General features: G+C 65.0%; 50 protein-coding genes and 1 pseudogene (1 of these 51 cut by a window edge). 20 read left to right on the top strand and 31 right to left on the bottom strand.

Annotated elements, in window-relative coordinates; genetic code table 11:
• Positions 1–196: 196 nt before the first annotated feature.
• Complete coding sequence (locus tag GGD65_RS12945) at positions 197–1,249, top strand: amidohydrolase (protein WP_183235518.1); 1,053 nt, start codon at positions 197–199, stop codon at positions 1,247–1,249.
• Positions 1,250–1,380: 131 nt separating this feature from the next.
• Here GGD65_RS12945 and GGD65_RS12950 read toward each other — a convergent pair whose 3' ends face one another.
• The gene (locus GGD65_RS12950; protein ID WP_018321336.1) at positions 1,381–1,836 is read right to left on the bottom strand and encodes a cupin domain-containing protein; all 456 of its coding nucleotides are present in this window, start codon (positions 1,834–1,836) and stop codon (positions 1,381–1,383) included.
• Between the two features lie 237 nt (positions 1,837–2,073).
• Here GGD65_RS12950 and GGD65_RS12955 point away from each other — a divergent pair, with 237 nt between their 5' ends.
• On the top strand, positions 2,074–2,628 hold the full coding sequence (locus GGD65_RS12955) for a hypothetical protein (protein ID WP_092254176.1): 555 nt from the start codon (positions 2,074–2,076) through the stop codon (positions 2,626–2,628).
• A 175-nt stretch (positions 2,629–2,803) separates the two neighbouring features.
• Here the strand turns inward: GGD65_RS12955 and GGD65_RS12960 are convergent, their stop codons facing one another.
• The gene (locus GGD65_RS12960; RefSeq protein ID WP_092254174.1) at positions 2,804–4,060 is read right to left on the bottom strand and encodes an aminopeptidase; all 1,257 of its coding nucleotides are present in this window, start codon (positions 4,058–4,060) and stop codon (positions 2,804–2,806) included.
• A gap of 112 nt (positions 4,061–4,172) precedes the next feature.
• Positions 4,173–5,534: a 3-carboxy-cis,cis-muconate cycloisomerase gene (gene pcaB / locus GGD65_RS12965; RefSeq protein ID WP_183235519.1), complete on the bottom strand. Its 1,362-nt coding sequence runs from the start codon at positions 5,532–5,534 to the stop codon at positions 4,173–4,175.
• Between the two features lie 365 nt (positions 5,535–5,899).
• Here pcaB and GGD65_RS12970 point away from each other — a divergent pair, with 365 nt between their 5' ends.
• Entirely contained in the window at positions 5,900–7,471 is a 1,572-nt protein-coding gene (locus GGD65_RS12970) for a winged helix-turn-helix domain-containing protein (RefSeq protein WP_183235520.1), read from the top strand.
• 50 nt (positions 7,472–7,521) lie between these two features.
• Here GGD65_RS12970 and GGD65_RS12975 read toward each other — a convergent pair whose 3' ends face one another.
• From GGD65_RS12975 to GGD65_RS12990, 4 genes are all read right to left on the bottom strand, one after another.
• Positions 7,522–8,232: a hypothetical protein gene (locus GGD65_RS12975; RefSeq protein WP_183235521.1), complete on the bottom strand. Its 711-nt coding sequence runs from the start codon at positions 8,230–8,232 to the stop codon at positions 7,522–7,524.
• 86 nt (positions 8,233–8,318) lie between these two features.
• Positions 8,319–9,038, bottom strand: coding sequence for a hypothetical protein (locus GGD65_RS12980; RefSeq protein ID WP_183235522.1), 720 nt, complete (start codon positions 9,036–9,038; stop codon positions 8,319–8,321).
• Between the two features lie 132 nt (positions 9,039–9,170).
• Entirely contained in the window at positions 9,171–9,419 is a 249-nt protein-coding gene (locus tag GGD65_RS12985; protein WP_028140683.1) for a hypothetical protein, read from the bottom strand.
• Positions 9,420–9,561: 142 nt separating this feature from the next.
• The gene (locus tag GGD65_RS12990) at positions 9,562–10,527 is read right to left on the bottom strand and encodes a nitronate monooxygenase family protein (protein WP_183235523.1); all 966 of its coding nucleotides are present in this window, start codon (positions 10,525–10,527) and stop codon (positions 9,562–9,564) included.
• 123 nt (positions 10,528–10,650) lie between these two features.
• Between GGD65_RS12990 and GGD65_RS12995 the strand changes: the two genes are divergently transcribed.
• Positions 10,651–12,213, top strand: coding sequence for an AMP-binding protein (locus GGD65_RS12995; RefSeq protein ID WP_183235524.1), 1,563 nt, complete (start codon positions 10,651–10,653; stop codon positions 12,211–12,213).
• Between the two features lie 331 nt (positions 12,214–12,544).
• On the opposite strand, the gene GGD65_RS13000 is transcribed toward GGD65_RS12995, so the two are convergent.
• From GGD65_RS13000 to GGD65_RS13030, 7 genes are all read right to left on the bottom strand, one after another.
• A complete protein-coding gene (locus GGD65_RS13000) occupies positions 12,545–13,324 on the bottom strand; it encodes a thioesterase family protein (protein WP_183235525.1) in 780 nt (259 codons plus the stop codon).
• Between the two features lie 210 nt (positions 13,325–13,534).
• Entirely contained in the window at positions 13,535–14,503 is a 969-nt protein-coding gene (locus GGD65_RS13005) for a nitronate monooxygenase family protein (protein ID WP_018321325.1), read from the bottom strand.
• A 260-nt stretch (positions 14,504–14,763) separates the two neighbouring features.
• Entirely contained in the window at positions 14,764–16,164 is a 1,401-nt protein-coding gene (locus GGD65_RS13010; protein WP_018321324.1) for an aspartate ammonia-lyase, read from the bottom strand.
• Between the two features lie 30 nt (positions 16,165–16,194).
• Entirely contained in the window at positions 16,195–16,734 is a 540-nt protein-coding gene (locus GGD65_RS13015) for a hypothetical protein (RefSeq protein ID WP_183235526.1), read from the bottom strand.
• Positions 16,735–16,834: 100 nt separating this feature from the next.
• Positions 16,835–17,437 carry a YqaA family protein gene (locus GGD65_RS13020; RefSeq protein WP_018321322.1) on the bottom strand — a complete coding sequence of 201 codons (603 nt, stop codon included), beginning with the start codon at positions 17,435–17,437 and terminating at the stop codon, positions 16,835–16,837.
• Positions 17,438–17,582: 145 nt separating this feature from the next.
• Positions 17,583–17,987, bottom strand: a complete 405-nt coding sequence (gene hisE / locus GGD65_RS13025) for a phosphoribosyl-ATP diphosphatase (protein WP_018321321.1) — start codon at positions 17,985–17,987, stop codon at positions 17,583–17,585.
• 117 nt (positions 17,988–18,104) lie between these two features.
• A complete protein-coding gene (locus tag GGD65_RS13030; protein ID WP_018321320.1) occupies positions 18,105–18,473 on the bottom strand; it encodes a hypothetical protein in 369 nt (122 codons plus the stop codon).
• A gap of 229 nt (positions 18,474–18,702) precedes the next feature.
• Here GGD65_RS13030 and GGD65_RS13035 point away from each other — a divergent pair, with 229 nt between their 5' ends.
• From GGD65_RS13035 to GGD65_RS13060, 6 genes are all read left to right on the top strand, one after another.
• Positions 18,703–19,752 (top strand): ABC transporter substrate-binding protein, encoded by a 1,050-nt coding sequence (locus GGD65_RS13035; protein WP_183235527.1) that lies wholly within the window; start codon positions 18,703–18,705, stop codon positions 19,750–19,752.
• An 85-nt stretch (positions 19,753–19,837) separates the two neighbouring features.
• Positions 19,838–21,634 carry a glucan ABC transporter ATP-binding protein/ permease gene (locus GGD65_RS13040; protein WP_018321318.1) on the top strand — a complete coding sequence of 599 codons (1,797 nt, stop codon included), beginning with the start codon at positions 19,838–19,840 and terminating at the stop codon, positions 21,632–21,634.
• Between the two features lie 189 nt (positions 21,635–21,823).
• The gene (locus GGD65_RS13045; RefSeq protein WP_179738423.1) at positions 21,824–23,323 is read left to right on the top strand and encodes a D-alanyl-D-alanine carboxypeptidase family protein; all 1,500 of its coding nucleotides are present in this window, start codon (positions 21,824–21,826) and stop codon (positions 23,321–23,323) included.
• A gap of 187 nt (positions 23,324–23,510) precedes the next feature.
• Positions 23,511–25,196: a long-chain fatty acid--CoA ligase gene (locus GGD65_RS13050; protein ID WP_018321316.1), complete on the top strand. Its 1,686-nt coding sequence runs from the start codon at positions 23,511–23,513 to the stop codon at positions 25,194–25,196.
• 15 nt (positions 25,197–25,211) lie between these two features.
• The gene (locus GGD65_RS13055; RefSeq protein WP_183235528.1) at positions 25,212–25,766 is read left to right on the top strand and encodes a DUF924 family protein; all 555 of its coding nucleotides are present in this window, start codon (positions 25,212–25,214) and stop codon (positions 25,764–25,766) included.
• Between the two features lie 108 nt (positions 25,767–25,874).
• A complete protein-coding gene (locus tag GGD65_RS13060) occupies positions 25,875–26,360 on the top strand; it encodes a peroxiredoxin (protein WP_018321314.1) in 486 nt (161 codons plus the stop codon).
• A 146-nt stretch (positions 26,361–26,506) separates the two neighbouring features.
• Here GGD65_RS13060 and rnhA read toward each other — a convergent pair whose 3' ends face one another.
• The 3 genes from rnhA to ispH are packed head-to-tail and all read right to left on the bottom strand — an operon-like array spanning position 26,507 to position 28,926.
• Positions 26,507–26,971 carry a ribonuclease HI gene (gene rnhA, locus GGD65_RS13065; protein ID WP_018321313.1) on the bottom strand — a complete coding sequence of 155 codons (465 nt, stop codon included), beginning with the start codon at positions 26,969–26,971 and terminating at the stop codon, positions 26,507–26,509.
• Positions 26,968–27,951 (bottom strand): homoserine kinase, encoded by a 984-nt coding sequence (locus tag GGD65_RS13070; RefSeq protein WP_183235529.1) that lies wholly within the window; start codon positions 27,949–27,951, stop codon positions 26,968–26,970. The genes rnhA and GGD65_RS13070 overlap by 4 nt, the downstream gene beginning before the upstream one ends.
• A gap of 6 nt (positions 27,952–27,957) precedes the next feature.
• Positions 27,958–28,926: a 4-hydroxy-3-methylbut-2-enyl diphosphate reductase gene (gene ispH, locus GGD65_RS13075; protein ID WP_092254145.1), complete on the bottom strand. Its 969-nt coding sequence runs from the start codon at positions 28,924–28,926 to the stop codon at positions 27,958–27,960.
• Between the two features lie 243 nt (positions 28,927–29,169).
• Here ispH and GGD65_RS13080 point away from each other — a divergent pair, with 243 nt between their 5' ends.
• Positions 29,170–29,865, top strand: a complete 696-nt coding sequence (locus GGD65_RS13080; protein WP_026202531.1) for a DUF1013 domain-containing protein — start codon at positions 29,170–29,172, stop codon at positions 29,863–29,865.
• A gap of 305 nt (positions 29,866–30,170) precedes the next feature.
• Here the strand turns inward: GGD65_RS13080 and GGD65_RS13085 are convergent, their stop codons facing one another.
• From GGD65_RS13085 to GGD65_RS13105, 5 genes are all read right to left on the bottom strand, one after another.
• Positions 30,171–30,917 carry an OmpW family protein gene (locus GGD65_RS13085; RefSeq protein ID WP_018321309.1) on the bottom strand — a complete coding sequence of 249 codons (747 nt, stop codon included), beginning with the start codon at positions 30,915–30,917 and terminating at the stop codon, positions 30,171–30,173.
• Between the two features lie 190 nt (positions 30,918–31,107).
• Positions 31,108–31,377 carry a hypothetical protein gene (locus GGD65_RS13090; protein ID WP_179738413.1) on the bottom strand — a complete coding sequence of 90 codons (270 nt, stop codon included), beginning with the start codon at positions 31,375–31,377 and terminating at the stop codon, positions 31,108–31,110.
• A 256-nt stretch (positions 31,378–31,633) separates the two neighbouring features.
• Positions 31,634–33,544, bottom strand: a complete 1,911-nt coding sequence (locus tag GGD65_RS13095; protein ID WP_183235530.1) for a propionyl-CoA synthetase — start codon at positions 33,542–33,544, stop codon at positions 31,634–31,636.
• Between the two features lie 374 nt (positions 33,545–33,918).
• Entirely contained in the window at positions 33,919–35,304 is a 1,386-nt protein-coding gene (locus tag GGD65_RS13100) for a tetratricopeptide repeat protein (RefSeq protein ID WP_183235531.1), read from the bottom strand.
• A 184-nt stretch (positions 35,305–35,488) separates the two neighbouring features.
• Positions 35,489–36,253: a tetratricopeptide repeat protein gene (locus GGD65_RS13105; protein ID WP_183235532.1), complete on the bottom strand. Its 765-nt coding sequence runs from the start codon at positions 36,251–36,253 to the stop codon at positions 35,489–35,491.
• A gap of 161 nt (positions 36,254–36,414) precedes the next feature.
• Between GGD65_RS13105 and GGD65_RS13110 the strand changes: the two genes are divergently transcribed.
• Both GGD65_RS13110 and GGD65_RS13115 read left to right on the top strand, forming a co-directional pair.
• Positions 36,415–37,959 (top strand): sodium:proton antiporter, encoded by a 1,545-nt coding sequence (locus tag GGD65_RS13110; protein WP_312017702.1) that lies wholly within the window; start codon positions 36,415–36,417, stop codon positions 37,957–37,959.
• A gap of 102 nt (positions 37,960–38,061) precedes the next feature.
• On the top strand, positions 38,062–38,832 hold the full coding sequence (locus tag GGD65_RS13115; RefSeq protein WP_183235534.1) for a hypothetical protein: 771 nt from the start codon (positions 38,062–38,064) through the stop codon (positions 38,830–38,832).
• 177 nt (positions 38,833–39,009) lie between these two features.
• Here the strand turns inward: GGD65_RS13115 and GGD65_RS13120 are convergent, their stop codons facing one another.
• From GGD65_RS13120 to GGD65_RS13140, 5 genes are all read right to left on the bottom strand, one after another.
• Positions 39,010–39,816, bottom strand: a complete 807-nt coding sequence (locus GGD65_RS13120; protein WP_183235535.1) for an SDR family NAD(P)-dependent oxidoreductase — start codon at positions 39,814–39,816, stop codon at positions 39,010–39,012.
• Between the two features lie 96 nt (positions 39,817–39,912).
• The gene (locus GGD65_RS13125; protein ID WP_179738401.1) at positions 39,913–40,326 is read right to left on the bottom strand and encodes a DUF1850 domain-containing protein; all 414 of its coding nucleotides are present in this window, start codon (positions 40,324–40,326) and stop codon (positions 39,913–39,915) included.
• Entirely contained in the window at positions 40,287–42,407 is a 2,121-nt protein-coding gene (locus GGD65_RS13130; protein ID WP_183235536.1) for a TRAP transporter permease, read from the bottom strand. The genes GGD65_RS13125 and GGD65_RS13130 overlap by 40 nt, the downstream gene beginning before the upstream one ends.
• Positions 42,408–42,602: 195 nt before the next feature.
• On the bottom strand, positions 42,603–43,550 hold the full coding sequence (locus GGD65_RS13135) for a TAXI family TRAP transporter solute-binding subunit (RefSeq protein WP_179738398.1): 948 nt from the start codon (positions 43,548–43,550) through the stop codon (positions 42,603–42,605).
• A 178-nt stretch (positions 43,551–43,728) separates the two neighbouring features.
• Positions 43,729–44,208, bottom strand: a complete 480-nt coding sequence (locus tag GGD65_RS13140) for a hypothetical protein (RefSeq protein WP_177237020.1) — start codon at positions 44,206–44,208, stop codon at positions 43,729–43,731.
• A 194-nt stretch (positions 44,209–44,402) separates the two neighbouring features.
• Here GGD65_RS13140 and GGD65_RS13145 point away from each other — a divergent pair, with 194 nt between their 5' ends.
• Complete coding sequence (locus GGD65_RS13145) at positions 44,403–44,720, top strand: hypothetical protein (RefSeq protein ID WP_026202526.1); 318 nt, start codon at positions 44,403–44,405, stop codon at positions 44,718–44,720.
• Positions 44,721–44,891: 171 nt separating this feature from the next.
• Here GGD65_RS13145 and GGD65_RS13150 read toward each other — a convergent pair whose 3' ends face one another.
• The gene (locus GGD65_RS13150; protein ID WP_179738396.1) at positions 44,892–46,121 is read right to left on the bottom strand and encodes a hypothetical protein; all 1,230 of its coding nucleotides are present in this window, start codon (positions 46,119–46,121) and stop codon (positions 44,892–44,894) included.
• Between the two features lie 56 nt (positions 46,122–46,177).
• Positions 46,178–46,804: an NUDIX hydrolase gene (locus GGD65_RS13155; protein WP_409333965.1), complete on the bottom strand. Its 627-nt coding sequence runs from the start codon at positions 46,802–46,804 to the stop codon at positions 46,178–46,180.
• Between the two features lie 68 nt (positions 46,805–46,872).
• Here GGD65_RS13155 and GGD65_RS13160 point away from each other — a divergent pair, with 68 nt between their 5' ends.
• The 5 genes from GGD65_RS13160 (at position 46,873) to GGD65_RS13180 (ending at position 52,739) form a co-directional block, all read left to right on the top strand.
• Positions 46,873–47,298 (top strand): PaaI family thioesterase, encoded by a 426-nt coding sequence (locus GGD65_RS13160; RefSeq protein WP_063986737.1) that lies wholly within the window; start codon positions 46,873–46,875, stop codon positions 47,296–47,298.
• A 313-nt stretch (positions 47,299–47,611) separates the two neighbouring features.
• Positions 47,612–48,622, top strand: coding sequence for an aldo/keto reductase (locus tag GGD65_RS13165; RefSeq protein WP_183235537.1), 1,011 nt, complete (start codon positions 47,612–47,614; stop codon positions 48,620–48,622).
• Positions 48,623–48,637: 15 nt separating this feature from the next.
• On the top strand, positions 48,638–49,951 hold the full coding sequence (locus GGD65_RS13170; RefSeq protein ID WP_183235538.1) for a tetratricopeptide repeat protein: 1,314 nt from the start codon (positions 48,638–48,640) through the stop codon (positions 49,949–49,951).
• Positions 49,952–50,143: 192 nt separating this feature from the next.
• Positions 50,144–50,740 (top strand): hypothetical protein, encoded by a 597-nt coding sequence (locus tag GGD65_RS13175; protein ID WP_183235539.1) that lies wholly within the window; start codon positions 50,144–50,146, stop codon positions 50,738–50,740.
• Between the two features lie 142 nt (positions 50,741–50,882).
• The gene (locus tag GGD65_RS13180; RefSeq protein ID WP_183235540.1) at positions 50,883–52,739 is read left to right on the top strand and encodes an ATP-binding protein; all 1,857 of its coding nucleotides are present in this window, start codon (positions 50,883–50,885) and stop codon (positions 52,737–52,739) included.
• Between the two features lie 35 nt (positions 52,740–52,774).
• Here the strand turns inward: GGD65_RS13180 and GGD65_RS13185 are convergent.
• Both GGD65_RS13185 and GGD65_RS13190 read right to left on the bottom strand, forming a co-directional pair.
• Positions 52,775–54,364, bottom strand: a pseudogene (locus tag GGD65_RS13185) (oleate hydratase); the annotation flags it as partial.
• A 64-nt stretch (positions 54,365–54,428) separates the two neighbouring features.
• On the bottom strand, positions 54,429–56,255 hold the full coding sequence (locus GGD65_RS13190; RefSeq protein WP_183235542.1) for a long-chain fatty acid--CoA ligase: 1,827 nt from the start codon (positions 56,253–56,255) through the stop codon (positions 54,429–54,431).
• A gap of 248 nt (positions 56,256–56,503) precedes the next feature.
• Here GGD65_RS13190 and GGD65_RS13195 point away from each other — a divergent pair, with 248 nt between their 5' ends.
• Positions 56,504–57,031, top strand: partial view of a cysteine hydrolase family protein gene (locus GGD65_RS13195; protein ID WP_183235543.1) — the 5' portion only. The gene runs 42 nt beyond the window's last position; only the first 528 of its 570 coding nucleotides appear in the window; its start codon is at positions 56,504–56,506; the stop codon falls past the right edge of the window.

Raw genomic sequence — 57,031 nt, forward strand, 5'->3', positions numbered from 1 at the left:
TAAAATCAAGCGCGCTGGCTGGGACAACGCATTCCTCTTGGCCACCCTCAGCCATATGCGATAGCCCTGCCCGCAAGCGGGAGAGGGAGCGCACCTGCTCCACCGCAGCTGTGGTGCTCTGAGCAATACGCGCTGCTGTGCGTGCGCGTGAGATGCTAGGCTCCCGACACAAAAATTTAGAGGGAGCGAACACGCGATGGCTGCAAGCAGTGTGCCCGCGAATACGAGCGGGCTGTTCGTCGAGCCGCGCGAGGACTGGCTCGCGCTGCATCAAGAGGAGATCATTGATCCCTTGCGGCCGATCGTCGATCCCCATCACCATCTCTGGAATCGCGGGCACCGCTATCTGATCGAGGAGATGGCGGCCGACATCGCCTCCGGCCACAACGTCATTGCCACGGTCTATGTCGATTGCCGCTCGATGTATCGCGCGCACGGGCCGGAGGCATTCCGGCCCGTCGGCGAAGTCGAATTCGCCAACGGCGTCGCCGCGATGAGCGCTAGCGGCGCTTACGGCAAGGCGGCGATCTGTGCCGGCATCGTCAGCCACGCCAATCTGCTGCTCGGCGACGCCGCAAGGCCGGTGCTGGAAGCCGAGATCGCCGCCGGCAATGGCCGCTTCCGCGGCATCCGGCATTCCTCGGCCTGGGACGAGGATCCTGTCGTCGCCGGCATGTATGCGAACCGGCCGAAGGGCCTGTTGCAGGATCCAGCTTTCCGCAAAGGCTTTGCCTGCCTGGCACCACTCAACCTCAGCTTCGATGCCTGGCTGTTCCATCCACAGATCGGCGAGCTGACCGAATTGGCGCGCGCCTTCCCCGACACCAGGATCGTGCTCGACCATTGCGGCGGCCCGGCCGGCGTCGGCCGCTTTGCGGGGCGGCGCGCAGAGGTGTTTGCGCAATGGCGCGCCTCGATCCGCGAGATCGCGACATGTGAGAACGTGGTGGTGAAGCTCGGCGGCCTCGCTATGTGCCTGCTCGGCTACGACTTCCACTTGCGCGACAGGCCGCCGTCATCCGAGGAGCTTGCCGCGGCCTGGCGCCCTTACGTCGAAACCTGCATCGAGGCGTTCGGACCCAAGCGCGCGATGTTCGAGAGCAACTTCCCGCCGGACAAGGGCCAGTGCAGCTACCAGGTGATCTTCAACGCCTTTAAACGCATCGCCGTACCCCTGAGCGAGGCCGAGAAGACCGCGCTGTTCTCGCAGACCGCCATCGACGTTTATCGGCTCGAGCTGCCGTCATGACGAGAAAAGGGGCCGGGATGTTGATCCCGACCCCTCTTCCGTCGTGGCCGCTGGGAAGCGTTCTTGAATTGAGACTATTGATTGAGCATGATCTTTTCGGAAAACCGCTGCACACTTTTCCGGATCATGCTCTAGCCGGCGCCCATCAGCGAGGCCGGACGGCGCTCGCCGGTGGAGGTAAAGATCTTCTTCAGCTTGTTGACGACGCGGATCAGGAAACCGATCATCACGGGATTGGTCTTGCGGCAGAAGGCGATCTTCTTGACGTGGCCTTCGACATGCCATTTGGCATGCGCGCCGTCGCGGAAGAAGATCACGTCGCCGGGGCCGTAGCGCTTGGGCGGCATGCCGTCGCTTTCGAGCACGATCGATCCTTCCATGATCATGATCGTCTCGTCGATATCGTAGTACCAGTTGAAGCGGCCTTCGGTGCACTGCCAGATAATGGTCGAGGCGGTGCCGTCGGCGCTGGTGGACAGGATATGTGAGCGCGACACGGGATTGCCCTCGATGATCCAGGATGGCTCGATCGGCCGGAGCTCGAGATCCACGTTACAACTACCGATTTCAATCAATGAGCGCGACATCTTCTTCCCCAGGGGATATAATTAAGTATGGCCGGGTCTCGGCCCGCATTGTTTCGAAAGATGTCGGGAACGCTAGTCATCCGTTTTTAATTCTTTCTTACGCAGGCCTCGAAAATCAGCCGCAAGTTGCAGGCGCGAAACGGTTAACGTCGCGATTTCCCTGCAAATTCGCGCACATGAACCGATCCTTTTTGGGGTGCGACAAAGTGCGCGGAAGCATAAAACGGAGCCACGCCGATGCCCCTCACGCCCGAGGTTCTGACAGCCAATCGTGAGGCCGTCGCCTGGCTGTTCAGCCTCGATGTCTCCTTCGCGCCCGACGAGGAGCCCTGGTTCACCATCGACGGCATCGAAAGCCCCCGGCAGATCGGCAGTGACGGCTCCGGCGGCGCCTTCGTGCTGCTGCCGTCGCAGAATGTGCTCTACGTCTCATCGGAGGGCCGCGCCGGAATTATCGCCGATACGTTCGAGGCGTTCGTCCAGCTCGTCGTCGCCCGCCCCTATTGGCTCGACATCCTCAAGTTTTCCGGCGGCGGCGACCTCGCGGAGATGCGGCGTGCGGCGGAGGCGCTGGAGGCGACACTCGACGACGAGGACGAGATCAACGAGGCCCGCGAGGAGATCCGCATGAACCTCGCCCTGGGCGAGGCGGACGATCCCGTCGGCGCGCTCTACGAGGCGATCGCCGCTTCCGACGCCATCGTGCGGGCCACCGACGGCAGCCCGTTCACGACATTGTTCAACCGCTTCAGCATCGACAACAATCCGATGCTGCGCAACGCGGCGGCGTGAAGCGGTTCGGCAGAGGCCTGAGCGCGCGCCTCATCCTTCGAGACGACCGCTTCGCGGTCTCCTCAGGATGAGGCTGATCGACTTCGGTGCCCGCTGGAGCGACGGCCGCGCACTCCGTCCTCATCCTGAGGAGCCCGCCAGCGGCGGGCGTCTCGAAGGATGGCCGCAAGACGCGCTACTTCGCCCACTCGCCCTTGCGGAATACCGGTACCTTGCTGCCATCGGGCAAGATGCCGTCGATATCGGTCTCGGCCGAGCCGATCATCCAGTCGATATGGATCAGGCTCTGGTTGCCGCCTTGCGCGGCGATCTGCTGCGGGGTGAGCTGCGCGCCGTTGACGAAGCATTTCGAATAGCACTGGCCGAGCGCGATGTGGGACGCTGCGTTCTCGTCGAACAGCGTGTTGTAGAACAACAGCCCGCTCTGCGAGATCGGCGAGGAATGCGGCACCAACGCCACTTCGCCGAGGCGGCGGGCGCCCTCGTCGGTGTCGAGCACCTTGTTCAGCACCTCCGCGCCGCGCGAAGCCTTTGCATCGACGATCTTGCCGTCCTCGAAGCGCACCGCGATGTTGTCGATCAGCGTGCCCTGATAGGACAGCGGCTTCGAGCTCACGACATGGCCGTAGACGCGTCGGCAATGCGGCGTGGTGAAGACCTCTTCGGTCGGGATGTTGGCGTTGCAGCTGATGCCGTTCTTGGAGAGCGAGGCGCCGCCCTCCCATTCATGGCCGTCGGCAAGGCCAATGGTGAGGTCGACCCCCGGTCCGTTGTACTGGAGCGCACGGAAGCGCTGGCCGTTGAGCCAGTTGGTACGCTCGCGCAGCACCGCATTGTGGCTCGCCCAATTGCCCATCGCATCCTCGCGATCGACGCGCGAGGCCGCGAAGATCGCATCCGCGAGCTTGCCGATCGCAACGTCCTCGGGATCATCAGGGAATACCTGCCTGGCCCAGGACGGGCTTGGGTAGGCGATGATATTCCAGTTGGTGTCGAAATTGACGATCTTTTCCAGGGCGGGCTGATAGGCCATCGAGTTCGCCTTGCTGGCGCGCGCCACCTTGGAAGGATCCTCGCCCGACAGCAGCATCGGATTGTCGCCGACGATGGCGAGCCGCGCGGTGTTGTCGGAGAACGCCTTGGCCATGCCCTCGTAGAGCCAGCCGGCGGCACGATCGAAACTGCTGTCGTGACCGTGGCGGTAGCGCGCCAGCGTCATCTCCTCGTCCGACAGGATCGGTGTCACGATGCCGGCACCGGCCTTGTAGGCATGCACGGCGATCCGCCGCACCAGCGGCAGCGCGATCGCGGGCGCCGTCAGAAGCAGATCCTGTCCCGGCCGCAAGCCCAGGCCCACCTTCACCGCCACCTCGGCCAGCCGGTCGAGCTTCACGGGATCGATGGAAGTGGCGGAATTGCGGTGATCAGTCATGCGGGGCCCTCTGCCGAAGTCTGTCGTTCAATCTAAGTCTAGCATCGCGGGACGCAAGTGCGCGAGCACCTTGCGACATGGAGAAGATACGCAGTTTCACGCATTTTGGTTTTCAACGCGTTGCCGATTTCAGCACCCGGTCAACCATGGCGGGCGCGAGCCCGAGGTAATTTTTCGGTGAGGTGAGCGCCTCGATTGTGGCGCGATCGATGCGGCTCGATATCCGGGAGTCCACGGACAGCGCGTCGGCCAGGCTCATGCCCTTCTCGTTGGCCTGACGGCAGGCGTCATAGACCACGTCATGGGCCTCCTGCCGGCCGAGCTGCGGCGCGAGCCCCATCATGACCGCTTCGGCCACGATCAGGCCGCGGCTGATCGCGAGATTGTCGTTCATCTTCGCCTCGTCGACGATGAGACCTGCGAGTGCAAACTTCGCCTGGTGCAGCGCGCCGGCGGTCAGCACGAAGCTTTCGGGAATTGCCATCCATTCGGCGTGCCAGGGGCCCGTGGCGCGCTCGAAATCCTGTACCATGGCGTCGAGCATCAGGCCGGCGTGCTGGCGCACCGCCTTGGACGCCGCCAGCATCAGCTCCGACGAGATCGGGTTGCGCTTCTGCGGCATGGTCGAGGAGGCGCCGCGTCCCTTGACGAAAGGCTCAAAGACCTCGGCGAACTCGGTCGAGGCCATGATCATGATGTCGAGCGCGATCTTGCCGAGCGAGCCGGTGACGAGCGCGAGGAAGTTCACGGCCTCCGCAAAGCCGTCGCGCGCGACGTGCCAGGTCGAGGCGGGAACGCCGAGCTTCAGCTCAGCACACAGCGCCTCCTGGACCTCAAAGCCCTTGTCGCCGAGCGAGGCCAGCGTGCCGGCGGCGCCGGCGAACTGGCCGACCAGCACCCGCGGCTTCAATTGCGCCAGCCGCTCGGCGTGGCGGTCGAACATGGCGAGCCAGATCGCGGTCTTGTAGCCGAAGGTCACCGGCAGCGCTTGCTGGAGATGGGTGCGGCCCGCCATCGGCGTGTCGCGGTAACGCTTCGAGAGGTCGGCGAGGATACGGCGAAGTTCGGCGATGTCGCGCTCGACGATTCCGAGCGCGGCGCGCAGCTGCAGCGCCACGGCCGTGTCCATGATGTCCTGCGTGGTCGCGCCCCAATGCACGTAGCGGCCGGCCTCGCCGCACTGCTTCACCATCTGGTGCACCAGTGGGAGGATCGGATAGCCGACGATGTCGGTCTCCTGCCTGAGCAGATCGAAATCGAGCGCGGCGACGTCCGTCCGCGCCGCGATCTGCTCGGCCGCCTCCCGCGGGATCACGCCGCAATTCGCCTCGGCCTTTGCCAGCGCCACCTCGACCTCGGCATAGCGCGCCACCAGCGCGACGTCGGAGAACACCTCCCGCATCTCGGGCGTACCGAAGGCGTCGCGGAACAGCATGGAATCGAGCACGGTGGTGGAGGCAGGAAAAGCAGGCATCGGCGTTTCTTCGTGGTTGGTGTTTGTGTGGGCGACAGCTTACGCAGGGCACACGGTCCGGCAAAGGACATTCGCGGCTCGTCGCACATTCGTCCCGCACGACGACATACGGCGCACTCGCACGATCGCCCCTCATCCTCAGGTGCCGGAGCGAAGCGGAGGCCTCGAAGGATGACGGGTCGATTGCGGAGGGAGATATCCGGTCAACACGTCACCCCCAGCGATCCGACCCCAATCGCACGGCATGGCCGCCATCACGCGATCGCGATGAACCAAACGTCCCCTTCGGCAGACTCACAGTTTTCGACCCAAATTTTCATTTTGTCGTTTGCTGTCCCAATTCGTAATGAGGCCTGAGTTTCGACGTGCAGTTTCTGTTCCGGGATCACCTTCTCGATACCGACCGGCGCGAGCTGAGCCGCGAGCAGGTTCCCATTGCCGTGGAGCCACAGGTTTTCGATCTCGTCGTCCACCTCATGCAGAACCGCGACCGGGTGGTCAGCAAGGACGAGCTGATCGACAAGATCTGGCACGGGCGCAGCGTCTCCGAATCCACCTTGACCAGTCGGATCAACGCGGCGCGCAAGGCCGTCGGCGACAGTGGCGCGAACCAGGCCCTGATCCGCACCATCGCCCGCAAGGGCTTTCGCTTCGTCGGCGATGTCGAGGCCAAAGGTAGCACGATGGGTGGCGCGATCGCGCCGGAGCCTGGCTACGCCGCACGGGTGCAGCGCGCCGCACTCGCGCTTCCCGAGCGGCCCGCGATCGCCGTGCTGCCCTTCACCAATATGAGCGGCGCGGCCGAGCAGGATTATTTCTCCGACGGCATCAGCGAGGACATCATCACCGCGCTGTCGAAGCTGCGCTGGTTCTTCGTCATCGCGCGCAACTCCTCCTTCGTCTACAAGGGCCGCGCCGTACACATCCGCGAGGTCGCGCAGGAGCTCGGGGTTCGCTACGTGGTCGAAGGCAGCGTGCGGCGGAGCGGCGACCGGGTGCGCATCTCGGCTCAACTCAACGACGTCTCGACCGGCAGCCATCTCTGGGCCGAACGCTACGACCGCGAGCTCGCCGACATCTTCGCCGTGCAGGACGAGATCACCGAGGCGATCGTCGCCGCGATCGAGCCGCAGCTCTACGCCGCCGAAAGTTTTCGCGCCGAGCAGAAGCCGCCGGGCAGCCTGGATGCCTGGGACCTCGTGATGCGCGCGCTGTCGCATCACTGGCGCAGCACGCGCGAGGACAATGCCGCTGCGCAAGGGCTGCTCGAAAAGGCCGTCGCGATCGATCCCGCCTATGGCAAGGCGCTGGGCCTGCTCGCGACCAGCCATATCTTCGGCGCGCATATGGGCTGGGCCGACATGGCCGCGACAGTGCCGATCGCCGAACGCGCGGCGCTTGCGGCGGTGGAGGCCGATCGCGAGGATGCCTGGGCCCATCACGGCCTTGCCTACGCCTACCTGTTCCGCCGCCGCTTCGATGACGCGCTGGCGGAGTTCGAGCTGGCGCTGACGCTCAACCCGAACTTCGCGATGGCGCATGCCTTTTACGGTGTGACGCTGTGCTACGCCGGACGATGGCAAGAGGGCGATGCCGCCGCACGTCGCGCACTGCGGCTGAGCCCGCGCGATCCGCTCGCAGCGATCTATTGCGGGGTTGCGGCCTATGCCCGGTTCGTCGGCCGCGACTATGACGGAGCCATGCAGATGGCGCGGGAATCGATGCGACAGCGCGGCGATTTCGTCGGCGCGCACCGTGTCTTGACGGCGGCGGCCGGAATGTCAGGAAATCCGGCGCTCGCAGCGTCCGCCCTGGAAGGCCTGCGCCGCGCCCAGCCCGAGGTCTCGCTCGGCTGGATCACGCGCGAGCTGCCGATGCTGCGGGATGAGGATCGTGCGCATTATCTCGAAGGATTGCGGCGCGCCGGAATGACGTGACGATGCGCGCGGACATTCTCCCATCGCAAGCCGCGATCGCGGACTCGGCGCTAGTCGTCGTCGGGCCCGAACAACCTGATCTGCGGGAAGCCGCCGCGCGGCCGGCTGGCGTAATCACGCACATCGGAATCTTCGCGGATGTTGCGCGCGACGTCGTCCCAATCAGTGCGGTCGCGCAAGCCGCGCTGCTCGCGGGAATCGTAGTGGCGGCGCTCGGTCCAGCGCTCGCGGCGCTCCATCCGGCGCCGCTCGGACGCAGCGCGCTTCGCGTCGGAGTCCCTCGCCTTGGCATAGGCGTTCTCGGGTGAAGAGGCCGGCTCGGTCGAGGCCTGCTGCTCAGCCGGCTTTGCGGCTTGCGGAGGCGATGCGATTGCTGACTTCGACTGTTCCTTGGACTGTTCCTTGGGCGGCTCGACCGCGGCCGCTTGCGAAGGCGGCGGCGCCGGCGGTCCGGCATTCGCCTGGGTGGTCTGCGTGTCGGGCTTTACAGCTTCCGGCTTCGCTTCGGCTTGCGCCGGCGCGGCAATCATTGCGCCGAAGGCTTGCGAGCCGGTGAGATAATTGACGCGTTCCGACGGCGCGCTCGTCTGTGCCGGCGCGCCCGCGGACTCCGCGCGCTGCGCCATCTTGCTGGTGTCCGGGCCCTGTTTGGACGCGACCGGATTCATGATGTTGCCGGCAACGATGCCGCCGCCCAGACCAATGGCAATGGCCGCGACAATGGTTCCGGCACCGACGAAATAAGCTGTCGTGGCGCGCATTAACCCACTCCCTGTTTGGAGCGAGCAACGCCTTGGGATTACCGGATGTTCCTGATGGCGAGCGGTTCCTGGGAAGGAACGCCGCGTCAGATCTGCTGCGCGACTTTTTCGAGCCCGATGAGGCGGGCGAGCTTGCGCACTTCTTCCTTCTGATCGTCACGCAGCTGGAACAGCAGCGGCATGGCAGCCGACTTCAATTGCTGGACCTCGTCGCAGTTCGGATCGATCTGCGCGCTGGGTGGCGCGTTCGGATTGGAGAGCTTGTTGGCCGAGATCTTGCGGACAACGTTGCGCAACGCAGTCTCGACCGAGGGCCAGTAATATTCCTGCGACGAGGACAGCTTCAGGCGATCCCTGATGCCGGAAATCTGTGCGTCGGACAGCAGGGTATAGTGCTTCTGCGGCTGCGGCTTGGCGACAACCTTCGGCTTGGCCGGAACTTCGACGGCAGGAACCTCAGCCGCCGCGGGCGCTTCGGACGCACTCAGCGACGCCTTGGGCATCGGAAAATCGGATGGCGTGGCAGCAGCAAAAGCCTGGCGCAGTGGCTCGGCCAGCAGGGGCGCCTGCGAAAGCCTGTCGGCCGGCACCTGGACCGGCTCGATCGCGGCCGAAGCCAGGGCCAGGGTCGGAACCAGACGGTCGGCCTTGGCAGCGCGGTTGGTGGCGAGCGGCTTGGCCGGGGGCGTCTGCGCAATCATCTCTTCGCTGACGCTGGGCACGCTGTCCCGGCCAAGAATGGCGGTGGTGGCGGCGCCCAGGACGAGGAAACAGGTCAGCACAACGATGGTGATGGCTTTGGACAAACGTCTCTCCGCGCCCAACTTCAAGTCCACGTGATCACTGCCCGACAACTGGGCGATAATTAAGGCTTAACCGTGCCATCGCGGCGGCAATCGCGCGGACTGCGGCGACATCGCCCGGAAAATTCAAGGAAATCAGGCCGCTGCCGAAAGGTCGTAGGCGTCCTGGATATCGGCGACGATCTCCGAGGCCTCCCATACCGCGCGCGGCTCGACCGATTGCAGCGTCACCGTCCAGTTGCCGCCCCGACGGGTGCGGGGGACGCTGACGATGTCGAAACGGACGTTGCGGCACAGCGGGTGTCGCGCCAGGGCATGAGCGACGCGGACGCGGATTTCGTCCAGCGAAGCCGCTGTCTTGCTGTTGAGAAAATCGAAGTCCATCGCCTGTCCCTCTCGGCCCTGATTGGCGGCCGTGAGGGGATTCTTGGCCGGCGATGGTTAATCTGCCGTTAAATAAGGGGGGCGGAGGAGCCCGGGATTAACCGTGACCCACACCGTCATGGCCGGGCTCGACGGGCTGCGCCTACGGCCCGCCCGCCGCACGATATTCGGCGAGCGTCCGCGCAACCAGCTCGTCGACCGCCGGCACGTCCGTCACCCCCGAGGTCGAGTGCCCGCCGCTCCAGATGTCGCGCCAGCGCTTTGGCCGGCTCTCGCGCGCGGCAACGTCGATATCCTCAGCGATGTCGATCGCGCCCCGTGCCGGGAGATCGTCGGGATCGAGGCCGGCGGCCACGATCGACGGCCTCAGCATGCTGGTCTGCAGACCCGTGAACGCAGTGGTGAGCAAAATGTCGTCGGCGCAGCTCTCGACCAGCATCCGCTTGTAGCGGTCGTCCGCCATGCTCTCGCGCGTCGCGATGAATTTCGTGCCCATATAGGCGAGATCGCAGCCGAGCACTTCGGTCGCGTGCAGCGCATGGCCATCGCTGATGCCGCCGGCGAGCACGATGATGCCGTCGTAGAATGCACGCACCGCGCGAACGAAGGCAAATGGGTTGAGCCAGCCGGTCTGCCCGCCCGCGCCCGCCGTGAGCAGCACGAGCCCATCGGCACCTGCCTCCGCCGCCCGTTCGGCGTGGCGGATGGAGGCGACGTCCGCCAGCACCAGCGCACCGGCGTCATGCAGCGGCTTCAGCACGGGCGCGGGCGAGCCGACCGAGGTGATGACGATCTCCGGCCTGTGCCGCAGCAGCACGGCGAGATCCTGCGCGAGCCTTGCATTGGAGCGGTGCACGATCAGGTTCGGGGAGAGCGGCGCGACCTTGCGGCCGGTTTGGTCTTCGTGCTGCCGCAGCCGCATCGCGATCGCGGAGAGCCATTCATCGAGCTGCTCCGTGCTGCGGCAATTCGCGGTGGGGAAGCTGCCGATCACGCCGTTGCGGCAGGCCGCGACCATGAGCTCGACGCCCGACACCAGGAACATCGGCGCTGCGATCAGCGGCAGAGCGAGACGATCGGCGAAGCGTTGCAGTCGATCTGATGGCACGCAAATCTCCTCGTCACGCTTGCCTCCCGTGCGGGCTTCGTCGTTTCCTCCCGCAGTCTCTGTGCTAGCGTCATCGGCAACATTGGCACGCCAGAAGCCGGTGACAAAGCAACGAGGAAACATATGTCCGATCCGCTCCACGCATCGTCCCCGACTTGTGCGCAGACGCTACGGGCGCTGTCGCGCTATCCCGGCCGCACTGCTTTCGCATGGCCCGAGGGATCGCTGAGCTATCAGGGCACTATCGACCTGATCGGACGCATCCAAGGCGTGTTCATGCGGCTTGGCCTGCAACCCGGTGCGCGCGTCGCTTTCCTCACCGCGAACCGCACTGACACCTGGTGCGCCGGCGTCGCCGCGCAATTGTCGCGGCTCTGCATCACCTGGCTGCATCCGCTGGGATCGCTGGAGGACCAGCTGTTCCAGCTCGAGGACTCCGAGGCCGAGATGCTGGTGGTCGATGCGGCCGCCTTCCGCGACCGTGGCGGCGAGCTTTCCGCAAGGGCGACCCGGCTGAAGGCGATCTTCACGACGGGACCAGCCGGCTACGGTGTCAATCTGCTGGCGGCCATCGAGAGCGCGGGACACGCCAGCGCGCAGTGCCTCGCCGGCCTCGACGATCTCTCCACGCTGAACTACACCGGCGGCACCACCGGCAAATCCAAGGGCGCGCTGCGCTATCACCGCGAAAATGCCGGAGCAGCCGCCGCGATCCTCGCCGATTTCGAAATCCCCGACGCCGCCCGCTACCTCACGGTCGCCCCGATCAGCCATGTCGCCGGCACGAAAGTGCTGCCGACCCTGATGCGCGGAGGCACCGTGCACATGCTGAAGGGATTCGATCCCGAGGCCGTTCTGACCACGATCGCGCGCGAGCGCATCAACTTTACGCTGTTCGTGCCGACCATGATTTACGTGCTGCTCGACCATCCTGCGCTTGATAAGACCGACCTGTCCTCGCTCGAGCTCGTGCTCTACGGGGCGTCGGCGATGTCGCCGAGCCGGCTGGTCGAGGGCATCGAGCGCATCGGACCGGTGTTCTCGCAGCTTTACGGGCAGACCGAATGCTATCCGGTCTCGGTGCTGCGCAAGGCGGATCACGATCTCAAGACGCCGGAGCTGTTTTTGTCCTGCGGCTTCCCGATCGCGGCCTGCGAGGTCAGGATCCTCGACGACGACGACCAGGAGGTGAAGACCGGTGAGGCCGGCGAGATCTGCGTGCGCGCCCCGCATGCGATGGCGGAATACTGGAAGCGGCCCGACATCACCGCCGAGACGCTGAAGAACGGCTGGGTCCACACCGGCGACATCGCGCGCAAGGACGAACGCGGCTACATGTTCATCCTCGACCGCAAGAAGGACATGATCGTGTCCGGCGGCTTCAACATCTTCCCGCGCGAGGTCGAGGATGTGCTGTCGCAGCATGCCGACGTCGCCATGGTCGCGGTCGTCGGCATCCCCGACGAGAAATGGGGCGAGGCCGTCACCGCCATCGTCGTGCCGCGCGAGGGCGCAAGGCCCGATCCGGACGAGTTGATCAACCTCGTGAAAACGCGAAAAGGCTCGGCGCATGCGCCCAAGCAGATTCAGTTCGTCAAGCAGCTGCCGATGACCGGCGTCGGCAAGGTCGACAAGAAGGTGCTGCGCGCCGGGTTTTGGAGCGGGCGGGACCGGATGGTGGGGTAAAACCCCGGGATTCTACGGTATCGTTGTGGCTCCGACACCACAACGCGCGACGGAGTGCACGCCGGCGAGCCCCGCGCGATTGCCGGCGAATCAGGGAATCACCTAGACCGCTGATGGGGCTGGGAAGCGGAGTAAGACATGCGAGTCGCTTCCCTGGAAAGTGCAGTCGCCGCGGTCACGTTGATCACGGCTATCATCGTGGTGCTGTGGGAGATCAAGATCTTCTACGGAATGTGAACTGGCAGGATGCTCTGGTCGACACGACCAAACATCCCTTCCGCGGCGGCGGAAGCCTGCCGTTCATTCGGAAGGAGCCATCGCGGCCCCGCCGTCACGCTTGTCGCTTCTCGATCACCAGGCTCTGCACCGCGCGGCCGAAATAGCCTTGCCGGTCCGCCAGCCGCGACATCGCGAGCCCCGCGCCGTCGGGGCCGATCCAGGAATCGCCGTCGAGCAGAATCCAATCACCTATGGGCTGGCGCGAAAAGTTCACGGTGAGATCGGCGTTGATGTAGGTCCAGGCGCGGAAGTCGAGCGTCGAGGCGGTGCCGTTGGAGAAATCGGCGGCGACCACGGCACGCACGGCCTGTGAGATTGCTTCGCCGGCAATCAGCGGATGATCGACGCGAAACCAGATCGCGCCGGCGCCGGCCTGGCCGAAGCGGCCGCGCGCGGCGCGCATCGAGACCGAACGCACGAACGGGCTGGTGGCGGCGTGGCCATCCTCGGCCAGCGAGTCCTCCGGCATGGGCAGAGTCACCGGCAGCGCCTTGACGTCGTCGGGCAACGACAGCGCCTGGCGCCTGATCTTGAGCACGGTGGCGCCGACGACCTGCACACCGTCGGCGAGCAGCTTGATTTCGCAGAGCTGAATCTTGCGGCCCTCACGCAAGACCTCAGTCTCAATCGTCAGCGGCGCCACCGGCACCGGGCGCATGAGATCGATGGTGACGCGCGCGATATCCATCGGAGCAGGCGTCGGAATGCGCTCGGCCGCCCATGTCACCAGCGACGCCGGTGCCGAGCCGTGCTGCATGCGCCGGTCCCAGGGACCGGCGGCATCCGGGCTGGTGACGACGCTGTTGCCGTCGACGCGGTAGATGGGGGGCATCGCTCAAATCTCTGTTGGCTTGGACAATCGGAATTCAGCAATAAGTGTCGTCCCTGCGAAAGCAGGGACCCATACTCCCAGGAAGAAGTTTTGACGCGAGACTTACTACGAGTCTTCGCCAAACTTCTTTCTGTGGTTATGGGTCCCGAATCTGCGCTTCGCTTGTCCGGGACGACGGATGAGGGATTCGCGCGCTACGATAACCGCTGCTTACAACGGCGGATCGATCGCCTCGTCGTATTCCTTCTTGAAGCGCGCGATCAATTCGGCGGCGGGCAGGATGGCCTCGACGCTGCCGATGCCCTGGCCCGAGCCCCAGATTTCCTTCCAGGCCTTCGGCTTGGCGCGCTCGCCGGAAGCGTCGGTCCCGAAATTCATCTTGGAGGGATCGGAGGTCGGCAGGTTTTCCGGATCCATGCCGGCGGCGAGGATCGAGGGTTTCAGATAATTGCCGTGCACGCCGGTGAAGAGGTTGGAATAGACGATGTCGTCGGCGGTCGATCCCGCGATCATCTCCTTGTATTTCTCCACCGCGTTGGCTTCCTTGGTCGCGATGAAGGCCGAGCCGATATAGGCGAAGTCGGCCCCGAGGATGCGCGCGGCGCGGATCGCCTTGCCGTTGCCGATCGCCCCCGACAGCGCAATCGGGCCGTCGAACCATTTTCGCGTCTCGGCGACGAAAGCCAGCGGCGAAATGGTGCCGGCATGGCCGCCGGCGCCGGCCGCGACCAGGATCAGGCCATCGGCGCCCTTCTCGATCGCCTTGTGGGCGAATTTCTGGTTGATCACGTCGTGGAAGACGATGCCGCCCCAGCCGTGCACGGCCTGGTTCAGCTCCTCGCGCGCGCCGAGCGAGGAGATGATCATCGGCACCTTGTACTTGGCGCAGAGCTGCATGTCGTGATCGAGCCGGTTGTTCGACTTGTGCACGATCTGGTTGACCGCGAACGGCGCCGACGGCTTGTCGGGATGGGCGCGGTCATAGGCCGCGAGCTCCTCGGTGATCCGCGCCAGCCATTCGTCGAGCAGCTCCGGCGGCCGCGCGTTCAATGACGGAAACGAGCCGACCACACCCGCCTTGCACTGCGCGATCACGAGATCGGGCACCGAGATGATGAAGAGCGGCGAGCCGATCACGGGGATCGACAGGCGTCCTTTGAACAAGGCAGGCATGGACATTGCGGGACGATCCTCTGTTGGCAAGTCAATGGAAGGTTGACCGCCATACCAACAAGGCAATCTTTCCACTGTCAAGTATTGCGTTTTGGCGCCGAGGCGGGACGCCTTGGCAGCAATTTCCAAGCAGCGGAATTCCTTCCCATCTGTGTCCTCCGCGAGCGCAGCGAAGCAATCCAGCCTATCTCCGCGGAGGTCCTCTGGATTGCTTCGTCGCAAGAGCTCCTCGCAATGACGAGGCGCGAGCTGCGGATGACGGCCGCCTACCCGATCAGATCCGGATTGATCAGCCGCTCGAACGAGAACATCTCGTCCCACTTCTCCTGCGTCAGCAGCTTGCGCTCGACCACCACGATCTGATGCAGCGACTTGCCGCTCTTGTAGCCCTCGCGCGCGATCTCGGCGCATTGCTTGTAGCCGAGCAGCGGCTTCAGCACCGTGACGATGCCGAGCGAGTTGAGCACCATGTTGCGGGTGTGCTCCTCGTTGGCGGTGATGCCGACCACGCAATTCTCGCGCAGGCTGTTGACCGCGCGCTCCATGGTGCGAATCGAGAAGAACAGCGCAAACGAGATCACCGGCTCCATCACGTTGAGCTGGAGCTGGCCGGCGGATGCCGCGAGCGTCACCGTGGTGTCGAGCCCGATGACAAGGAAGCTGGTCTGATTGACGACCTCGGGGATCACAGGATTGACCTTGCCCGGCATGATCGAGGAGCCCGGCTGCAGCTGCGGCAGGTTGATCTCGTTGAAGCCGGCACGCGGCCCGGAGGCGAGCAGGCGGATGTCGTTGCAGATCTTGGTCAGCTTGCTCGCGGTGCGCTTCAACACGCCCGAAAGCTGCACATAGGCGCCGGTGTCCGAGGTCGCCTCGACGAGATCGCCGGCGAGGATGAAGTCGACGCCGGTCAGCGCGCTGAGGTGCCGGACCGCGAGCTTGGGATAGCCGACCGCAGCGGTGACGGAGGTGCCGATCGCGGTGGCGCCGAGATTGATCTCGCGCAGCAGCGCACGCGCTTCCGAGATGCGATCGACCTCCTCGCCGATCGTGGTGCCCCAGCCCCGGAATTCGGCCCCGAGCGACATCGGCACGGCATCCTGCAGATGCGTGCGGCCCATCTTCAGCACACGGTCGAACTCGCGACCCTTGGCGAAGAAAGCTTCCTGGAGCTGACGCAGCGCGGTCATGTAGCTCTCGAGCCGCAGGATCAGCGCGAGACGAAAGGCGGTCGGATAGGTGTCGTTGGTCGACTGACCGTAATTGACGTGATCGTTCGGGCTGACGTGCTGATAGTCGCCCTTGCCGAAGCCGAGCGATTCCAGCGCGAGGTTCGCGATCACCTCGTTGGCGTTCATGTTGGTAGAGGTGCCGGCGCCGCCCTGGATGAAGTCGGTGACGAACTGGTCCATCATGTCGCCGGCGATGACGCGATCGCAGCCGAGGATGATCGCGTCCGCGACCTTGGCATCGATCGCGCCGAGATCGCGATTGGCCATGGCGGCTGCCTTCTTGACGTAACCGAGCGCCTTCACGAAGTAAGGCTCCTGGTTCATCGGAATGCCGGTGATGTGGAAGTTTTCCTTACCCCGGATGGTCTGGACGCCGTAATAGATGTCGTCGGCGATCTCACGCTGTCCGAGGAAGTCCTGCTCCGTACGGCTCATGGGCGCTCCTTGTTGCTCGCGCGACGTCCTTTAGTTCTGGCACAGCGCGCTGGTCACGAAAGTATCGGTGCGGCAGTCGTCCGGCTTGCGAGCCCTGCCGGGAATCAGGACCTTGGCCGAGCATTTCTCCGCGGAGTCTGCATTCAGGCTCTTGCCGTCCTTGTAACCCTTGCTCTGGCAGAGCTGGTCGGCGGCCTGCTTGCAATCGGGCGCGCCGTTGGACGAGGCCGGACAGGCCACCCGGCCCGACACCATGGTCGAGGGCTTCGCCAGCCGCGACAGTTCGTTCATGGTCTCGCTCGGGCTTTTGATCGGCGGCAGGATCGAGGGCAGCTTGTCGAACAGCTTGCCCATTTCATTGATCAGCCCGGGATTTTCCGCTGCCGCCGGCGGCGCCGATGGAGCGGGTGTCGACGGCTGAGGCGTGGCCTGCGGCCCCTGCTCCTGCAAGCCAAGCGCCGGCGGAGCGGATTGCGGCCATCCGGTCCCGGCGGCACCGAGCAGGACCAGCAGCACTGCTGATATCAGCGTCCCGAGCCGCAAGGCCGGATTGCCGGATCGAACCATCATGGCGGCAACCGTAGCCGAACCCGGCCCGGCGGCAAAGCGCGGGTTACCAAGTGAGCATGATCTTTTCGGAAAACCGCTTCACACTTTTCCGGATCATGCTCTAGATCAGCTTGATCGCCACCACGAAGCCGAGCACCAGCAGCGCAGCACCGATCGCCACCCACAATCCAAGACGCTCTTCGAGCTTGTGCCGGATCCAGTCGCCATAACGGTTGAGCAGGATCGCAACGACGAAGAAGCGTCCGCCGCGCGCGACGATCGAGCAGATCGTGAACAACAGAATGTTGTAGCCGGCAAAGCCCGAGGTGATTGTGACGAGCTTGTAGGGGATCGGCGTCAAACCCTTGAGCAGGATGATCACCGCGCCCCACTCCGCATAGGAGGCACGGAAGGCGTCGACCTTGTCGCCGAGGCCGTAGACCTGGATCAGCCAATGACCGACCGAGTCGAACAGCAGCGCGCCGATGGCGTAGCCCAGAATGCCGCCGAGCACCGAGGTGATGGTGCAGACGGCCGCGTAGAGCCAGGCGCGCTGCGGGCGCGCCAGCGACATCGGGATCAGCATCACATCCGGCGGCACCGGAAAGAAGGAGCTTTCGGCGAAAGATACCGCTCCCATGATCCAGAGCGCGTAGGGCTTGTGAGCGGCGTCGATGCACCAGTCGTAGATACGTTTCAGCATGGCGCCGCGATGAAGCACCATGGGACGGATTTGTCCATGCCGAGATTGAGGCGAATTATGACGTTTCGAGCATGATCCGGAAAAGTGTGCGGCGGTTTTCCGGAAAGATCATGCTCAAACAAGAGGCTAAAGCGCGATGAACCATTCACCGCGATCCCATCGCGCTTTAGTGGCGCTTGCGCGCGGCACGCCCCTCGAGCGCGACAATTGGCCGCCTGGCGGCCACGCGCGGTGACGCGACTTTGGGCAGCTTCATCGACGATTTCGGCAGCTTCTCGGCGATGCCGAGCATGTCTTCCCGCCGCGCCATCTCGCGCCAGACGTCCTCGGGACGCACGCCCGCAGAGGCCCAGAGCACGGTGAGATTGTACAAGAGATCGGCGCTTTCCCGGATCACGGCGTCGGCGTCGCCATTGACGGCGTCGATCACGACCTCGATGGCCTCTTCGGCGAGCTTCTTTGCCATTTTCGAGGGCCCGCGCTGAAACAGCCGGGCCGTACGCGATGTTGCCGGATCAAGATCCCTGGCCGCGAGCACAGCCAGATATAGCCGCTCAAGCGAATCACTCATGGTACTCAAAACTACTCTAAACAAATGGCGGGCGTGTTAACGCGCGGCAATAAAAGCAAAAAACAGGCCGGCGCAGCAAGCGCGACGGCCTGTCATGGTGAACTCCAGCTGCCAGAGCTAGTAGCAGTTCTGGTAGTAACCCTGGCCGCAGAACTCGGACGGAGCGGTGCCGCCATAGCGCTGATATTGGAAGTTCGGGCCTGGACCATAATAGGGCCCGTAGGCAGGGCCGCTGTAATAGGCGGGACCGCCGTAATAGCCATAGCCCGGACCGTAGTCATAGGCGTAGGAGTCACGGGTCGCGGCGATGGCAAGACCGGTGCCGATGGCCGCGAAAGCCGCAGCTGCGGCCGCGCCGCCTCCACCACCATGCCAGTGACGGCCGCCTGCATAGGACGCGGTCGGGGCAAGCGCGGTCAGCGCCAGCACCGCGGCGGTGGCCAGAACGGCCTTTCGGCCCGCAAACTTGGAGAATCGCTCGAACATGTCTTGGGCCCTCCTTGGGACCTGGAATGGACGCCTGCGGACAGGCTCATGCCTTTAAAACCCGCACAGCCTAAGTTGGGTTCCCCAACCCCAACACAAGCTGAACGGGGTTGCGTAATCGTGCCGCAACCGCCGCTCATCTGCCGTTCATGTTGGCGCGGAGAGACTGGCCGCAGCCGGGCGCCGCGAAGCGTCACGAAACCATAACAATGCGGAACCGGCGCAATCGATGTCAGGATTCAAGACGACCGCCCTCCGTTGCCTGCTGGCTGTCTCGATCTCGCTTGCAACGCTCGTTGCAGGCGATGTCAGTGCGGCCGAGACCGCTGCGCCGTCCGTTGCGATTCACTTCACCTTCGACCGTCCGTTGGACGCGAGCATGGCGCCGTTCTTCCTTGCGGCGAAGGACGGCAGGTTTAGCGCCGAACGTCTCAACGTGTCCTTCAACAGCGTAGCCGGATCGCCGGAGGCGCTCGCACGCGTCGCCAAGGGCGACAGCGAGCTTGCGCTGGTCGACATCAACGAGATGATCCGCCTTCGCGACAAGGAGGACTCGGCGCCGGTCAAGGCGGCGTTCGTGCTGTTCAACCGCGCGCCCTACGCGATCGTCGCGCGCAGGAGCCGCGGCATCCATGTCTTGTCCGATCTCGACGGCAAGACCGTCGGCGTTGCCGACGGCGATCTGTCGATGCGGCTGTGGCCGGCGCTGGCGCAGCAGAACGGTATCAAGGCATCGCGCGTCAAATTCCACAAGATTGGCGCTGCGGTCCGCGAGCCGATCCTGTCCGCGGGACAGGTCGATGCGGTCGCAGGCTTCAACTATCTCTCCGCGGTGAACCTGCGCGACCGCGGCGTGCCCGGCGCCGATCTCGTCGTGCTGCGTTATGCCGACTATGGCTGCGAGGCCTATGGCTTCGCTGTGGTGGTCAATCCCGCCTTCGCCGCGGCGAAGCCGGACGCCGTGAAGGGCTTCGTCCGCGCCTTGATCGCCGGCATCAATGCGACCATCAAGGAGCCGGCACGCGCGGCGGACGAGGCCGCGGGCCGCATCGACGACGGCGACCGCGACCTGGAGCTGGAGCGCCTGCGCACCGTCCTCGTCGACAACATCCTGACCGATGAGGTCAAGCGCAACGGCCTCGGCGGCGTCGAGCCCGCGCGCCTGGAGCGCTCGATCGACCAGATCGCGCAGGACTTCAAATTCCGCAAACGGCCCACGGCTGGCGACATCTTCGACGACCGGTTCCTGCCGCCGGTGGCGGGGCGGCTGATCAACTAAGAAAAACTGACAGCTTCCGCTATATCTCCCGCGCGATCCCTGCTTAAAATACGGGCTCCGTTATCCGCTTGAGTTCGTCGCCCGCATGCCCATCCTCCGTCTCTATACCCGCGTTCTCGAGCTGCTCGGCAAGGAGGCGCGGCTGGGCTGGCTGCTTGCGGTCGCCAACCTCCTGCTGGCGGGCTCGCAGTTCGCCGAGCCCGTGCTGTTCGGGCGGATCGTCGACGTGCTGTCGGGCAAGACCGTGGCCGGGTCGAGCTCGGCCTGGCCGTTCCTGGTAGCCTGGGTCGCGTTCGGGCTGTTCACCATTCTCTGCAGCGCGCTCGTGGCCTTGCAGGCCGACCGGCTCTCGCATCGCCAGCGCCAGGCGGTGCTGACCGATTATTTCGAGCACATCCTGCAATTGCCGCTGACCTTCCACTCCGGAACCCATTCGGGCCGGCTGATGAAGGTGATGCTCAACGGCACCGACGCCTTGTGGCGGCTGTGGCTCGGCTTCTTCCGCGAGCACTTTGCCGCAATCCTCTCGGTCGTGGTGCTGCTGCCGCTGTCGCTCTACTTGAACTGGCGATTGGCGATCCTGCTGTTCGTGCTCTGCATCGTCTTCACGGCACTGACGACCTTCGTGGTGCGCAAGACCTTCGGCATGCAGATGGCGGTCGAGGAGCAATATAGCGAGCTGTCCGCGCGCGCCTCCGATGCGCTCGGCAATGTCGCGCTGGTGCAGAGCTTCGTCCGCGTCGAATCCGAGGTGAAGGGACTGCGCTCCGTCGCCGACGAGCTGCTCGCCGCGCAAATGCCGGTGCTGTCGTGGTGGGCGCTCGTCACCGTCATCACGCGCGCCTCCACCACCATCACCGTGCTCGCAATCTTCACGCTCGGCATCGCGCTGCACGACCAGGGGCTGACCTCGGTCGGCGAGATCGTGATGTTCGTGAGCTTTGCGACGCTGCTGATCCAGAAGCTCGAGCAGGTGGTGAGCTTCATCAACAACGTGTTCATGGAAGCGCCCCGCCTGCGCGAGTTCTTCAATGTGCTTGACGCCGTGCCCGCGGTGCACGACCGGCCCGACGCGATCGACGCCGGCAGGCTGTCCGGTCTCGTCGAGTTCAACGACGTCACCTTTTCCTATGACGGCAAGCGGCCGGCGATCGAGGACCTCACCTTCACCGCACTGCCCGGCCAGACCATCGCGCTGGTCGGCCCCACCGGCGCCGGCAAATCCACCGCGATCGCGCTGTTGCATCGCGCCTTCGACCCGCAGTCGGGTTTCATCAAGATCGACGGCATGGACGTGCGCGGCGTCACGCTGACCTCGCTGCGCAGGAATATCGGCGTCGTGTTCCAGGAGGCGCTGCTGTTCAACCGCTCGATCGAGGAGAATCTGCGCGTCGGCAAGCCGGACGCGACCGAGGCCGAGATGCGCAAGGCGGCCGAGCGGGCGCAGGCGCTCGATTTCATCGAGCGCAGCGGCGGCTTCGAGACCAATGCCGGCGAGCGCGGCCGCATGCTGTCCGGCGGCGAGCGGCAGCGGCTGTCGATCGCCCGCGCGCTGTTGAAGGACCCGCCGATCCTGATCCTGGACGAGGCGACCTCCGCGCTCGACGCCGTCACCGAGGCCAAGGTGAATGCCGCTCTCGACGAAGTGATGAAGGGCCGCACCACCTTCGTGATCGCCCACCGCCTCTCCACCATCCGCAACGCCACGCGGATCCTGGTGTTCGAGAACGGACGGGTGATCGAAAGCGGAACTTTCGATGAACTGGTGGCCAAGAGCGGCCATTTCGCCGAGCTCGCCAGGGCCCAATTCATGGTTCACGAGACCACACGGGCCAGTGTGACAGCCGCTGAGGCTGCTGCGACTGCTGCCAAATCTCCCTAGCAAGTCCCCACAGGATCGTCGAAATTCGGCCTATTTCATTGCGGAATACCCCGCTCATGCCCCTGTTCTCGACGCACCAGCCGGTATAGGTTTGCGGCGCCGCAAGCGGCGGCGCTGGATTTCAGAACCGACACTCAGATCACGAGCACCGCCCGGAACTGGCGGGTCTCCAAGGACCGGAATCGGATAGTGCACGCCCTACGCCCGCTGCTTCGCAAATCCCTGTTCAACCTGTTCGCTGCGAGCCTCGCATGTGCCGCGCTGCTGGCGCCGCGCGCAGCGAGCGCCGAAGCGCTGCTGCTGATCGAGGCCGACACTGGCAAGGTGTTGCAGGCCGAGAACGCGACCATTCCCTGGTATCCGGCCTCCGTCACCAAGATCATGACAGCCTATGTGACGTTGAGGGCGGTCAAGGACGGCCGGTTGACGCTCGACACGCTGCTCACGGTTTCGCCGACGGCGGCCTCGCAGTCGCCCTCGAAGATGGGGTTCCGTCCGGGAACGCAGCTCACCGTCGACAACGCGCTGAAGATGATGATGGTCAAGTCGGCGAACGACATGGCCGTGGTGCTCGCCGAAGGCGTCGGCGGTTCGATCGACGGTTTCTCCGCGATGATGAACGACACCGCGAAGAAGCTCGGCATGACGCAGACCAGCTACGTCAATCCGAACGGCCTGCCCGCAGACGGCCAGATCACGTCGGCGCGCGACCTCGGCATCCTCGCCCGCTCGTTCCTGCGCGACCTGCCGGAATACGAATACTTCGTGCACATCCCGGCGATCCGCTTCGGCAAGCGCACCACCGGCAATTTTAACAAGCTGATCGGCCGCTATCCTGGCGCCGACGGTTTCAAGACCGGCTTCATCTGCGCCTCCGGCTACAACCTCGTCGCCTCCGCCACGCGCAACGGCCGCCGGCTGATCGCGGTGGTGCTCGGCGCCAATTCCGGCACCGCGCGCGCGGTGAAGGCGGCGCAGTTGCTGGAGCGCGGCTTCGGCCAGGACAATCTGACGTGGCTGCGCCCCTCGCTCGGCACGGTCGATAACCTCGTGCCGGTCGATGCCTCGCCGCCGAACCTGCGCGACGAGATGTGCGGCGGTCATCGCAAGCGGCCGGCCAGCGACGACGACGATGCGCTGATTGCGGCCAATGGCGCGACGTCCGGATCGGCCTCGGCCACCGGCGGCGAAGCCCAGGTGACCTTCTTCACCGCCGGCCTCCAGCCGCCCCTGATGAAGGCCTCCGAGCTGATGGCCTCGGCTCCGGCGGCGACTGAGCCCGTGCTGGTCTATACCGGCCCGACCCGCACCGGCACCGCCCTGATCGCGGCGGTGGCGGCCGATGCCGACCAGCAGACGGCGTCCAAGCCGCGTGGCAAGAAGTCGCGCGTGGCCAAGAAGCCTGACGCGGCCGACAAGCCGAAGGACGCGGGCAAGGACGCCGCGAAGGACACCAAGACGGCGGCCGTGAAGCCTGTTGCCAAGCCGGCTGAGGCCAAGAAAAACGATAAGAGCGACGCCAAGAACGACGCCAAGACTGCGGCTAAGCCGGCCGCGCCCAAGCATGCCGCCGCCAAGCACGATGCGGCGGCAAAACCCGCCGAGAAGCCTGCGGCAAGCAGCGAACCGAAGCCCGCCAAGCCCAAGGCCGCAACCAAGCCCGCGGCCAAGCCGGCCAACAACAGTTAACGGACCGCCGAACCGGGCCCCCCGCGCTTCGCACCTGCGGCAGCGCGGTATCGACGATTCCAGTAGCCACTTCCTGACCTATGTCTTAAGCCTCGACGACTTGCCACCCGTTCCGGCAGGCTCGATACTGGCGGCAATGAGGCAAGCCCGAGACACAACGGGCTCTGGTAGATGAGGGGAGTTTTCCATGGAGCGCATCTGGCTCAAGCAATATCCGCCCGGCGTGCCCGCCGATATCGAGCCGACCCAATACGCATCGCTGGTCGATCTGCTGGAGGAGAGCTTCACCAAGTTCGCCGACCGCAAGGCGTTCATCTGCATGGACAAGTCCATCAGCTACCGCGACCTCGACCAGATGTCGGTCGCGCTCGGCGCCTATTTGCAGGGCCGCGGACTGCAGCGCGGCGCCCGCGTCGCCATCATGATGCCGAACGTGCTGCAATATCCGATCGCGACCGCCGCGGTGCTGCGCGCCGGCTTCGCGGTGGTCAACGTCAATCCGCTCTACACGCCGCGTGAGCTCGAGCACCAGCTCAAGGATTCCGGCGCCGAAGCCATCATCGTGCTGGAGAATTTCGCCCACACCGTCGAGCAGGTGATCGCCAAGACGCAGGTCAAGCACGTCATCGTCGGCAGCATGGGCGATCTGCTCGGCTTCAAGGGCGTGATCGTCAATCTCGTCGTCCGCCGCGTCAAGAAGATGGTACCGGCATGGTCGCTGCCGGGCTCGGTCTCTTTCAACGATGCGGTGTCGGCCGGCCGCGGCATGACCTTCAACAAGCCAAAACTCTCGCCGGGCGACGTCGCGTTCCTGCAATATACCGGCGGCACCACCGGCGTCTCCAAGGGCGCCACCCTGCTCCACCGCAACATCGTCGCCAACGTCCTGCAGAACGACGCCTGGCTGCAGCCGGCGCTCGCCGCGCCGCCGCATGTCGACCAGCTCATGATCGTCTGCGCGCTGCCGCTCTATCACATTTTCGCGCTGACGGCCTGCTACCTGCTCGCGGTGCGCGCCGGCGGCTGCAATCTCCTGATCCCCAACCCGCGCGACATCGCCGGCTTCGTCAAGGAGCTGGCAAAATACCAGGTCAACAGCTTCCCGGCCGTGAACACGCTCTACAACGGCCTGATGCACCACCCTGATTTCAAGAAGCTCGACTTCTCCAAGCTGAAGATCTCCAACGGCGGCGGCATGGCGGTGCAGCGCCCCGTGGCCGATCAATGGAAGGCGATCACTGGCTGCTTCATCGCCGAGGGTTACGGCCTGTCGGAGACTTCGCCGACGCTGACCTGCAATCCGGCAACGGCAACCGAGTTCACGGGGACGATCGGCATTCCCGTGCCGTCAACCTACATCTCGATCCGCGACGACGACGGCAACGAAGTGCCGCTCGGCCAGGCCGGCGAGATCTGTGCCAAGGGTCCGCAGGTGATGTCGGGCTACTGGAACAGGCCCGAGGAGACCGCGAAGGTGATGACCGCGGACGGCTATTTCCGCACCGGCGACATCGGCATCATGGACGAGAAGGGCTACACCAAGATCGTCGACCGCAAGAAGGACATGATCCTGGTCTCAGGCTTCAACGTCTATCCCAACGAGATCGAGGAAGTGATCGCGAGCCATCCGGGCGTGCTCGAATGCGCCGTGATCGGCATTCCCGATTCCAAGTCGGGCGAAGCGGTAAAGGCTTTCGTGGTGAAGAAGGATCAAAACCTCACTGCCGAGGCCGTGATCAAATTCTGTCACGAGCAGCTCACCGGCTACAAGGTGCCCAAGCACATCGAATTCCGCAGCGACCTGCCCAAGACCAATGTCGGCAAGATCCTGCGACGCGAATTGCGCGACGAGAAGAAAGCTCAGGCGGCGTAAGCGCGTCTGCGGTTCATGACTGTCGTCGACGATATCGCGCCATCAGGCATTCTCGCCTTCTGGCGCGAGGCCGGCCGCGAGCGCTGGTACAAGCGCAACGACGCCTTCGATGCCGAGGTCAGGCGCCGCTTCCTTGCTTTGTGGCAGAAGGCGGTCGCCGGCGAGCTCGCGTCATGGGAGGCAAGCGATGACGGCGCACTCGCGCTGGTCATCGTGCTCGACCAATTCCCCCGCAACATGTTCCGCGGCACGTCCCAGGCCTTTGCCAGCGATGCCCAGGCGCGCGATGTCGCCCGCCGGGCGATCGATCGCGGGGTCGATGAGAGGATCGATCCGGTCCTGCTCGAATTCGTTTATTTGCCCTTCATGCATTCCGAGCACCTGCCCGACCAGCTGCGTTGCGTCGCGTTGTTTCAGAACACCGAGAATGCCGAAAACCTGAAATACGCCCGGGAGCACGCCGACATCATCCAGCGGTTCGGCCGGTTTCCCCACCGCAACCGCCTGCTCGGCCGCGACAGCACCGAGGAAGAGCAGGCCTTTCTCGACAAGGGGGGCTTCGCCGGCTGATGACATCACGGTGAAAGGGACCCACCCTCACCGCTTCGCCCGCCGGCAATATTGTGCAGGCCCGCCGCACGGTCTAATAAGCGGGATCGATATTCAGGGAGACCGACAATGGCGATCCAGACTGGCGACAAGCTGCCCGAGGCGAAATTCCGCGTGATGACGGCGGAAGGCCCGCAAGTGAAGACCACCGACGATATCTTCAAAGGCAAGAAGGTGGCGCTGTTCGCGGTGCCCGGCGCCTATACCGGCACCTGCCACAAGATGCATCTGCCGAGCATCTTCCTCAACGCCTATGCCCTGAAGGACAAGGGCGTCGACAGCATCGCCATCGTCTCCGTCAACGACGCCTTCGTCATGAACGCCTGGAAGCGCGACACCGACCAGCGCGACGAGGCCATCTTCCTCGCTGACGGCAACGCCGATTTCACCAAGGCGATCGGCATGGAGCTGGACGCCTCCGCCAACGGCCTCGGCATCCGCTCCAAGCGCTATTCGATGCTGGTCGAGGACGGCGTGGTCAAGAAGCTCAACCTCGAGGCGATGCCCGGCAAGGTCGAGGTCTCCGGCGGCGATACGCTGCTGGGGCAGCTCTGAGCCGCGGCGAAAGTGCCGTAGTGCCGGAGGGTGGGCAAAGCGAAGCGTGCCCACCGACTTCCCATGAGAGAAAGGTGGTGGGCACGGCGCTGACGCGCCTTAGCCCACCCTACGAAACCTGAGAATGGAGCACCGACAACGCGTCGCTACTCCGCAAGCCGCTGCTGCAGCCGCGCCTTCACGATCCCGTCGCGCGCCAGCTGATCCGCGCGCTCGTTCTCGGGATGGCCGGCATGGCCCTTGACCCAGTGCCAGCGGACCTCGTGCTGCTTCAGCGCGGCATCCAGGCGCTGCCATAGCTCGACATTCTTCACCGGCTTCTTGTCGGCGGTGCGCCAGCCGTTGCGCTTCCAGCCGAAGATCCAGCCGGTGATGCCCTGCCGGACATACTGGCTGTCGGTGTAGAGATCGACCGTGCACGGCTTCTTCAGCGCCTCGAGCGCGGAGATCGCCGCCATCAGCTCCATCTGGTTGTTGGTGGTGTGGCGCTCGCCGCCGTTCAGCTCTTTTTCCTTGTCGCCGAACTTCAGGATCGCGCCCCAGCCGCCCGGCCCGGGATTCCCCGAGCAGGCGCCATCAGTATAGATCGTGACGACGGGCTTTTCGCTCACGCGACCAATCCTGACGGCATCAGCCCGTAATCGCGTACGCTCGTCACGCTCTGGTGGAAGCGCAGCTTGCGAAAATATTCCAGCGGGTCCTTCGGCTTGACCAGCGCGCCGGGCGGCACGTTGAGCCAGTCCACCAGCCGCGTCAGCAGGAAGCGGATCGCAGCGCCGCGCGCCAAGAGCGGCAGCGCGGCCTCTTCCCCCTCCGAGAGCTTTCGCACGCGGCCATAGGCGTTGAGGAAGGCGCGCGCCTTGGTGACGTTGAAGGAATGATCCGGCTCGAAGCACCAGGCGTTGAGGCAGATCGCGACGTCATAGGCCAGCATGTCGTTGCAGGCGAAGGTGAAGTCGATGATCCCCGAGAGCTGGTCGCCGAGGAAGAAGACGTTGTCGTTGAAGAGGTCGGCGTGGATCACGCCCTCAGGCAGATTGTCCGGCCAGATCCCGCTCGAGAGATGGTCGAGCTCGGTCGCCAGGAACGCGCGCAGGCCCGGCTGCACCTCATCGGCACGGTTCGAGGCCGCATCGAACAGCGGCCGCCAGCCCGCGACCGACAGCGCATTGGCGCGCCGAACCGCAAAGTTCGCGCCGGCCAGATGCATCTTCGCCAGCGCCGCACCGACGCCGGCGCAATGGGCGACGTTCGGCTTGCGCGGCCACATGCCTTCGAGAAAGGTGATGATCGCCGCGGGACGCCCGGACAGCTCGCGCAACGCCTCGCCGTCTCTTCCCTTCACCGGCAGCGGGCAGTTGATGCCGTGCTCGGCCAGATGCGTCATCAGCGCGAGGAAGAACGGCAAATCGTTCTTCGCCACCCGCTTCTCGTAGAGCGTGAGGATGAACGACCCCTGGCTGGTATGCAGCAGGAAGTTGGTGTTCTCGACGCCCTCGGCGATGCCCTTGTAGGAGAGCAATTCGCCGAGCTCGTATTGCTTCAGGAAATCCGCAAGCTCGTCGGCGGCAACGTCGGTGTAGACCGCCATAAAGGTCTACTCGGCGGCGGCTTCGGGGCGCACCTGACGCGGCAGCGGGAAGAACTCGTTCTCCTCAGCGGCCGAGACCGTCTCCACATGCAGCGTGTAGCGCTCGGCGAAGGCGTCCATGATCTCTTCGACGATCACTTCCGGCGCGGAAGCGCCCGCAGTGATGCCGAGGCTCGAAATGTTGCCGAACTTGTCCCAGTCGATGTCGGTGGCGCGCTGCGCCAGCACCGCGATCCGGCAGCCCTCGCGCTCGGCGACCTCGCGCAGGCGCTGCGAGTTCGACGAATTGGGAGCACCGACGACGATGAGCGCGTCGACCACCGGCGCCACCTTCTTCACCGCGAGCTGGCGGTTGGTGGTGGCGTAGCAGATGTCTTCCTTGTGCGGCCCGTTGATGTTCGGGAAGCGCTCCTTCAGCAGCGCCACGATCTCCGCGGTGTCGTCGATCGACAGCGTGGTCTGGGTCACGAAGGCGAGGTTGTTGGGGTCCTTCGGGGAGATCGTCTTGGCATCCTCGGCGGTCTCGATCAGGGTCACGGCGCCGGTCGGAAGCTGGCCGAGCGTGCCGACCACCTCGGGATGATGGGAGTGGCCGATCAGGAAGATCTCGCGGCCACGCTTGAAGTGGATCGCGGCCTCGCGGTGCACCTTGGTCACCAGCGGGCAGGTCGCATCCAGCGAGAACAAATTGCGGGACTGGGCGTCGGCCGGAACCGATTTCGGCACGCCGTGGGCCGAGAACACCACCGGCGCGGTGGTGTTTTCCGGGATTTCGGCGAGCTCCTCGACGAAGATGGCGCCCTTTTTCTTCAACCCGTCGACGACATATTTGTTGTGCACAATCTCATGGCGAACATAGACGGGGGCGCCGTACTTATCGAGCGCCCGTTCCACGGTGTCGATCGCCCGGACCACCCCGGCGCAGAAGCCACGGGGAGAACAAAGCACGATCTTGAGGTCTGGTTTGGCTGACATTGAGCGATCTCGGGACCGAATCACCTCGCCAAATGGGCGGGAAGCGGTCGATGAATGGAATAGGGCTTGGGTACGGGCTTACAGGGAATTGGGCCCCCTTTCGGGCGCTGTCAAGGCACTATCTATAGCAGAACCATTGCGTGGCTACCCCCTCCGGGCTTATATAGCGCGAATTCCCAGTCATCGCTGATGACCACCGGTTTCGCCTCCAGAGGGGTGGGCGAAGCACAAAGGAGATTTGCCATGAGCAACGCACCTCTGATGCCCAAGGCGACCGCCGTCTGGCTGCTCGACAACACCGCGCTGACCTTCGATCAGGTCGCCGATTTCACCAAGATGCATCCCCTCGAGGTGCGCGCGATCGCCGACGGCGATGCTGCCCAGGGCATCAAGGGCATGGATCCCCTCTCCAACGGCCAGCTGACCCGCGAGGAGATCGAGAAGGGCGAGCGGAATCCGGATTATCGGCTCCGCCTCCAGGAGAGCAAGGTGGTGCTGCCGCCCCAGCCCAAGCGCAAGGGCCCGCGCTACACTCCGGTCTCGCGCCGCCATGAGCGTCCGAGCGCCATCCTCTGGCTGCTGCGCAACCATGCCGAGCTCAAGGACGCCCAGATCATGCGCCTGGTCGGCACCACCAAGAGCACCATCGCGAGCGTGCGGGACCGAACCCACTGGAACACCTCCCAGCTGACCCCGATCGACCCCGTCACCCTCGGTCTCTGCTCGCAGATCGAGCTCGATTTCGAGGTGGCGCGCGCCGCCAAGGAGAAGCCGATCGACGCAGCCTATGGCGGCGCCACGCTGCTGCCGGCCTCCGAGACCACCAAGAAGGACGAGTTCGAGCCGGCCGAGCGATCGAGCGACGACCTCAATCTCGACGCCGTGTTCGCCAAGCTGAAGACGCTCGGCGGCAAGAAGCAGGAAGACGAGGAGGAGTAGTTCTTCTCTCGTTCATTCACCATCGAATGCAAACGCGGCGGGAAATCCCGCCGCGTTTTTGTTTGTAAGAACGGCTGAGTGAATGCGACGCATGTCGCCACACGCGAGCTGCGTTCCCTCCCCCCTTGTGGGGGAGGGTTAGGGAGAGGGGTATCCCACGGGGACACCCTCGATCAGCTCAAGAGCATCGCGCGCAAGTCTCTCGCACCTTTTCCTGGACCACCCCTCTCCCCCGCCCTCCCCCACAAAGGGGGGAGGGAGCGCAGGGTCGGCTGCGGCCACAGCTTGTCTCCAAGCAACGCCCCTCAGAACTTGTAAGTCACGCCTGCGCCGACCAGCCACGGATCGATATGCGCGGTGCCGGTGACCGGCAGGCCGGAGACGATGGCGCTGTAATCCGGACGCAGCCAGAGCTTCTTGACGTCGACGTTGAGACCCCAGTGCCGGTCGATCATGTAGTCGAAGCCGAACTGCACGGCGCCGCCGAAGGCGTTGCTGACATGCAAATTGGTGGTGGTGGCGACGATCGCGGGCGGACCGGCGATTGCGGCAGGCGTGTTGGCCGCGGAATTGTTGAAGAACACGGTGTAGTTCACGCCGGCGCCGACATACGGCTTGAACGCGCCGAACTGATCGAAGTGATATTGCAGCGTCAGCGTCGGCGGCAGCAGCGTGGTCTTGCCGATCGGCAGGTTGGCGAGCGAGCCGGTGCCGCTGATCGAGTGCCGGGTCACGCCGAGGATCAGTTCGGCCGCGATGTTCCTGGTGAAGAAGTAGCTGATGTCGAGCTCGGGGACGACCTGGTCGCTGATCGAAAGGCCGGAATTCGGCGAGGACAGCGAGGGCACGCCCGCCACGTTGACGGTCGAGCCGCCGGCATCCGGCAACACGCCGAGCACGCGCAGACGCACCATCCACGGATTGAACGCCTCCACCGGCGGCGGCGCCTTCTTGTAGACCGGCAGATCGGCAGCCTGCACCGATGCAAACGTGCCCGCGAGCATCGCGCCAACCGTCGCAAGCCGCGCCAGGTTTCTTGTCGTTCTCTGCATTTCAATCCCCTTCAGCCTTCACTCGCGCGTCGTTGCGCGACATGAGCGTCAGAGCAGAAAGGGGGCGCTGAAGGATTTGACTTCGATCAAATTCAGCCAGAGGCCGCCCCGATTTGGCCGCGGCGTTGCAGATCTGTCACGGAAGTCACGAATGCGGGGTGCGCGGCGCGGCAGGATAATGCCGCCCCCCTCAGGGCCGCTCGGGATGGTTCAGCATGTATTCGCCGAGGTCGCGCTGGCGGCGATCGGCACGCGCGGTGGCGGCGTTGCGTTGGACGTCGCGATCCTTGCGGCAGGCCACGTATTCCGGGGAGCCCTGCGCATAGCCCCGGCTCTGGCAGACCGCATCGTCGTCGTCGCCGCCCACCGCCACCGCATTCTGGTGGCGCGCGGAGCAGGCGGAGAGAGCAGTGGCGAGCAGCACAGCTGCAAGGAGGCGCGGCGCGGCGGCGAGTGGCATACGAGGTCCCCTGTTGGCCGGCCCTGTTTAGCGCGGAATGAGGAGATTGTAAGTCCCTCGCTGCCGTTCCCCCGCTCGCCGTCATTCCCCGCGAAGGCGGGGAATCCAGTACGCCGCGGCGGTCATTGGGTCACAACTGCTGCTGCGGAGTACTGGATCACCCGCTCCAGTGCGCGATTGCGCACAAGGCGGGCGATGACAGCGGAAGGTGATGCGGCAGCGCTGCGTCTCACCGGCATCACCGCCAGAGCAAACCTCACACCCGCCCCTTCAGCGCCTCCCCGATCTCGTCGAGCGTCTTGGGATCCTCGATCGTCGCCGGCATGGTCCAGGACTCGCCGTCGGCGATCTTCTTGATGGTGCCGCGCAGAATCTTGCCGGAGCGCGTCTTGGGCAGGCGGCCGACGGTGATGGCGAGCTTGAAGGCCGCGACCGGGCCGAGCTTGTCGCGCACCAGCGCGACGATCTCCTTCTCGATCTCGGCGGGCGCACGCTTCACGCCGGCCTTGAGCACCAGGAAACCGCAGGGCACCTCGCCCTTGATCGCATCCTTGACGCCAAGCACGGCACATTCGGCAACATCGGGATGCGAGGCCAGGATCTCCTCCATGCCGCCGGTGGAGAGACGATGGCCGGCGACGTTGATGATGTCGTCGGTGCGGCCCATGACGAAGACATAGCCGTCCTCGTCCTTGTAACCGGCATCCGAGGTTTTGTAATAGCCGGGGAATTCGCTGAGATAAGCCTCCCTGAAGCGCGCATCCTGATTCCACAGCGTCGGCAGACACCCCGGCGGCATCGGCAGCTTGATGACGATCGAGCCCATGATGTTGGGCCCGACCGGCTTTGCCGCCTCGTCGACCACGTCGACCTGGTAGCCCGGCATCGGCACCGTCGGCGAGCCGTGCTTCACCGGCAGCATGCCGAGCCCGACCGGATTGCCGGCGATGCACCAGCCGGTCTCGGTCTGCCACCAATGGTCGATCACCGGCACCTTCAGCTGCTGCTCCGCCCATTCGACCGTCGGCGGATCGGCACGCTCGCCGGCGAGGAACAGGGTGCGGAATTTCGACAGGTCGTATTGCCGGATGAACTTTCCTTCCGGATCATCTTTCCGGATCGCGCGGAACGCGGTCGGCGCGGTGAAGAACGCGACCGCCTTGTGCTCGGCGATCACGCGCCAGAACGCGCCGGCGTCGGGCGTGCCGACCGGCTTGCCCTCATACATGATGGTCGTCGCGCCGTGCAGCAGCGGGCCGTAGACGATGTAGCTGTGGCCGACCACCCAGCCGATGTCGGAGCCGCACCACCACACCTCGCCCGGCTTGACGCCATAGAGGTTGAACATCGACCATTTCACCGCGACGAGATGGCCGCCATTGTCGCGCACGACGCCCTTCGGGATGCCCGTGGTGCCCGAGGTGTAGAGGATGTAGAGCGGATCGGTCGCGGCGACAGGCGCGCATGCGGCCTTCTTGCCGTCGTTCATCGCCTTGCGGCGCAGGCTCGCCCAATCGTAGTCCCGGCCCGGGGCCAGGTCGCAAGTGAGCTGCGGGCGTTGCAGCACGATGCAGGCCTTCGGCTTGCTGCCGGCAAGCCTGATCGCCTCGTCAAGCAGCGGTTTGTACTGCACGATGCGGCCGGGCTCGATGCCGCAGCTTGCGGAGAGGATGAGTTTCGGCTGCGCATCGTCGATGCGGGTGGCAAGCTCCTTCGCGGCAAAGCCGCCGAACACCACCGAGTGCACCGCACCGATCCGCGCGCAGGCGAGCATCGCGACCACGGCCTCCGGCACCATCGGCATATAAAGGATGACGCGATCGCCCTTGGCGACGCCGAAATCCTGCATGATGGCGGCGAGCGCCTGCACCTCGTTCAGCAGTTCGGCATAGGTGAATTTGGTGACGCTGCCCGCGAGCGGGGAATCATGGATCAGCGCGACCTGGTCGGCGCGGCCGACTTCGACATGGCGGTCGAGCGCGTTGTAGCAGGTATTGACGACGCCCCCCGTGAACCAGCGGCCATAGGTTCCCTGCGAGGGGTCGAAGATCGATTTGGGCGGCTCGATCCAGTCGATCTCCTTCGCCGCCTCGGCCCAGAAGCCCTCGGGGTCGGCCAGCGAGCGGGCATGGACCTCGTGGTAATTGCTCTTGCCCTGGATGTTCATTCCCGCGCTCCCGTTACCTTTATTGGCCTGACCTTGAACCTTGCGGCAGGACGGGTTGTCCCGCCATGACCCGGATCAAGTGCCGGCCTTGTTTGAGAGGTATTTTCCCGGGAACCGGCTGCGGTTCAAGCTGAAAAGGATGGGCCTTTTGGTGGAGACGCAATTGCTGCCGCATCGGCGCTGCGCTCCCTCTCCCGCTTGCGGGGGAGGGCTGGGGTGGGGGTGCCCCCGCGTCGGGATTGCCCGAGGCTTTAGCAGGAAGTCTCCAAGAGGAGAAAGCCCTCACCCGCCGCGCTCTTCGATCGCGGCGACCTCTCCCGCCAGCGGGAGAGGTGAGCGAGCCCGCCGCGCGACTTCGGCTTCTCCAACGCTCCTCAGCTCTCCGCCGCGTTCAGCTTCTGCAACCGGTCCTGCATGACCTTCCTCAGATCATAGCCCGGCCGGCCGAAGCTGACGTTGCGGAGGCTAAGGAAATCGCGCTGGGTCTTGCGCAGCTCGCCGGCCGAGCGCTTGCCCGCCGATTTCAGCACGCGCTCGTAGGTCTCGGCGATCTGGCGGTCGAGCACGCCCAGCTGCGGATCGGCGCAGATCACCTTCTCGACCTCGCGCCTGGCCGTCGCGCATTCGAAGGACGGACCATTGCCGGACGCCGCATTCAGCGCCCGCGGCGGCTCACCGCCGAATTTCGCGATCTCCGCGATCATGCTGCGGCGGCCGTTGGCAGCATTCTCGTTACCGGGATCGAGCTTGAGCGCCGTCTCGTAATCGGCCAGCGCCTTCTTGCGCTCGCCCATCTTCTTGTAGAGCACGGCGCGGTTGTTGTAGGTCTGCGCGAAATTCGGATCGAGCTTCAGCGCAGCGTCGTAGTCGCTGAGCGCCGCTCCGAACTCACCCTTGAACTGATAGGAATCGCCACGGTTGGTGAAGAAGTTCGGCCGGGGCGCCAGGCGCAGCGCCTGGTCGTAATCGGCGATCGCCTTGTCGTACTCTTTCATGGCGGCATAGGTGAGCCCGCGATTGTCAAAATATTCGGGCACCTTCGGATCGAGCCTGATCGCCTCGCCGTCGTCGGCCACTGCCTTGTCGAGCTGGCCGAGCTTCTTGTATGCCGCGCCGCGGTTGGTGTAGGTGCGCGGACGGTTGGGATCGAGCCGCAGCGCCTCGCTGAGATCCTTGATCGCCTTCTCGTTGTCGCCGCCGAGATAGTAGTTCACGCCGCGGTCGGACCATGCCTGTGCATCATCCGGCTTCAGCTTGATCGCCTGGTCGTAATCGGCGAGCGCACGGTCAAGCCTGCGCTGGGTGGTGTACACGACACCGCGCAGCTCGTAAGCCTCAGCATCGTGCGGATCGAGCTCGATCGCCTTGCTCAAATCCGCCGCCGCGCGGTTGAGATCGCCGCCGGCCTCGCGCAAGAGATCGCCGCGCAGCCGCCAGGCCCTTGCATTCTTGCCGTCGATTGCGATGGCGCGGTCGATGTCCCGCAGGGCTTGGGTGAGGCCGCCCGAAGTCCGCGCATTGGCGTCGGCACGAACCAGCAGCGCCGCGGCGCGGTCGGACGCGGGGCTTGCGCTCTGGTCGATGATGACGGTGCAGGCCGGGATCAGCTCCGCGGGAGCAGCCTTGCTGCCCATCACGCAATCGGTGCCCGCCGAGGCAGGGGCTGCAAGGACGAGGCTCATCGCCGCCCCGAGAAGAAGGGCGCGAAGCGAGGTTTTGGCAAGCGAAGGCGCTTGCGCGGAAGAATGCGTGCCGCACATGGCATAGGGCTCCGTGGCGTCGGGTTCTCACCGTTGTCGCGGCAGGGAAGGGATGGGTTCAAATCGGGCCTGTCAGGGACGCACGGGCCCGTGTACTCCCTCGCCCCGTTCTTACGGGAGAGGGTGGGGTGAGGGTGACGCAAATTCCGGCCTCTCCCCGCACGCGGGGAGAGGCGAAGAATCGTCAATGCCCGTCCACGCCATTCAGTCGCTGCAGTCGCTCCTGCATCGCCTTCTTCAGATCGTATCCTGGCCGGCCGTACCCTGCATTGCGGCGGGCGATAAACTCGTCCTGCTCGCGCTGGAGGTTCTTTGCTTCCGCCGGATTGCGCGCCTCCCGGATCACCCGGGCATTGGAGGCAAAGATCTCGCGGTCGAGATCAGCGAGCTCGCGGTTGCCGCAGATCGCCTTCTCCACCGCCCGGGCCGCACGCCTGCAATTGAAGCTGGGCTTGCCGGCGACCGCCATCTGCGCGCCGATTCGCTCCAGCTCGCGCGCCATCGCCTTGTGATTGGCCTTGGCCTTCTCGTGGTTCGGGTCGATCTTCAGCGCCGCGCCGAAATCCTGCACCGCCTTGGGCTTGTCGCCCTTCTTCAGCCAGAGTTCGCCGCGCGCATTCCAGATGTCCGCGAGCCCGGGGTCGAGCAAAAGGGCGCGGCTGTCGTCGGCGATGGCGCGATCGACCTGATCGTACCGCGCATAGAGCGCCGCGCGCGCGATCAGTGCCTTGATCAGATCGCCCTTCGCCGTCTTCTTATTGTCGATCACGGCGGCACAGGCCGTGGCGGCCTTGTCCATGTCGTCCGCCGCGGTCGCCGCGAGGCATGAGGCGACATCGACCTGTATCACCGCAGCCGGCTCACCGCCGGTCGCAGCCCGGGCGGCATTGAGCGACAGCGCGCAAAACAATACGGCACCTGACGATTGAATGAGTTTTCGAAAACGCATGCTCGTTGCTGTCGGACGTCTGCTTTCGGTCTTGCCTTAAGCCTTGCCTTAAGCCTTGCCTTAAGTCTTGCCTTAAGTCTTGCCTCGCGGCCGTACTATCCGTCATACGGCCGGATTGGTGCTAGCTTGTGGCGCCGCGCAAACCGGCTTCGGGGATCATCGTGTCGACATTCGAATGGATCATCGCGCTTCTGCTCGGCGCCGTTGCCTTATCGGCGCTAGCGCGGCGGATCAAGGCCCCCTACCCGACCTTTCTCGCCATCGGCGGCGCGCTGATCGCCTTCGTGCCGTCCAGCCCGTCCTGGACACTGGAGCCGGACCTGGCCTTGGCGCTTTTTGTCGCACCGGTCCTGCTCGATGCCGCCTTCGACACCTCGCTGCGCGATCTGCGCAACAATTGGGTTCCGGTCTCGACCCTGGTCGTCGCCGCGGTCGGCCTGACCACGGCCGGCGTCGCCTTCGTCGCGCACCGCCTGATGCCCGATATGCCGTGGGCCGCCGCGGTCGCGCTCGGTGCCATCGTGGCGCCGCCCGATGCGGCCGCTGCAGTCGCCATCCTGAGCCAAGTCAAGCTGCCCCACCGCATGGTGAAAGTCCTGGAGGGCGAAAGCCTGCTCAACGACGCGAGTGCGCTTCTGATCTACCGCATCGCGGTCGGGGCCGTCGCCACCGAGCATCTGACCTGGAGCCAGGTCGCGCCGACGATGGCGCTGGCACTGGTCGGCAGCGTCGTCGCCGGCCTGCTCGCGGGCTACATCATCCCGCTGCTCCTGGAGCGGGTCAAGGAAGCACCGAGCGCGATCATCGTGCAATTCGCCACCACCTTCATGGTCTGGATCGCCGCGGAGCATCTCGGCCTGTCCGGCATTCTCACCATCGTCGTCTACGCCATCACCATGGCGCGTACGGCGGGGGCGCGCATGCCGGCACGGCTGCGGGTGCCGTCTTATGCGGTGTGGGAAACCATGGTGTTCGTGCTCAACGTGCTCGCCTTCATGCTGATCGGCATGCAGATGCGGCCGATCTGGACGCGGCTCGATGCGGACGTGCGCTGGGAATATTGCGTGGCCGCGGCCTGGATCCTGCTGACGGTGATCCTGGTGCGCCTCGCCTGGGTGACGTTCTATCGAACGACCCTGCGTGTGCTGGTCGCGCAGGGGATCTATCATCCGAACGATCCCAGGGCCGTCGCCTCGCCCAAAGGCGGCCTCATCATCTCCTGGTGCGGCATGCGCGGCCTCGTCACGCTCGCCACCGCTTTCGCCTTGCCGGAGAACTTCCCGTATCGCGACTTCATCGTCTTCATCGCCTTTGCGGTAGTGCTGGGATCGCTGGTGATCCAGGGCCTGACGCTGCGGCCGTTGATCCTGGCGTTCGGTCTCAGGGACGACGATCCCGTCGGCACCGAGGTCGCGCGCGCTCGCGCCGTCGCCTATCGCGCCGCGCTCGATGCGATCGAGAGCGATCCGTCGGAGGAGGCGGAGATCCTGCGGCTCGAATATCGCGCCATCCTGATGCAGGCCGGGAGCGATCCCAACGGCGGCATCGCCAATGGCGAGCTGCCCGCCGATCCCCTGCGCCGCCGCGCCATCGCGGCCGCGCGCAAATCGATCTTCGACCTCCGTGCCACCGAAGTGATCGGCGACGATGCCTTCCACCGGCTCGAAGAGGAGCTCGATCGCGCAGAATTGAGCGCGGGGGGATGAGGCTGGCCGCAGCTACAAACTCCCGGACAAGCGCGCTTAGATCGAGCTTGTCCGGGACGACGACGGTTTGAACCAAACTCCACCTTCCCAGACTCATTTCTGATGACGACTCTGACCGACGACCGTCGTGTACGCGCGCGAGATGCGTCGCCTGCGCGATACTTTTATCTGCATATGGCCCTGGCCTGCGCGGCCACTGCATTTCTCGGCTTCGCACCGACCTATTGGGTTCCGCTCGCCAACCGGACGCTGTCCGCAAGCCCCGTCATTCACTTTCACGGACTGTTGTTCTTCACCTGGTCTGTCTATTTCGTGCTTCAGACCTGGCTCGCAGCCTCGGGACGCGTGGTCAATCACCGTTCGCTCGGCATCGCCGGCGTGTCGCTCGCCACCGCGATGACGATCTTCGGCTTCCTCGCTTCCGTGCACGTGATGCAGCACTCCGCCGCGCTCGGGCAGAAAGAGGCCGGCATCGGCTTCTCGATCGTGCCGATGAGCGGGATTGCATTCTTCGCCATCGTGTTCGTGCTGGGGATCGTGAACACGCGCAGACCCGAGATTCACAAGCGCCTGATGCTGCTCGCCGCGGTCTCGATCCTCGATGCCGCGATCGCGCGCTGGTTCCTGACCTTCCTGGCGCCTCCGGGACCGCCCGGCCCGCCGCCGGTGCCGGTGACGATCGCGCCGGCCGTCGTCGCCTCGCTCCTGCTCGTCGTCGCCATGGTGCGCGACTGGCGCACCGAAGGCCGCGTGCATCCGGTCTACATCTACGGCGCACTGGCCCTGCTGGCGGTGAAGGTCCTGAACTGGCCGATCAGCGAGAGCGCCGCGTGGCATTCGTTCGCCGGCGGAATTCTGGCACTGGCGCAGTAGGCGCTTTAGCCGCAACATCCATGTAACCCCGTCACCCTGAGGTGGCCGCTTCTTCAGCGGCCCTCGAAGGGCGACGGCCCGGCTGCAGCGGGGCCGCTCATCCTTCGAGGCTCCCGGCGCGATGCTTTTGCATCGCGCCACTCGCACCTCAGGATGACGGGGCTAGCCGGAATAAAATCACGCCCCCGCCTTGCACGTGATGCCGCCGTCGACCACGAGCTCGATCCCCGTTACATATTTCGACTCGTCGGACGCCAGGAACAGCGCGGCGTTGGCGACGTCGAAGGCATCGCCCATGTGCCCCATCGGCACCTGCGCATCGCGCGCGCGCCACATCGCCTCGACGTCACCCTTGGCGTAGCTATTGGCAAGACCTGCGGAATGCTCGACCATCGGCGTCTTCATCAGGCCGGGCAGGATCGCGTTGACGCGGACATGGTGGCGCGCGAACTCGATCGCGGTGGTGCGCGTCATCTGATTCATCGCGGCTTTCGAGGTGCCATAGGTGACGTAGGAGATGCCCATGTGGCGGATCGAGGCGATCGAGGAGATGTTGATGATCGAGCCGCCGCCCTGCTTCACCATGACGGGAATGACGTGCTTCATGGCGAAATAGGCACTCTTGAGGTTGACGCTGAAGACACGGTCCCAGCTCTCCTCGGTGACCTCGACCACGCTGCCCATCTCGGCGATGCCGACATTGTTGTCGAGCACGTCGATGCGGCCATAGGCCTTCAGGCACGCCGCCACCATCGCCTCGATCTCGCTCGCGCGGGACACGTCGGCCGTGAACGCGGTCGCCTTGCCGCCCTCGCCGGTGATGATCTCTGCGGTCTCCTCGGCGGCCGCGCCGTTGCGGTCGACGCAGAACACCTGCGCGCCCTCGCGCGCGAAGGTCACGGCGGTCGCCTTGCCGTTGCCCCAGCCGGGACCGATCGAGCCGGCCCCCACCACCATCGCAACCTTGCCCTTGAGCCGATCCATCGTGTGTCTCCCTTGTTGTTGTTCTTGTTGTAGCCCGGATGGAGCGTGAGCGTAGTCCGGGGCCACTGTCCCGGATTGCGCTGCGCTCCATCCGGGCTACGGATCGTTGCAAATCTTCATCGTAGTGACGTTAGCACCAATGGGATGCCCGACAATCTCCGACAGCGTCTGGCATTGCCCATCATGGCACAGCCGCCATTCGCCGGCCGCGCCCGAATTGCCGAGCATGACTTCCTGCATCGGCGCCCGCTTCGGCTGCCACTGAAACCAGCCGTCGACCAGCCGCGCCTCGGGCGGCGGCTCCATGCCGGGGCCGGTGCCCTTGACGCGGGCCTGCACCAGTTCGAGACCGGCGGGAGTGACGCGCCAATCCTCCTGCCAGTCGACTTTCGCGATCGAATGCGTCCATGCAAGCGTGAACGCGGAAAGCGCCAGCGCCTTCACGCCGAAAGCCGTTGCGAAGCAGAGGCTCACGCCGCCTCGACCGTTACAGGCGGGCGCTGCCGCCATTGCCACAGCACGATCGCCGCGGCGAGCACGAAGCCGGCGGTGTCGCTGAACGCGAATTCGCCGAGCAGGCAGAATGCAGCGCCGAGTGCGACCAGGCGCTCAATCAACGTCAGCCGCGTGAACAGGAAGCCGATCGCCACCATGCCGAACAGGCCGATCGCCACCAATGCCTTCAGGCTCGCCAGCGCCACCGCGCCGTAGAAGCCGAGCCTCGCCGCCATGGGGTCGCCGGCCTGGAGCATCAGGGCTGGCGAGTAGACGAAGATGAACGGAATGACGTAGCCGGCGAGCGCGATGCGCATCGCCTCCCAGCCGATCTTGTCCGGGTTCTCCTTGGCGATCGGCGCCGCCGCGAGCGCGGCGAGCGCCACCGGCGGCGAGAGGTCGGCCATGATGCCGTAGTAGAACGCGAACATATGGCTCGCGATCAGCGGCACCCCAAGCTTGGCCAGCGCCGGCGCGGCGAGCGCGGCGGTGATGATGTAGGTCGGGATGGTCGGGATGCCGGTGCCGAGCAGGATCGACAGCAGCATGGTCATGATCAGCGCCAGGAACAGGCTCTTCTCGCCGAGACCGATCACCCAGCCGCCGAAGATGGTGCCGACGCCGGTCTGCGACATCATGCCGATGATGACGCCGACGATGGCGCAGGCCATGCCGACGGTGATCGCGGATTTGGCGCTCTCGGCCAGCGCATCGCGGCAGGCGCGCAACGCCGCAAAGCCGCCGCGCACGAAGGCGGTGATCACGATCAATCCGACCACGACGCTGGCGACCGGCACGATCTTGAGGCCGTCACGCGAGAGCGCGGCGACGACGAGCGCAAGGCCGATCCAGAAGATGGTGCGGATCACATTCGAGGAGGCGCCGGTGGTAATGGCGGTGCCGAGGATCAACGCCACCGTCAGCGCGAGGCCCATGCTGCCGGCATAGAGCGGCGTAAAACCCTCGAACAGCATGTAGACGAGGGCGGCAAGCGGCAGCACGAGGTACCAGCGCGTCACCAGCGCCCTCCAGGCGCTCGGGATCTCCGAGCGCTTCATGCCGACGAGGCCGTGCTTGCCGGCCTCCAGATGCACCATCCAGAACGCGGAAGCGAAATAGAGGATGGCGGGAATCGCGGCCGCCTTGACAATCTCGGAATATTGCACGCCGAGCGTCTCGGCCATGATGAAGGCGACCGCGCCCATCACCGGCGGCATGATCTGCCCGCCCATCGAGGCCGTGGCCTCGACGCCGGCGGCGAAGGCTCGGCGATAGCCGAACCGAATCATCAAGGGAATCGTGAACTGGCCGACGGTCACGACATTGGCGACGCCCGAGCCGGAGATCGTGCCCATCATGCCCGAGGCGAACACCGCGACTTTCGCAGGTCCCCCGCGGGTGCGGCCGAACAGGCCGAGCGAAACGTCGGTGAACAGCTGGATCATGCCGGCGCGCTCCAGGAACGAGCCGAACAATATGAACAGGAAGATGTAGGTCGCCGACACGTAGATCGGCACGCCGTAGAAGCCTTCGGTGCCGAACGACAGATGCGTGATGATCTGGTCGAAGTCGTAGCCGCGATGGTTGAGCGGCGACGGCAGGTACTGGCCGAAGAACCAGTAGACGAGGCACGCGCCGCACATCAGCGGCAGCGCCGCGCCCATCAGGCGCCGCGTGCCTTCGAAGATCAGCACCGCCAGCACCGTGCCGACCACGAGATCAAACCGCGTCGGATCACCGTCGCGCGCGATCAGGTCGGCGTAGAAGATCCACTGGTAGAGCCCGCACAGGAAGCCGGCGCCGCCGACTACCCAGCCGAGCGCGCGCCCGGCGTTGTTCTTCGCGGTGAAATTGGCGATCAGGCCGAAGGTGAGCAGGACGAGGAAGCCGACATGAACGCCGCGCACCACCTGGCTCGGCAGATAGTTGAAAGCGGCGACATAGAGCTGGAAGGTGGCGAAAGCGATGCCGATCCAGTAGGCGAGTTGTCCCCACCAGCCCGGACCAAAACCTTCCGGGAAACCGTGCTCGAAATTGTCGAACTCGACCTTGACCTTGTCGGGCTCCGGCGCCGTGCCCTCTGCCTTTTCCAGCATCTTATTCGTCCTCAGCCCTGTGGCTTATAACATCGAGGCATTGCTCACCACACCGTCAGGGCCGGGCTTGTCCCGGCCATCCACGTCTTACGGTGTCTCCAAGAACGTGGATGCCCGGGCCTTCGCCTCGCCGAAGCGGCTTCGGCCGCGCAGGCGGGACAAGCCCGGGCATGACGTTCGCGGATAGAGCGCGTCTTACTTGATCAGCCCTTTTTCCTTGTAATAGCGGATCGCGCCGGGGTGCAGCGGAACCGGGCTGCCGCTGGCCGCGGTCTCGAGCTTGATCTCCTTGCCGGCCGCGTGCGCATTCTGCAGTTCCGGCAGCGATTCGAAGACCAGCTTGGTCATCTGATAGGCGAGATCGTCCGATACGGCGGAGCTCGTGACGAGATAGTTGATCACGGCCGCCGTCGGCACGTCCTTGTCCTGGCCGGTATAGGTGTTGGCCGGAATGATCGCGGAGACGAAGGGCGGGCCGATCTTGTCGACGGTTTCCTTCGGCACCGACACCACCGTGATCGGGCTCGAGGTCGAAAGGTCCTTCAGCGAGGCGACGCCGAGGCCAGCCGATTGCAGCGTCGCTGCAAGCTGGCGGTTCTTCATGAGGTCGACGGATTCGGCGAACGGCAGATATTCGACCTTGCCGAGATCCTTGTAGCTCATGCCGGCGGCGGCCAGGATCGCACGCGAATTCAGCTCGGTGCCCGACTTAGGCGCACCGACAGAGAGGCTCTTGCCTTTGAGGTCGGCCAGCGTCTTGATGCCGGACTCGGTGGTCGCGACGATCTGGATGTAGTTCGGATAGATCGCGCCGATGGTCCTGAGCTTGTCGAGCTTGGTCTTGAAGCCCGCCTCTTCCTCGCCGTCCCAGGCGGCCTTGAGCGAATCGCCGAGCGTGAACGCCAACTCGCCGCGGCCCTGCTGCAGCAGGATCAAATTCTCGACCGACGCCTTGGTGGCCTGCACCTGCGTCTTCACGTTCGGAATCTTGTCGCCGTAGATCTTCCCGATCGCGACCCCGAGCGGATAATAGACGCCGGAGGTGCCGCCGGTCAGCACGTTGATGAAGGATTGCGCCTGCGCGCAAGGTGCCGACGCCGCCAGAGCAAGAGCCGCGGCCGCGCCGAAAATGGTCCGTTTCATGGTTGTTGTTCTCCCCAAACCGGCAGCGAAATTGGCCGGATGAGGGATGCGGGTCAACCCATCCAAAAGACAAAACAGGACTGCGGTAAACGGCCGATCCGGCTGGATTTTTCGGGAACCCGCGGTGCGGCGAGGTGGCGCAGCCGTAGTCCGGAGCGGCGCCCTCGCCATCGACGTTTCACTGGAACGTCATGTCCAGGCATTTGGAGATGTCGGAACCGAGGCCGGAGGAGATGATGATGCAGCCGCGCACCTTCTGCGCGCTGACATCGGCCGCCCACACCGAATAGCCGCCGGGGCCGAAGAACGAGTTGGTGTTCGGCGGCTCGGTCTCGGTCGCGTCGAAATCATACTTGCCGTCGGTCTCGAAGATGCGCGGCTTCTTGATGCAGCCGCCGTCGGTCTGGACGTTGATGACTTCCTTGTTGTCGCGGGTCAGCGCCAGCGAGACCTGGCAGCGGAAATATTCCGAGGTCTTGGTGTTGAACAGATAGGTGTAGGACTTGCAGGTCGCCGTGTTCAGCTTGCCCGGGGCAAGGCCGCGGCTGCACGAAATGCGCTGGTTGTGGCTGAGCTGGTAATCATCGGCCCGGGCGGCCGGCGCCAACGCCGTCAACGACAATACAGCAGCCCAGCAAAGTTTAATCACATGGCGCATCCGAATCATCCCCACCAATAATTTTGTCGAGTTGCGTTCTAGACGGAAAGCGGAACATAGTCGCGAGGGGACGAAGGGAAAATCACAAACTGCTGGGCAAGACGTGATGCGCTGCGGCGCTTTCGCAAATTGACCCGGATACGCCGTTCGTGATTTGTTCAAGCCGGGTACCCCAGCGACGGGGAGGATGGATGATGGCATTTTCAACCAAGACATTTGCACTTGTTTCGGCTGCACTCGTAACGGTGCTCGGCGCATTCGCCGCGCCCGCATGCGCACAAACCCCGGCAACGCCGTGGGAGCTCAAGCCCGACACCGGCTACGCCTATGACAGGGAAGGCAAGACCTTTTCCTACAAGATGGGCACCAGCAACGCCGGCGAGCTCTTGAAGGGCGCCAAGAAAGTCCCGAAGGGCACGCTGTTCTTCATCGGCCATAACGGCCAGCTCTACATGCGCAGCGGCCCCTATCTGGAAGGCGACGGCAAGTTCAAGTTCGGCCCGGATCAGTAGGAGCGGCGGCTCTCGCCACGAACGAAGCTGCCGTAGGGTGGGCAAAGGCGCGTAGCGCCGTGCCCACCATCTCTCCCTATCGCGAAAGGTGCGTGGGCACGCTTGCGCCGCCGCTCTTCGAGCTATGGCGGACAAGTCGCTTTGCCCACCCTACGGCAGCTCGCCAGCTCCCTAAAACGCGCCCGCCAATTCCCTTGCGCCGGGTTTGCTGCTGTTCGAATCCATCCGATCGTCCGTCACCGCCAGCAGCTTGGCCACCGTGTTGTGGCGGATCGCGACCGGGTTGCGCTCGTAGCCGCCGCGCTGGAAGAAGTTCGAGGTCGGCACCTGCTCGCGCATCGCCTGCGGCATCGTCACCATGTCGAGGCCGGTGCCGTCGCCGGTGAGGTTCATCATCTCGAGCTCGGCCGCGGTCAGCGGACGGGTGTAGCCCTTGGCGCGGGCGAACAGCACCGAAGTCAGGAGCTTGTGGGTCTGCAGCATCGGACCGACGTCGATGTCGAGCACCATCGCGTGCATGGCCCAGCCCTGCGCGGTGTTGCCGATCTTCTCGTGCTCCGACCAGGTATCGGGCACCGACTTCGCATGCGCCACCATTTTCTTCAGCACGACGAGCTTGTGCTCGAGCGACTGGCGCGCCGGTCCTGATGTCCGCGCCACCTTCTCGGAGAGCGCGCGAATGAGTTCGTGGCCCTGCTCGGCCAGCAGCTCGACGCTGTTGGTGGTCAGGAGCTGGTTGTAGCCCATCGCGGTCGAGATCGCGCGCTTGCCGCCATGCTCGATTCCCGCCTGCACGTCGTGGCTGCCGGTGCCGCCGGTCTCGAACGAATAGACCCGCACGGCCTGCTCGCGCGTCAGCCCGGAGGCGAGCGCATAGCGCGCATAGGCGCGCTTGAATTCGATCTCGCTCGCCGGGCGCTGCGGCGTGAACTGGTAGAGCTCCTGCGCCGCGCGCAGGAAATCGGCAACCACGGGAATCGGTTTTCTGGGGGGGCGGTCCGGCGTTTCCTCGGGCTCCGGATTCACCGGCTTCTTCGGCCCGTTATAGAGCGGCGGATGCTCCAGCACGTAGTCGTCGAGCGTCACCTGCTGCCCGCTGCGCCGCTTGGCATTGCGGCCTTTCCGCTTCTCGGAGATCTGGCTCCAATAGGCGCCGGCCTCGGCGTCGAAGGCCGCGCGCGCCGCCTGATATTCTGCGAGCTTGCGGCGATATTCGAGCACCGCCGGGGACGCGCCGCCTTGCGCGAAGAATTGCGACAGCAACTGGGCGTTGGCATCGCGGACGGCAGGCGGCAGCGCGTCGATCTCGCCGCCACGCGCGGCGGGCGCGAGCAGGACGAGTGCGAGTGGAACCAGCGCAAGGCGATTTCGAGAGAGGCTGTTTCGAATCGAATGATGCATGCTGCCCTCTTAGCAGGCATCCGGTAACCGTCACGTTAACGCGCCGTTTACCATCGTCACTTCCAGGCGAACACCGGTTGTTCCAGCTCCGCCACGCGGGTATGCCGGCCCGCAAGCACCTCGCGGAACTGGTAGATCAGGGCCGCGGTCGGCGCGTGGATCAGGCTTTCCTGATGATGGAAACGGATCACGCGACGCGCGCTTTCGGGAATCGCGACGAAATCAAAGGCGTCATCGCGCTCGATGGTGTCGAGCGCAATGCGATGGACCGAAGCCACCTCGTCCGGGTTCGGCCTGATCGCGGCACTGTCGGCGGCCCAAACCACGACGGGCGTGATCAGATAGCCGGAGCGGGTCGGATAATCGTCGAGCGTACCGAGCACCTGCGCGCCGGTGAGGCGGAGGCCAAGCTCCTCGTCGAGCTCGCGCAGCGCCGCCTCGACCGGCGTCTCGCCGGCATCGCAGCGGCCGCCCGGCAGCGCCCATTGGCCGCGATGGGCGCGCAGGTGCGATGCGCGCAGCGTGAGCAGGAATGCGGTGTCATCGCCCTCGCTCGCGGTCAGCACAACTGACACCGCGGCACGCTTCAGCGTCGTCGGCACTTCACCCGCCGGCAGCCGCATGAAGGCCGCGCAGGCATTCGCGATATTCCGCCGTGTGGCATCATCGAACGGTCTCATGATGCTTGACTACACCACGTCCGGCCCCGATGAAACGAGATCGCAAGGCCCGCACCGGAATGGACGACGACATGACCAACAAGGCGGCCGCAAGGCTGAAATCAGACGGCTGGAGCATCCTGGAGACCACGGGCTTCCTGCATCTGATCGGCCCCTTGTGGGAGCGCAAGGTCGACGGCCACTACGAGTTCGCGCTTGCCACCGAAGACAAGCACCACAACCGCCGCGGCATGGTCCAGGGCGGCGTGATGATGACCTTTGCCGACCGCACCTGCGGCATGACCGCCCGCTATGTCTCCGGCAAGGAGTTCATGGCGACGGTGCAGCTCGACACCCACTTCGTCGAGGCCGGCCAGATCGGCGACATCCTGATCTCCCGCCCGCGCGTCGTGCGCTCGACCCGCAGCCTGATCTTCATGAGCACGGAAGTGACGGTGGATGGTCGCTGCATCGTGATGGCGAACGGCGTGTTCAAGATTTTGAAGGGGCCGGGTTAGCGCGCCGTCGGGCTGCCCCCGCAGCCCTCCACACACGCCGCCGTCGTCGCCCGGCTTGACCGGGCGACCCAGTACGCCGCAGCCTCTCGGCTCAACCATAGCCGTCTCTGGAATACTGGATCGCCCGATCAAGTCGGGCGATGACAGTTGTGAGTATGGCGGGCAATTTCCGCCACGCGTCATTGCGACGAGCTCTTGCGACGAAGCAATCCAGCATCTATCCGCGGACGCATCTCTGGATTGCTTCGCTGCGCTCGCAATGACGACTGTAGCTGGCTATGCTGATCTCCATAAAGATATCGAGGACCCGCCCATGCAATACCGTCAGCTCGGCCGCAGCGGCCTGAAAGTGTCGCCGATCTGTCTGGGCACCATGATGTTCGGTGGCCCCACCGATGAAGCCACGTCAAAGCGGATCATCGACAAGGCGCGCGGCGCCGGTATCAACTTCATCGACACCGCCGACGCTTACTCGAAGGGCGGCTCCGAGGAGGTGGTCGGCCGCGCGATCGCGGGCAACCGTCACGCCTGGGTGCTCGCCACCAAACTCGCCAACCCCATGGGCGACGATCCCAATCGCGGCGGCCTGTCACGGCGCTGGGTGCTGCAGGCCGCAGACGAAAGCTTAGCGCGGCTCGGCACCGACCACATCGACATCTACTATCTGCACAAGGAAGACCATTCGACACCGCTGGAGGAGACGGTGCGCGCGATGGGCGATTTGATCCGCGCCGGCAAGGTGCGCTATTTCGGCGTCTCGAACTACCGCGCCTGGCGCGTTGCCGAGATCTGCAACATCTGCGACCGGCTCGGCATCGACCGTCCCGCGGTGAGCCAGCCCTATTACAATGCGATGAATCGCATGCCCGAGGTCGAGCACTTTCCGGCCTGCTCCTATTACGGTCTCGGCATCGTGCCCTACAGCCCGCTGGCGCGCGGCGTGCTCACCGGCAAATACAAGCCGGATGCCGCGCCCGACAAGGAGACGCGCGCGGGCCGCAACGACACCCGCATGATGCAGACCGAATGGCGGCCGGAATCGCTCCAGCTTGCGCAGGAGATCAAGACTCACGCCGAGAAAAAGGGCACCGCCGCCGGCCAGTTCGCGGTTGCCTGGGTGCTCAACTCCGCCTTCGTCTCCTCGATCGTCGCAGGTCCCCGCACCGAGGAGCAATGGGACGGCTACATCAGCGCGCTCGACTACCGCTTCACTGGGGATGACGAGGCGCTGATCGACCGGCTGGTCGTGCCGGGCCACCCCTCGACGCCGGGCTACAACGATCCCGCCTACCCGATCGAAGGCCGCCGCGCGCGGACGGCGTGAAACCGGGAGACGACGATGCCGCACGAAGACCGCTACGGCCTGCCGCTCTCCACCACATCCGATGCGGCTGCATCCGCCTATCGCGAAGGTGTCGACCTCATGCTCGCGGGCTGGACCGGCATGGCGGAGATGCTGGAGCGCGCGATCGCGGCCGATCCGGATTTCGCGCTTCCCCATATCGCCCGCGCGCGCGTGCACGCCTTCTACCAGCAGGGCGATCTGGCCCGGCAAAAAGCGGCGCTAGCACGCGAGCTGGTCGCAAAGCGCGGCACCGAGCGCGAGCGCTCGCATGTCGAGACGCTGGCGCTGGCGATCGAAGGCCGGCTGCCGGAGGCGATCGCATCGACGCTGAGGCATATCGAGAGCTGGCCGCCCGATGCATTGGTGCTGTCGCTGCCGCTCGGCGCGTTCGGCCTGTTCGCCTTCTCCGGCATGGCCGACCACGACCGCGCGCGGCATGAGCTGTGCGAGCGGCTTGCGCAGCATTATGGCGAGGATTGGTGGTTCCTGACCATGGCCGGCTGGGCGATGACCGAGAACGGCGACGTCGCACGCGGTCGCGCCATGACCGAGCGCGGCTTCAATTTACGCCGTCAGAATGCCCACGCCGCACACGCGGTGCTGCATGCAATGTTTGAGGACGGTTCGATCGAGGCGGCCGACCGCCTCGTCGACGACTGGATCCCCTCTTACGACCGCGCCGGAATTCTGCACGGCCATATCAGCTGGCACCAGGCGCTCGGCGCGCTCGAGCATGGTGATGCGGCTCGCGCGCTCGCGATCTATGCCGACGTGCTTCAGCCATCAGTCACGCAGGCGCCGCCGCTCAACGTCATCACCGATGCCGCCTCGCTGCTGTGGCGCCTGTCGGCTTACGGCCATTCCGTGCCGAGGGAGCTGTGGCTCGACGCCGACGCCAGCGCGCAAAAGCTGTTTCCGAAGTCGAGCCTGTCCTTCGCCGATGTCCACATGGCGCTGTTCGCGGCAGCGACGCAGAATCACGCGGCGCTCACCACGCGCCTTGCGGCCATCGAGCAGCGCCTCGCCGAGGGCAAGCTGCCGGCCGGCCTCGTGGTGCCGGCGATCTTCCGCGCGCTGGCGGCCTTTGCGGATGAGGATTACGCCTCATGCGTGCAAACGCTGGCGCCGGTCCTCGGCGAGGTCGTACGGATCGGCGGCAGCCATGCCCAGCGCGAGCTGGTCGAGGACACCTACATCGTCGCTCTGATGCGCAGCGGCGAGCTCGCCCGCGCCCGCGCCGTGCTGGATGCCCGCCTGCACCGCCGACCTTCGCTTCGCGATGCGCGCTGGCAGGCGGCAATGGCCTGAGTTCCGCCACGAAAAAAACACCGGCCTGACGGCAAGTGCCTGCGGGACGGTTTGGGCGATGTGGACGCCGTCGGGGGTGGCGCGGTGGTATTCCTTACGGGACTTGCAGGACAAACGCGATCGCAACCAATTTGCGGTTCGATCGTTATGGTGCGGAACCCGACCGTGGTTCCCTGGCACGTGAGCCTTCCGATGCGCCTCTGCCGACCGCTTCCGGCCGCCACGCTAGTCTTCGCCGCGACCCTTGCCGCGTTGGCAAGTCCTTGTTTTGCCGAAACTTCCAAGCCGATCCCGGTCAACAACCCGCCGGCGCCGCAGAATGCCTTCATCGACCTGCTGGCGCTGATGTCCGGCCACTGCAAGACCTTCAAGGTTGCCGGGCGCACCTTCGCCTGCAAGACGGTGGCCTACGCCCACGGCGACAAGGGCCGGGTCAATTTCGCGGTCGCGGTCGACGATCCCTCCGACGACAGCCACGTCGTGTCGTTCTCCGGCGAGAACGGCAAGCGCGCCGACGACAATTCCTACGAGCTGCCGATCGACCGCATGCTGCTCAACTCCAAGGACCGGCCCAGGGTCGACGGCCTGCCGGTGCCGGCCGAGCAGACCTCCACCGGCCTCTGCCGCCAGACCGGCAATTTCGCCGCCAGGAAGGTGACCGACGTCACTTGCTCCGCCACCGACAGTGAGGGCCGGCAATATGAACTGCTGTTCGTCTCCGACGGTACGCCGGTGAGCGTGCGCCGCATCCGGCAATCGCTGCCCTCGATCCAGGATCCGTTCAAGTAGCGGCACTTCGTCTCGCCTGCCGTGTCAGCGAAGTGAAGGCGCATCCTTCCGTTTGAAACTCCAGGTCCGGCTTGTATGCTCTCGCGCGCGTCCTCACCGAGGAGGCCCGATTGCAACTGGAGGCGGGGCCGAGAGCCCGGCAATGCGTATGATCACCGGGCTCATGCGCATCCTGTTCATCTTCCTCCTCGCAAGCCTGTCGCGTGAATGCATCGCGGCCGACGGCAAGCGGCAGCGTTCGATCCTGGTTCTGGAAGAGGCTGATTTTCGCTCGCCCTTCTATTCCGAGATATTTGCCGGCATCCGCGCCGTCGCGAAGCCGAACGGGACGAGTCACACGGTGACCTACGGCGAGAGCCTCGATCTCGCCCGCTTCCCGGGACCGGACTACGAAGAGAGCCTGGTCGGTCACTTCAAGACCAAATATGCGCAGCAGCCGATCGACGTCATCGTTTCGATCGGAGTTTCATCGGCGAAATTCCTTCGGAAGCGCAAGCAGGAGATCTGGCCAGATGCACCGGTCGTCTACGGCTTCGTGCCCGATCTGCCCGAGACGCGCGCGCTGTTCCTGCCCAACACGACGACCGTCTTCACACGGGTGAGACCGGCGCAGCTGCTGACCGCAGCCCGCGCTGTCGTTCCCGACCTCAACCGGGTCGTTCTCGTCGGCGAGGCCTGGAAGAATCCGCTGACATACGGACACTGGAAGCAGGACTTCGCGGCGGCAATGCCCGACCTCGAAGTCACCGATCTGTCGGGCGCGGTGCTGCGCGAGGTCCGCGCTCACGTCGCGTCCCTGCCCGCCCGCTCCGCGATCTTGACCTCGGCGATGTATTCCGACGGCGAAGGCACCTATTATTCCCCGGCCGCCGCGCTCGCACGCATCGCCGAGAGCGCCAACCGCCCGATCATCATCACGTCCGATACGTTCCTCGGGCGCTCGGGCGTGGGCGGCTTCCTGCTGCTGCCCGAAATGATCGGACGGGAAGCCGGCGAGGTCGCCATGCGGATTCTCGGCGGCGAGGCCCCGTCGAGCATCGTCCCCTTCGGCGGGAATAACGTGAAGCCGATCTTCGACTGGCGGGAGCTGAAACGCTGGAACGTGGACGAGGCCCATCTGCCTCCCGGCAGCGAGGTGCGTTTCCGTGAACCAACCTTCTGGGAGAGGTATCACTGGCACGCCACCATTGTCGCCAGTGTCGTTCTGGTGCAGGCGCTGATGATCGCCATTCTGCTGCGCGAGCGCCGCTTGCGCTTCGTGGCCGAGGTCGAGGCGCGGCAACGCATGTCGGAGCTCGCCCACATGAATCGCCGCGCCACCGCGGGTGAGATGTCCGCCTCGCTCGCCCACGAGCTGAACCAGCCGCTCGCCGCCATCCTGATCAATGCCGAGACGGCCCAGCAGATCTTGCGGAATCCGGTGCCCGACCTCGGCGAGATCGGGGACTTATTGGACCACATTCGCCGGGACGATCAGCGGGCCGCCGACGTCATCAGCCGGCTGCGCTCGTTTCTGAAGCGAGACCCGACCGAACGGCGCGAGCTCGATCTCAATGCGATGGTTGGCGAGGTGTTTCGATTCCTCTCCGTGCAGGCCCTGACCCACGACGTCGAACTCATGACCGAACCCTCATCCGCGGATATCCGCGTTAAGGGCGATAAGGTTCAGCTCCAGCAGGCCATCCTGAATCTCGTCGTGAACGGCATCGATGCCGTGGCGCATCTCCCGGACAAGCGGCGCCGCGTCATCGGCCGAACCAGTCTTGCCGACGGTAATGTGGCCCTCGTCTCGGTCGCCGATGCCGGCGACGGGATCCTGGCGGAGAAGATGACGGAGATCTTCGAGCCGTTCTTCACGACCAAGACGCAAGGCATGGGCATCGGCCTCTCGATCGCCCATACCATCGTCGAGGCGCATGGCGGGCGCATCTGGGCAGAGAACGCGCCGTCAGGCGGCGCCGTCTTTCACGTTAGCTTGCCGCTGGCAGCGTTGCGATAGCTCCTATCGCAGGCGCCAGCGACGCTGGCCAGCCGTCACGCGAACGCCTTTTCCAGCGTTGCGAAGATCACCGCGAGCGATTTGTCGTGACGCGTGACCGGCGGTACCGCGCGATCGATCTTCATGAGCTGATAGACCGCCATCTGCGCCGCGCGCACCGAATACTCGACCGTGAACACGACGTCGTCGGGGATTTCGACGAACTGGCTGACGAAAGCGAGGTTGACCGAATTCTTCGGCACCGGCAGCGGCCGGTCGGCCAGGTTGCGCGGCATGAACATGCTGGTGATGTAAGGCATGCGGCAGGGAACGCAGATCGCATCCGCGAACACGCTCACATCGAAATTCAAATGACCGCACAGCTCCTTCAGGATCTCCGCGCCGCCGCAATCGGACATCGGCTTGGCAACGAAATTGCCGACGCGGTCGGGATGTAGCGCATAGCCCCAGAACACCTGCAAATTGTTCGGTTGCCCTGAGAAATGCGGCTGGTGATAGAGCACGACCGACATCAGCCAGTTGGAATCCCTGAACGTGACGAGGCCGCCGGTGCCCGCCCTGTTGCCGGAGAACGCCTCCATCTTCTCGAAGAAGAGTGGATCGCGGCAGGTGACGGTGAAGGACAGCCAATAGGATTCAGGGACCGAGCTGTTGAACGCGGCGGGATTGCCGAATTCGGGACGCTCCTTCGCGATCGTCTCCCACAGCGCCCAGCCCTGGCTGTCTTTCTTGGTCAGATGCGGCGGCGGCTCGGTCATGGTGCCGAGGCTCGAGGCGTCCGTCATCGAGCCATTCTGGAAAAACACGAGATCGCCGTCCTCGAGCCGGACATTGGCGATGCGGCCGTCGCGATCGAGCACGAGCTGGCGCACCCGCAACCGTCCGTCCTCGCTCTCGATCGCCATGTCGGTGACGCGGGTCCCGCGCACGAATTGCACGCCCTGCCGCTTCAGCCAGTCGGCAAGCGGCCGCACGATCGCATCATATTGATTGTAGACGGTGCGCTTGACGCCGGCGAGCGTCTCGATGCGCGGAAACTCGTTCATGAAGCGGTGCAGATAGCGCTTCAGCTCGACCGCGCTGTGCCAGGGCTGGAACGCGAAGGTGGTCTGCCACATGTACCAGAAATTGGACTCGAAGAATTTTGGCGAGAGCCAGTCGGTGATGCGGCTGTTGCCGAGCGTCTCCTCCGAAGCCTCGGTGAGCCGCAACAGCTCGAGCCGGTCGCGCGCGGAAAAGCCCATATGCGAGACGTCGACCTTGAAACGGTTGCGATCGACCAGCCGCGCCTGCGAGTGCGCCGGGTTCTCCAGGTTGAACGCGATGGTCTCGTCGCGCACGCTGCGGCCGGGATGCTCGAGCGAAGGGATGCTGGAGAGCAGATCCCAGGTGCATTCGTAATGGTCGGTGGTCAGCATGCGTCCGCCGCGCAGCGAATAGGCGCCGTTCGCGAGCAGCGCGCCGTCGAGGCTGCCGCCGACCAGCGGCTGTGCCTCATAGATCACGATGTAGCGCCCGGCCTGTTGCGCGTCGCGGATCAGGAACGCCGCGCCCGCGAGCGACCCAATGCCACCGCCGATGAAATACGCCTTCATGACTTGCCTCGACTGCCGTTCGAATTCACGAGCGACATTGCATCGCGAGGCAGCGGCCGAAGTTGCGCTGGATCAAGCGGGGGAGGAGACGAAATCACGTCGGCGTTATCGCCGCGGGCTTCTTCGCATAGACGTGCTCGATCTCGTCCGCGAAGCGGCGTTCGAGCGCGGGCCGCTTGTTCTTCAGCGTCGGCGTGAGCAGGCCGCTCGCGATGGTCCACGGATCCAGCGTCCACCACACCGCGCGCGGTGTCGCGTAGGACGGATAGGCCTTCACGGCCGCAGCGATCCTGGCCAGCAGAGCGGCCCGTTCCGCCGCGCCGCCTTGCTTGCCGCTGGCAGCTAACCGTTCCTTCTCCTGCACCCAGGCCTTGGCATTCAGCACGACCAGCGCGGTAAGGAACGGCCGCTGCTCGCCGACCACCAGCGCCTGCTCGAACAGGGGATCGGCGAGGATCGCGGTCTCCAGATCCACCGGCGCGATCTTCTCGCCGGTCGACGTGACCAGGATGTCCTTGATGCGGCCGGTGATGGTGATACGCCCGTTCTCGATGCGGGCCTGGTCGCCGGTGTGCAGCCAGCCGTCGGCGTCCTTGACGCGGCGCGTCTCGTCCGGCTTGTGCCAATAGCCGAGCATCACACTGGGGCCGCGCACCAGCAATTCGTCGTTCTCGCCTAGCCTCACCTCGACGCCGTCGAGGACGTGGCCGACCGAGTGCGGATCATTGTCATCGATGGTGTTGACGGACACCACCGGCGAGGTCTCCGTCATGCCGTAGCCCTGGAGGACGTCGAGCCCGAGCGCGAGAAACAGGCGAATGACGGGCTGCGCGATCGGCGCCCCGCCCGAGACCGCGACGCGCAGGCGGCCGCCGAGCCGCGCCAGCACCTTATCGGCGACGAGCCGCTTGAGCAGCGGCCAGGCCAGCCGGTCCAGCAGCGACGGCACGCCATGCCGCTGCCGTGCATCGAAACGGCGCCCGCCGACGGCTATGGTGAGGTCGAGCAGCGCGCGTTCGATACTTCCAGCTGATGCGCGATGCTGCATGATCAGCGCGTAGATGCGCTCGTAGATCCGCGGCACCGAGACCAGCACCGTCGGCCGCACACGCTTCAGATCCTCCGAGAGTTGCGGCACCGAGCGGGCATAGGCGACGCAGGCGCCGGCCGCGATCGGATAGTAATAGCCGCCGGTGCGCTCGAAGGTGTGCGAGAGCGGCAGGAAGGACAGGAAGACGTCGTGCGGTTCGGCTTTGATGCGGCGCGCGATCGCCTTCACATTGGCGACGACATTGCCGTGCGACAGCATCACGCCCTTTGGCCGCCCGGTCGTGCCCGAGGTGTAGACGATGGCGGCGAGATCGTCCGGCTGGATCACGACATCGGGCAGCGGCGCGGTCGCGCCGGCTGCTTGTGCGAGCCAGTGGTCGAGCCCGACGATGCGCGCGTCCGGCGTGATGAGCCCGCCTGCGTCCGCACAGACGACGCGCTTGAGATGGTCGAGCGGCTGGCCGGTCGCCACGATCGCCTGCCAGCGCTCCAGTGTATCGACGAACAGGAGCAGCGCACCGGAATCGACGAGGACGTAGGCGATGCTGTCGGGGTTGTCGACGGCATGCATCGGCACCGGCACGAGGCCGCGCGACAGCGCCGCCTGATCCATGGCGATATGCGCAATGCCGTTCGGCATCAGGATGGCGACGCGTTCGCCCGGCGCGAACTCCTCCGCGGCGAGCGCGCGCCGCCACAGCTCGAATCCCGCATCGATCTCGCGCCAGGACTGGCTGACCCAGCGCTGCGCGGTCGCATCGAAATGGCGGTAAGCCTCCGCCGCCGGCGTCGCCTTGACGCGCCAGTGCAGCAGCTCCGGCAGCGTCCTGATCCCGGCAAGTCCGTCCGGTTGACTCGTCGGCCCCGGCATGGCGTCCTCTCGCATCTCATCGATTCCCAACCATTTGGTGCCTCGACACTAGGCCGGCCAGCCCTTGCCGCCTTGATCCTCAGCAAGGCGGCCATGCAAGGACGCGTTCCTCGCGGCGCTCTCCGAACGCCACGGCTTTCCCAATCCACATCCGGGCTAGGGGGCTCGAAACGAGGGAAGATTGACATTGCCCGTCGTCGTCTTCGCCTCGCATAATTGACTCAGCAATAGAAACCGAAAGCACCTCCATGCCTCGCTCCCTCCCCGCTCTCATCGTCGTCGACGTCCAGCGCGCGTTCGACGAATGGGAGGCGGCGGGACAGCGGCGCAACAATCCGGATGCGGTGGCGCGGATCGCCGGTCTGTTGCAGGCATTCAGAGCGCGCGGCGCGCCGATCTTTCATATCCGCCATGAAGGCACCAAGCCGAATTCATCGTTTCTGCCATCGCGTTCCGGCTACGCCGTCAAGGACGAGGCGCGCGAGCAGCCGGGCGAGACTGTCATCGTCAAGCGCGTCAACAGCGCCTTCATCGGCACCGACCTGGAACAGCGCCTGCGCGCGGCCGGCATCGGCACGCTCGTGATCTGCGGCGCCACCACCAATCATTGCGTGGAGACGACGACGCGGATGGCCGGCAATCTCGGGTTCGACGCGCACCTCGTGCGCGATGCGACATGGACGTTCGACCGCGTCGGGCCCGACGGCGACAAGCATTCCGCCGAGCAAATCCATGCAATGACGTTGTCGAACCTCAACGGCGAGTTCGCGCGCATC

Origin of the sequence: Bradyrhizobium sp. CIR18, from assembly GCF_014198295.1 — a bacterium.
In the GTDB taxonomy this organism is placed as follows: domain Bacteria; phylum Pseudomonadota; class Alphaproteobacteria; order Rhizobiales; family Xanthobacteraceae; genus Bradyrhizobium.

Coding starts and splice junctions, on each gene's coding strand:
- GGD65_RS12945 (WP_183235518.1), top strand. CDS start 197: ATGGCTGCAAGCAGTGTGCCCGCGAATACGAGCGGGCTGTTCGTCGAG.
- GGD65_RS13190 (WP_183235542.1), bottom strand. CDS start 56,255: ATGCCGGGGCCGACGAGTCAACCGGACGGACTTGCCGGGATCAGGACG.
- GGD65_RS12975 (WP_183235521.1), bottom strand. CDS start 8,232: ATGCGCGCCACGACAGCTTATTTCGTCGGTGCCGGAACCATTGTCGCG.
- hisE (WP_018321321.1), bottom strand. CDS start 17,987: ATGAGTGATTCGCTTGAGCGGCTATATCTGGCTGTGCTCGCGGCCAGG.
- GGD65_RS12950 (WP_018321336.1), bottom strand. CDS start 1,836: ATGTCGCGCTCATTGATTGAAATCGGTAGTTGTAACGTGGATCTCGAG.
- GGD65_RS13160 (WP_063986737.1), top strand. CDS start 46,873: ATGACCAACAAGGCGGCCGCAAGGCTGAAATCAGACGGCTGGAGCATC.
- GGD65_RS13000 (WP_183235525.1), bottom strand. CDS start 13,324: ATGCCCCCCATCTACCGCGTCGACGGCAACAGCGTCGTCACCAGCCCG.
- GGD65_RS13015 (WP_183235526.1), bottom strand. CDS start 16,734: ATGATGGTTCGATCCGGCAATCCGGCCTTGCGGCTCGGGACGCTGATA.
- GGD65_RS13115 (WP_183235534.1), top strand. CDS start 38,062: ATGACGACTCTGACCGACGACCGTCGTGTACGCGCGCGAGATGCGTCG.
- GGD65_RS13055 (WP_183235528.1), top strand. CDS start 25,212: ATGACTGTCGTCGACGATATCGCGCCATCAGGCATTCTCGCCTTCTGG.
- GGD65_RS13100 (WP_183235531.1), bottom strand. CDS start 35,304: ATGTGCGGCACGCATTCTTCCGCGCAAGCGCCTTCGCTTGCCAAAACC.
- GGD65_RS13005 (WP_018321325.1), bottom strand. CDS start 14,503: ATGTCCATGCCTGCCTTGTTCAAAGGACGCCTGTCGATCCCCGTGATC.
- GGD65_RS13125 (WP_179738401.1), bottom strand. CDS start 40,326: ATGGCGGCAGCGCCCGCCTGTAACGGTCGAGGCGGCGTGAGCCTCTGC.
- GGD65_RS12960 (WP_092254174.1), bottom strand. CDS start 4,060: ATGACTGATCACCGCAATTCCGCCACTTCCATCGATCCCGTGAAGCTC.
- GGD65_RS12955 (WP_092254176.1), top strand. CDS start 2,074: ATGCCCCTCACGCCCGAGGTTCTGACAGCCAATCGTGAGGCCGTCGCC.
- GGD65_RS13030 (WP_018321320.1), bottom strand. CDS start 18,473: ATGTTCGAGCGATTCTCCAAGTTTGCGGGCCGAAAGGCCGTTCTGGCC.
- GGD65_RS12995 (WP_183235524.1), top strand. CDS start 10,651: ATGTCCGATCCGCTCCACGCATCGTCCCCGACTTGTGCGCAGACGCTA.
- GGD65_RS13130 (WP_183235536.1), bottom strand. CDS start 42,407: ATGCTGGAAAAGGCAGAGGGCACGGCGCCGGAGCCCGACAAGGTCAAG.
- GGD65_RS13035 (WP_183235527.1), top strand. CDS start 18,703: ATGTCAGGATTCAAGACGACCGCCCTCCGTTGCCTGCTGGCTGTCTCG.
- GGD65_RS13170 (WP_183235538.1), top strand. CDS start 48,638: ATGCCGCACGAAGACCGCTACGGCCTGCCGCTCTCCACCACATCCGAT.
- GGD65_RS13175 (WP_183235539.1), top strand. CDS start 50,144: ATGCGCCTCTGCCGACCGCTTCCGGCCGCCACGCTAGTCTTCGCCGCG.
- GGD65_RS12985 (WP_028140683.1), bottom strand. CDS start 9,419: ATGGACTTCGATTTTCTCAACAGCAAGACAGCGGCTTCGCTGGACGAA.
- ispH (WP_092254145.1), bottom strand. CDS start 28,926: ATGTCAGCCAAACCAGACCTCAAGATCGTGCTTTGTTCTCCCCGTGGC.
- GGD65_RS13020 (WP_018321322.1), bottom strand. CDS start 17,437: ATGGTGCTTCATCGCGGCGCCATGCTGAAACGTATCTACGACTGGTGC.
- GGD65_RS13180 (WP_183235540.1), top strand. CDS start 50,883: ATGCGTATGATCACCGGGCTCATGCGCATCCTGTTCATCTTCCTCCTC.
- GGD65_RS13150 (WP_179738396.1), bottom strand. CDS start 46,121: ATGCATCATTCGATTCGAAACAGCCTCTCTCGAAATCGCCTTGCGCTG.
- GGD65_RS13090 (WP_179738413.1), bottom strand. CDS start 31,377: ATGCCACTCGCCGCCGCGCCGCGCCTCCTTGCAGCTGTGCTGCTCGCC.
- GGD65_RS13095 (WP_183235530.1), bottom strand. CDS start 33,544: ATGAACATCCAGGGCAAGAGCAATTACCACGAGGTCCATGCCCGCTCG.
- GGD65_RS13145 (WP_026202526.1), top strand. CDS start 44,403: ATGGCATTTTCAACCAAGACATTTGCACTTGTTTCGGCTGCACTCGTA.
- GGD65_RS13080 (WP_026202531.1), top strand. CDS start 29,170: ATGAGCAACGCACCTCTGATGCCCAAGGCGACCGCCGTCTGGCTGCTC.
- GGD65_RS13140 (WP_177237020.1), bottom strand. CDS start 44,208: ATGCGCCATGTGATTAAACTTTGCTGGGCTGCTGTATTGTCGTTGACG.
- GGD65_RS13010 (WP_018321324.1), bottom strand. CDS start 16,164: ATGAGCCGTACGGAGCAGGACTTCCTCGGACAGCGTGAGATCGCCGAC.
- GGD65_RS13070 (WP_183235529.1), bottom strand. CDS start 27,951: ATGGCGGTCTACACCGACGTTGCCGCCGACGAGCTTGCGGATTTCCTG.
- GGD65_RS13050 (WP_018321316.1), top strand. CDS start 23,511: ATGGAGCGCATCTGGCTCAAGCAATATCCGCCCGGCGTGCCCGCCGAT.
- GGD65_RS13105 (WP_183235532.1), bottom strand. CDS start 36,253: ATGCGTTTTCGAAAACTCATTCAATCGTCAGGTGCCGTATTGTTTTGC.
- GGD65_RS13120 (WP_183235535.1), bottom strand. CDS start 39,816: ATGGATCGGCTCAAGGGCAAGGTTGCGATGGTGGTGGGGGCCGGCTCG.
- GGD65_RS13060 (WP_018321314.1), top strand. CDS start 25,875: ATGGCGATCCAGACTGGCGACAAGCTGCCCGAGGCGAAATTCCGCGTG.
- GGD65_RS13040 (WP_018321318.1), top strand. CDS start 19,838: ATGCCCATCCTCCGTCTCTATACCCGCGTTCTCGAGCTGCTCGGCAAG.
- GGD65_RS13085 (WP_018321309.1), bottom strand. CDS start 30,917: ATGCAGAGAACGACAAGAAACCTGGCGCGGCTTGCGACGGTTGGCGCG.
- GGD65_RS13165 (WP_183235537.1), top strand. CDS start 47,612: ATGCAATACCGTCAGCTCGGCCGCAGCGGCCTGAAAGTGTCGCCGATC.
- pcaB (WP_183235519.1), bottom strand. CDS start 5,534: ATGCCTGCTTTTCCTGCCTCCACCACCGTGCTCGATTCCATGCTGTTC.
- GGD65_RS13135 (WP_179738398.1), bottom strand. CDS start 43,550: ATGAAACGGACCATTTTCGGCGCGGCCGCGGCTCTTGCTCTGGCGGCG.